Genomic DNA, 43,683 nt, shown 5'->3' with positions numbered 1-43,683 from the left:
TTGCTTCGCAAAACAAGGAGGCAAATTCCTCTGCTCCTGCTTAGGGCAGTCGCATTTTGCTTCGCAAAACAAGGAGGAATGAATATGTGTGGATTTGCAGGGTTCACCGGGTATCTTGAAAACGGTGAAGAAGTTCTCACAAATATGATGAATAAAATTATTCACCGCGGTCCGGACAGTGCCGGACAGCATATTGACGGGAAAGCGTATATGGGCTTTCGACGTCTTTCTATTATCGACCTCGATAACGGCAGCCAGCCGATGTATAATGAAGATAGAAAAATTGTCATTACATTTAATGGCGAAATTTACAACCATCAGGATTTAAGAAAAGATTTAATCGAAAAGGGACATACCTTTGCCAATAATTCCGATACAGAAGTATTGATTCACGCTTATGAAGAATACGGCGAAGATATGCTTTCCAAGTTAAGAGGTATGTTTGCCTTTGTAATTTGGGACAGTGAAAAGGAAACGATTTTTGCGGCAAGGGATTTCTTTGGCATTAAGCCGTTTTACTATGCCGTTGTTGACGGAAATCTGGTGTATGCTTCTGAAATTAAAAGTATTCTGGAATATCCGGGCTACAAAAAAGCAGTCAATGAAACTGCACTGGAAAATTACCTGACTTTCCAGTATTCCGTACTGGAAGAAACATTTTTCAAGGGCATTTATAAGCTGATGCCGTCCCACTGCTTAACATTCCATAACGGTGAGTTAAACATTAAGCGTTACTGGGAACCTGTTTTTGAAGCAGATGAGTCCGTTTCTTTAGATGACTGGGTTGAGCGTATCGACAATGCAATGCACGATTCCGTGGAACACCACAAAATCAGTGATGTTGAGGTCGGCTCTTTCCTTTCAAGCGGTGTGGATTCCAGCTATGTTGCCGCAACTTTTAACGGGGATAAGACTTTCACGGTTGGCTTTGACTATGAAAAATATAATGAAATTGACTACGCAAAGGCACTTTCCGAAAAAATTAAAATTGACAATTATTCCAAGCTGGTTTCCAGTGAAGAATACTGGGCTGCGATTCCAAAAATCCAGTACCATATGGACGAGCCTTTGGCAGACCCGGCTGCGATTGCCCTCTACTTTGTAAGCCAGACGGCTTCTAAGCACGTAAAGGTTGCACTCTCCGGCGAAGGTGCCGATGAATTTTTCGGCGGCTATAATATTTACAGAGAACCGCATGACCTTGCAGGCTTCCAGAAACTTCCTTATGTTTTACGAAAAGGACTGGCTTCCTGTGCTTCTGCACTGCCGTTCCGTTTTAAGGGAAAGAATTTCCTGATTCGTGCAAGCAAACCGGTGGAAGAACGTTTTATCGGAAATGCATTTATGTTTAACGAAAAGGAACGCAGCCGCGTTTTAAAAAATCCAACCGGAAAGTACAATCATACGGAGCTGACAAAACCGTTTTACGATAAGGTTAAAAATCAGGATGATGTCACAAAAATGCAGTACATTGATATTAACTTCTGGCTGATTGGCGATATTTTATTAAAAGCCGACAAGATGAGTATGGCACACTCCTTAGAGGTCCGTGTTCCATTCCTTGACAGGGAAGTTTTTGATGTTGCACGACATATCCCGACAAAGTATAAAGTCAATAAGCAGAATACAAAGTATGCAATGCGTATGGCTGCGCACCGCTATCTGCCGGATATGGTCGCAGAAAAGAAAAAACTTGGCTTCCCGGTACCAATCCGTATCTGGCTGCGTGATGAAAAGTATTATAACGTAATTAAAAAAGCGTTCCACAGTGAAGCTGCCAACAAGTATTTTAATACCGATGTTTTAATGCAGTATCTTGATGAACATAAGGAGGGCAAAGCTGACAATTCAAGAAAGATTTGGACAGTTTATATGTTCCTTGTATGGTATGAAGACTTCTTCGGAGATACAAAGCAGGCCGCATAAACGTGCGCTGCAAGACGCACAGGAAAGGGCGGGTGAAAAACGAAAGTTTTTTCACCCGCCCTTTTAGCTTTATGATATTACAAGTCCGTTTCTTATGGTGTACTGCCGTCCATCTGCAAAAAATGTACCGCTATAACCAAAATCAATCGTTCCTCTGTTAAAGTACCACTGACCGTACTCGTTGCTGCCAATTCCGGTGTATGCAAAATCAATTACACCATTGTTAAAATACCACCAGCCATACTCGTTTACTGCCATTCCTGTATATACAAAATCAATTGCGCCATCTTTAAAGTACCACCAGCCGTAATCATTCACTGCCATTCCCGTATAATCTGTCAGCACCTGCCCATTCCGGACATAGAGCCATCTGTCATCCGGTATCAGCATTCCCGTAAATCCGAAGTTTAACTGTCCGTTTGTATAGAACCATGTTCCATATTCATTATCCGCAAGTCCATTAAATGTCAGATTCAGCTGCCCGTTATTAAAATACCACCAGCCATACTCATTGCATGCCATACCCGTATAATTAAAATCCAGCTGTCCGTCTTTAAAATACCACCAACCGTATTCATTCACTGCCATTCCCGTATAATCTGTCAGCACCTGTCCATTCCGGACATAGAGCCATCTGTCATCCGGTATCAGCATTCCCGTAAATCCGAAGTTTAACTGTCCGTTTGTATAGAACCATGTTCCATATTCATTATTCGCAAGTCCGTAAAATGTCAGATCCAGCTGCCCGTTATTAAAATACCACCAGCCGTATTCGTTACACGCCATACCTGTGTATGTAAAATTAACATCACCATTCTGAATGTACCACCAGCCGTACTCATTGCACGCCATGCCGCAATAGTCTGCAGCAATCACATCATTTGCATAATAGTGCCATACCCCCTCTGCATCCTGACGCATTTCATAGACAACTTTTTCCTCTGTGTCAGGCTTTGTCGGTTCTGTGTCCGGTTTCTGCGTTGGCGTTTCCGTCGGCTGTTCAGATGGCTTTGTCACCTCTGTCGTACTTTCTGTTGGTTTTGTTGCTTCTGTTGTGGCTTCCGTCGGCTTCTGTGTCGGCTTTGGCGCTTCCGTCGTACTTTCCGTTGGCTTTGGTGTCGGTTTTGGCGCTTCTGTCGTAGCTTCCGTTGTACTTTCCGTTGGCTTTGGTGTCGGCTTTGGCGCTTCTGTCGTGGCTTCCGTCGTACTTTCCGTTGGCTTCTGCGTCGGCTTTGTCACTTCTGTTGTAGCTTCCGTTGTACTTTCCGTCGGCTTTGGCGCTGCCTGCGTTATTACAAGTGTATGCTCTGCCGTATGTGTTCCTGCTTTTGCGGTAATTGTAACCGTTCCTTTTGAAAGTGCCGTGACAAGACCGTTTTGATCAACTGCTGCAATATTGGTATCCGAGCTTGTCCACACAACAGTTGTATCATCTGTTGTATCCTGCGGAAGAATGACCACCGATAATGCCGCTTTATCTCCGGCTTTAAGTTCTCCTGTTCCTGTAATCTTTATATCTGTAATCGGTTTCTTTACTGTAACCGTACAGCTGTCCTGCATTTTTCCGTCTTCTGTTTCAACTGTAATCACCGCACTTCCGGCACCTTTGGCTGTAACCACACCTTCCTGTGACACTTCTGCCACACCACTGTCCGAAGATGTCCAAATTACATTTTTATTGGCAGCATTTTCAGGCAGCACCTCTGCCGTAAGCTGCTCACTCTGCTGCCAGTTCAGTTCCAATGCATGCTTATTTAACTTCACCGCCGTTACTGCTGTGTCCGGTTCTGCAACGTTATTTGTAAATGCCTTAATTCTGAAGTTTGTATTATTAGTATTTCCATAGTCGCTCCAGCCATAATATTCATTCAGATAAATATAACTCTGATGCGGCTGTGCAGCACAATTGGCCTGTATTCCGTTTAATGTTCTGGCACAGTCATAATAAAGCATAACTGACTGACCGCCCGAACCGGCAAATGCTGCTACTACTGAAAATATCTCTCCCTGATTTACTGTTACCGGTTCGTCAAACGCAACCGTCTTTAAAAGATTATCCTTGTCGCCGCTTGAAAAAGAGCCGCTTTTTTGTGCTTTTAACTCGCCGCTTTCAGGATTGTCCACATCTGTAAGACCAGTGTAAATACTGACGGTATAATCCATCTGTTTTGCCATAACCTCAAAAGATGCTGCCGCAATCTGCTCTGTGCCATTCTCATTGGCTTTTGCGGTAAATACATTTGCCGCCTTAAACTGCTGCTTTCCTGTCATCATTGCAAATGCACTTCCGTCATATTGATAATTATTATCATAATTATCCGCAGGTTCTGCTTCAAATGCCACTGCTGAACCGGAAAGACTTTGATCATAATATGAAATATAAAAATATCCGTCCTCGCCAAAATCACTTCCCCAGCTGTTACGGACTATCCATGCTCCATTTCCCTCCGGTGCTGTCGGGAAATTCTGTGCCGGATAATCATCATCCCAGCCTACAACAGTGACTGCATGGTTGGTTGTCTGTTCGTCATAACAATAATATCCAGCTGTATCTGCATTATAATACTGATTGCTGGCAAACCCTGAATATGTATATGCATAATAACTGATTCCGACTGCACCATAATCCATCACAGCCTGTTTTACATCTTCCATATTCTGCAAATTATAACTTCTATAATTCTGTAAATGCGCCACATCTGCATAAGCAAGTTCATCCGAAAGTCCTGTATCCAGTACATCGGCTGCCGTTTCATACGGTGCGCTTTCCTCACGTGCCGCTGAAAGCCAGTCTGACAGCGTATTAACCGCCATCTCATAATTTCCGCCACGCATCAGATAATTTATATCTGTATCCGTATACACGTAATCATCACCTGTCAGTCCGCCCAGCTTATCCTTCACAGAATGCGTTGCAAAATAAATCAGTTGCAATTCCGACAAATCCGTTTCCCCGTAACCTTTTTTCATCAGATTGATTTCCATGCATGCAATCGTTGAAAATGCCCAGCATGTTCCATAACCTCCCTGATTTCTGACCGCCGGCAGCTGCTGCGTCCGGTATTGTCCCGGTAATTGTTCTGCTGCTGATTTTAACAGTCCTTCTGTATCCTCTTTTTGTACTTCCTGCCTTTTTTCAGAAAAGCTGTCCGAAATATAACCTGTCTGTGCAATGCCGTCTTCCAGCCTGCTTTGCTCTGTTATTACATCTGCCGGTACCGCGGTCTGCTGTATGTTTTGTGCAAATGCGGGACTTTCCGATGTAACCAGAAGTGCTGCACTTAATACCGCAGCGGCGGCTTTTCTGATACATTTTTTCATATGACCTCTCATCGCTTGTCCTCCTTACATCCTTGTTTTCTTCCGCAAAAGTAAAAAATCTACAAATGATTCTTAACAACTGCCTATGCATTTATAGCATATCCATTATTTACTATATATTGCTGTACATTTTCATTATACACACCCATACCGTCAAATGCAATCATTTCATGCACGCCACAATATTTTCCATAGAAAGTATTCTGTCGGCATAATCTGCCATCTGCCTGTCATGCGTAACCATGACAATCGTCTGTCCGTACCGCATAGACGCTCTTGATAAAATCGCCGCCACGCTTTCTGCATTTTCTGCATCTAAATTTCCGGTCGGTTCATCGGCAAAAAGCACCGCCGGTCTTGTAACCAGCGCCCTTGCAATTGCCACACGCTGTTTTTGTCCGCCGGACATTTCATCGGGATACCGCTCCCTGCAGTCCGTAATTCCCAGTTCTTCAAAGAGCCGCTCCAGCTGCTCCTTATCCACCGCCTGGTGTGCAATCTTTAGCGGAAGCAGTACATTTTCATATGCCGTATATTCCGGAAAAAGACTGTAGTCCTGATAAATAAACCCGATTTTTTCCTGCCGGAACTGTGCCAGCTTTTTCCCCTTCAGCCCCGAAATTTCTTCACCTTCCACATAAACCTTTCCTTCATCCGGTTTATCAAAACTCGCCAGTATCCGAAGCAAGGTAGACTTTCCTGAACCGCTTCTTCCGACAACCGCCACAAATTCTCCACGCTCTACCGAAAAACTGCACCGGTTTAGTGCCTTTACGACAACACGCCCCGCCTGATAGGTCTTTGAAATATTTTCTGCCCGTAAAATTTCTCCCATAATTTCCTCTTTTCCGCAGGTACTAGATTTTACCCTGCTTTAATGCAAACTGCGGCAGTACCACCCTGAAAACCGCGCCCTGCCCGTCTTGTCTGTTATATGCCTGTATCGTCCCGCTGTGTGCTTCAACCACAAGCCTGGAAAGATTCAAGCCGATACCTGTCTGAAACGATGCGTAATCTCCCTGCGTTTCAAACCTGTCAAATAAATGTGTCGTGTCGCCGTCCGCAAATCCGTTTCCGTTATCCACTACCTTAATAACACACTTATCCGCATGCACCACGGCAACTATTTTTACCTCCGGCTGTTCTTGCATCTGTTGTGCTGCCCGTGCCGCACGGCAGGCATTTTCCACAAGATTAATCAATGCTTCCGTAATCCACTGTCCGTCTGCATAAATCTGTGCGTCCTTATCCTCACAGTCAAAGGTCAGTTTACAGTCTGTCTGTACTGCCTGTCTGACATTTTCAAACAGACCTGAAATGCTGACCGGCTCTTTTATAAAACGCACCTTTCCGGCTTCAATGCGGCTGATTGTAAGTAACTGACGGATAAATTCCTTGATTCTTTCCACATGTAAAAAGCACTGCACAATGTCATTTTGTATCGTCTGTTCCTGCGGAATTTCTTCCCGGATAACATCAAGTAACAGACTTAATCCCGCAAGCGGTGTCTTAATCTGGTGTGCGATATTTTCTGTGAATTTCTGTACTTGTTCTTCTTTTCTTTTGGTATACCGCAGTGCTGCTTCCAATTCCTCACGGCATTTTTTTATCTGCACTTTATCACTTTCCAACAGCGCATAAACGTCACTGCCGCCAATCTTTTTTACATACCGCCATGAAAGAAGCCCCATAACAGCCAGTATAACAATACCTGCAAGCAGAAACCCCTTTCCGCCCGCATACCATGTCAGCCACAAAATTCCCTGTTCCGTGTAACCGCTTTCATAAACCGCCGATGCCGCAGAAATGAGATTTTCATAATTTATCTTTGCCATAAACATATGATTGGTGACTAATATGCCCGCGGACGGATTGCTTTGATAGACCGCGCCAATCACCGCCTGACATTTTAATTCATAAAACACCGCCATTCCCGCAAAGCTTAAAAGCCATACTACAAGCCATGTCAGATTCATGACTGCCGCACGCTTTCTGACTTCATTTTTACCAAATTGATTTTTCGTCCGTCCCGCCGCTTTCTTCTTCACTGATTACACACCTCAAATTCCACCGGTAGCCATATCCCCGGATTGTTTCTATATATTGCTGTTTTCCCTCTGTATACATGCCCAGTTTATTTTTTAACCGGCTCACCGAAACAGTTAGTGTATTATCTTCTACAAAGTTTCCGTGTCCGTCCCACAGCTTTTCTAAGAACTGTCCTCTTTTAATAATAATTTCGGGATTTCTTAAAAAAATTTCTAACAGCTGTGCTTCTAACGGTGTCAGCTTTAACAGCTGTCCGTCCTTAAATATTTCCGCTCTTTCAAAATCCGCCCTGATATCGCCGCTGGCTAAAATTTTCCGCCGGTTGTATCCCTGCGGCAGCGTGGACAAATCCGCTGCGGATATTTTTGATACTTCCGGTATAACCTGTACTGTCAGCCTGCGCAGGTTTGCATGAATCCTTGAAATCAGCTCCGCGACACGAAACGGCTTTGTAATATAATCATCTCCGCCGATATCCAGTCCCTTTGTGATACTTTCCTCGTCATCACATGAAGTCAGAAACATCACAATCGCCTGTGAAATTTTCCGGATTTCATGACAGATATCAAACCCATTGCCGTCCGGCAGCCACACATCCAGCAGATAAATGTCATACTGCTGCCCGCTCTTTATCTGCTCCACCGCCTGCTGTTTATTTTCAACTGCCTGTACCAAAAAATCCCTGTTCTGTAACAGCCGTACCAGACTATCCTTTAATGAAATGTCATCTTCTACGACAAGTATTTTTATTTTTGTATCCTGTTCCATTTATCTGCTCCTGTCTGACTGCTTTTCCCTATTCTGACATAAATCAGCGCCGTTAGCAACAATCCTGTACCGGCAACTGCCGCAGCAATTCCCGCGGTCTGTAAGCTTCCAAGCGCCGGTCCGCCCTGCACTGTCCCTGCTGCATAAAACAAAATGCCTGCCATGACGGCCCCCGGCACCGTTGCCAGACTACAGTTTTGCATTTCATCTGTATAAATGGCACTCCGCTCCATTCCAAGTTCCATTAAAAGACGTATCCTCTTTTTCTGCTCCTGCAGATAAAACAGACTCCATACCACCAGAATCAATCCATACAGTAAAAGAATCCCGGCGATTGTAATACCATAGAAAAACAATTGATTGAGATATTGTATCCTGTACACGTTGTTTTCTTCAAAATGGCTCGCATAAGAATAGCCGTAGGAATCCAGATATGCTCTTAACACCTCATCTGTTGCCTGATACAATGCCGATAATCCGTAGGATACCGTCATCACATTCTGACCTAAATCCCGATACTGCTCCGGGTCATATTCTTTTTCCATGACCGTACACATTCTTTTAGCAGACAACTGATAACGATTATAAACGACACTTTCCGGCATAATCCAGTATTCCTGTGCATTCATTTCCTTTAATATAGGAAACTTCTCATAAAATGCCGTTTCATTTTCTTCATCCAGATAGACAACTGCTGCCACTGTCACCGGATTTTCTGATTTATATATATTTTTACCGGCACGGTATCTATATAAAATTTTTTCCTGTAACGTTTCCGGAAGTTCCTGAATTTCCTGTCTGATTTCATCTTCCTGCTTGTCATCCATATCTGACAGGATTTCTTCTGCCGCATCAAACTCTGCTGTTGAAAAACGCATTTTCTGCATATAATCCGCGTATTCCTGATACAATTCCGATACAGCATAACTTGAGTGGTTATTATTCATCCAATAAAAGTAGTCCAAAGATGACGATAGTGTATCACCTGCCTTACAGGTGTCCACATATTCCCCGGCAGCCCCTTTCTGAATCACCAGTACAGCCTGCTCTCCACGTTCAAAGGCTTCATAATCTCTGTATTCTTCATCGATATAATCTTCCAGCTCCTCATAAACTGCCCTGTTTTCCGCCACATAATAATCCAGACTGCGCGTTCCGTTAAATTTACTAAAAACAAAATGTGTCATTGTACGTGTTCCGCTGTATGCCGGCATTTCATACTTCATAACACCCTTGTTTAAAAAATTTTCCAGACCGTTTTCTTCGATGTACTGCTTATAAAATTCAGTATCATTTTTAGTCTTATAATACAGAACCATCCAGTTCTGCACCAATGCGGTATCTGTTTTGTCAATTCCGGACATCTGTCCGATATATGCCGTCAGTGACTGCGGCAGGCCATGAATTACACGCATTTTCCCCGTATCATATTTGTAATCCATCATTACCTTCTCCCCGTCCAGTACCGTCTCGGAAGATGTTGTGCCGCTGCTTTCACTTGCTGTATCTGAATTTCCTTCATCGATAATACCGTCCGGTGTAATTATTAAATCCGGCTGTCTTTTTTCATGGGTGTATGCTTTCTGTACCGCCGACATTTTTTGTGTGCAGACAAGCACCGCAAGCACAACAATACCCGTAAATCCCGCTTTTATAACATGCTGTCCGTACCGCATTGTCCACACGGACAGCTTCTTTTTCTGCTTTTCCCTGTCCACTCTTTGCGCCGCATACAGTCCCCACAAAGCCGTTATCACACAAAAAACCGCCGTCCATGCCGCCACACTGCCAAAGGCAGTCAGCGTAAGCTGTGCCTGTGCATTCTGCCGCTGTAACAAAATCCACAGAATCAGCCACACGATTCCAATGCCTGCTGCCGTTCCGACAACCGCCGCCGGTACAATCAACACACACAGTTCTGTAAGCTGGTACCATGCCCGGCAAAAACGTGTCATGCCCATTCTCTCAAACTGCCGGTAAGCTGTTCTGCGCTCCCGCTGATATGTCCACAAAACTGCCGCCGTAACAAAAATTCCCGCTGCCAGTGCGAAACAGCCCGCATAGAAACTCATTTTCCCGAAATCCGTTTCATGACTGTCATATGTCTTACTGTTATAAATCAATTTTGTATCTGCGGTTGATGCCTTATACATGCCCTGATATATCTGCCTGTAATCCGCTGTATGGATATCTTCATTAAGTGCGTAAAGCGTTGTAACCGATTCCGTCTGCGCATAGTTTTCCGCCTCTATCTGCGTAACAAGCATGACCGGCATATAACTTCCGCTGTCCCAGTATGCCGCATAATCCTCCAGTACGCCTGTCAGCGTATATTCCCTGACTGTCAGCTGCTTCTCAAAAATACTGGTCTTATTGTTTTTATCAGGATAGGAAACAGTTATTGTCTGCCCCAATTCTTCAGAATATCCAAGTGTTTCCAATGTATGCCGCTCTACTGCAATTTCATCATTATTCTGCGGCATTGCTCCTTTCAACAGTGTAAGTGATGCCAGCTGTGCCGCCATACTGTCCATATAACCTATTTTTATCTCTGTTGACGACAATTCGGAGACACTGTATACTGCCGTATTCACAGCTTTTCCGCTTCCTGCCAGATACGGATGTGTCTTTAATTCCTCCGACTGCGTTCCGTTACTGCTGTTTTCCATTATAAACCAGCCGCCAAATGTTTTCTTGGTCACTGCTTTCTGATAACTTAAAATGCCATTTGCACTTACCACGATAACCGCTATGAAAACTGCCGCAACCGCCGCTGTAACCGTTACCTTTCCCGCCTGTTTCTTTCTTTTTGTCAGACTGTGTAACACATTTTGAAGAATCTGCATTGCACGTCACCTGCCCTTCCCCTGTTTTTATATGTTTATCTTATCACAGGAACGTGACAATTCCCTTACAAAAAGAAAATTCTTTACCTTCGGTTAATAATCAGTTTTTGAATTTATATCTTCCTTTTCCGTGACCAGATACCGGTTCAATAATATCCGCCTGCACTAAATTTGAAAGAAATTTTGATGCACTTGAATTTTTCAAATCCAGCAATTCTATAACTGCACTTCTGCCAAATACTTCATCATATCCGAATTTTTCAAACATTCTGCGGATATGAACTGCTGTCTTAATAGAGAAATCCTTTCCCTTTTCTGAAAGTACACTTTCAATGTCTACTTTTTTATCTTGAATGTCTACTTTTCCACTACCAATGTCTACTTTTTTACTTTCAATGTCTACTTTTTCAGCGTTTAAAAGTCCACTTATATGCAAATCTCGGTTATGAAGCTCGTTATTCTCGTTCATAAGTAGATTTCTAAGGAACACTTCAAGATATTCCGTAGTTTCGTGAATGCCTTTTTGCAGGTTAGTATAATTGGCACGAACCAGTGCATTTCTAAAATACCACGCATTTTTTGCGAAAATATCATTGGTTGCGGAGAAACCAAGCGTTCTGAGATACTTGATAAAGAATACTGCCGTCGTCCTTGTATTGCCCTCTCCAAAAATATGAATTTGCCATAATCTTGAAACAAACACTGCAAGATGATGTATAATTTCATCTATTGAAAGTCCTTTATAACTAAAATCTTTTTCTTGAGAAAAGTCGTACTCGAAAGTTGCTCTAAGTTCCGAAGCACTGCCATACATTACAGTTGCACCGTCAAGCACCCACTCTTTTTTCGTGATGTTGTAATCTCTGATTTTTCCGGCGTGCTTATATATTCCCTGAAAAAGTTTACGATGGATAGAAATATACTCATTTGGAGAGAATGAAAATGCATTTTCGGAAAGTATCTCTGCAATACGAGAAGAAACCTTATCTGCTTCTTCTGTACGTTCCTCATCTGATAAATGAACAGGACGTTCCTCATAATAGCTGTCAATAAGGCCCTGTGCTTCCTTCATTGTAATTTTACCTTCAATATTTTGAATAGCAGTATCTATCAGATATTTTGACGTTTTGAGTCCATCTACAGCCTGAAGTCCAATTGCAGTACTCCAAGCATAACCTTTTCCAGCTTTGTCTGGCTCTGATTCTCTCAAATATTCCTTAAATGGGTCTTTTTCCATTTTTGCCACCTCGCTTCATAAAATTCTTGATTTTATAGCCATCTGTTACTTCTTATCTGCCTGCGCAATCACCTGTCTATACTGTTCTTTCACAATCACAGGTGCGAGTATTTGAACCTTGCCATCAAAGTCAGACACCCAGCCAAAGAAAAAGACCTCGCAGAGTATTTTCCCACCCTGCAAGGTCTTGTTTCTCGTTATTTACAGCTTTATCGGGCTGCAATTTCTTTGCCCTTTGAATAATTTACTTAAAGTATTCCACGCCGGATTCAAATATCTTCAAATCCTGTTCGCCGTAGATATTGATTGCAACGGAATCACCGCGTCTTTCGGAATGTGCCATTTTACCAAGGCATCTTCCGTCAGGGCTTGTAATACCTTCAATCGCCATATAAGAACCGTTGACATTCCATTCTTCGTCCATAGAAACATTTCCTGCCAGATCACAGTACTGTGTTGCTACCTGTCCGTTTTCAAACAGCTTATCTAACCATTCCTTCGGTGCTACAAAACGACCTTCGCCGTGTGAAGCAGGGTTTGTATATACACCGCCTAATTCAGCCTTTGCAAGCCATGGGCTCTTATTGGATACAACCTTTGTGTAAACCATTTTTGAGATATGGCGGTTGATGGTGTTAAATGTCAGTGTCGGTGACTGGTCGTTCTGTCCGGTAATGGAGCCGTTTGGCACAAGTCCCAGCTTGATTAATGCCTGGAAACCGTTACAGATACCCAGTGCAAGACCATCTCTTTCATTTAACAGTCTTTCAACAGCTTCCTTCATCTTTGCGTTACGGAATGCCGTTGCAAAGAACTTCGCAGAACCGTCCGGTTCATCACCTGCGGAGAATCCTCCCGGGAACATGATAATCTGTGACTGGTTGATTGCCTTTTCAAATTCATCCACAGATTCTCTGATTCCCTGTGCAGAAAGGTTCTTAAATACCTTTACGATGACATCTGCGCCTGCACGTTCAAATGCCTTTGTGCTGTCGTATTCGCAGTTTGTACCCGGAAATACCGGAATAAATACAGTCGGCTTTGCTACTTTATTCTTGCATACATAAACACTGTCTGCCTTGTAGAGCTTACTTTCAACCGGTGTTTCATCCTTTGAAACCTTTGTCGGGAATACATTTTCAAGCGGTTCTTTCCATACGCTTAATGCTTCTTCTGCATTAATTGCCACTTCTTTATAAGTAAACTTTGCTTCATCTGTTACTGTACCAACCGTTGTATACGGTACTGTAATTTCTGATAAACGGCTCTTTTCTACTTCTGCCACAATACAGCCGTAAGCCGGTGCAAATAACTGTTCTTCCTTGAGATCATTATTTAACGCAAAGCCTTTCATATTACCGAATGCCATCTTTGAAAGTGCAGGAATCAGACCGTTTGCATCGCATACATAAGCAGAAACCACTGCTTTCTTTACAATGAGTTCATGAACAGCCGCATATAAAGCCTTTACCTGTTCAAAATCCGGTAAATCATATTCATTCTTTGTAATATCAAACCGTACCAATACATTTCCTGCTGTCTTTAATTCCGGTGTAATAATGTCGCTTTCCTTTGCTACATCAACTGCAAATGAGCAGAGTGTCGGTGGAACATCAATATCTTCAAATGTTCCTGACATACTGTCCTTACCGCCGATTGACGGAAGTCCGAAGCCTAACTGTGCTTCATAAGCACCTAACAGTGCTGCAAACGGCTGGCTCCAGCGTGACGGGTCTTCTGTCATTCTTCTGAAGTATTCCTGGAACGTAAAACGGATCTTGCTGTAATCACCGCCTGCTGCCACAATCTTTGCAACAGAATCAATAACTGCATAAACCGCACCATGGTATGGACTCCACTTTGACAGATATGGATCAAATCCATATGCCATCATCGTTACAGTATCGCACTTACCCTTTAATACAGGGAGTTTTGCAACCATTGCCTGTGTTTCGGTCAGCTGATACTTACCGCCGTAAGGCATGAGTACCGAACCGGCGCCGATAGAGCCATCGAAACGTTCTACCAGACCTTTCTGTGAACACTCATTTAAGTCTGAAAGAACCTTTAACCACTTACCTCTTACATCTTCAACCTTGCCTGCATTTAAGACACAGTCTTCCTTCTCCGGAATGTCAACCAATACAGAAGTTTCCTGATGTGCACCGTTGGTATCCAGAAATGCTCTTGAAATGTTGACAATTTCCCTGCCTCTCCACTCAAGCACCAGTCTAGGCTCTTTTGTTACAACCGCAACTTCTACTGCTTCTAAGTTTTCTTCTGCGGCATATGCTAAAAATGCTTCTACATCTGCCGGATCAATGACAACCGCCATTCTCTCCTGTGATTCGGAAATTGCAAGTTCTGTTCCGTCAAGACCTTCATATTTCTTTGGCACTTTATCTAAGGATACGCGTAAACCGTCTGCAAGTTCACCGATTGCAACGGATACACCGCCCGCACCAAAATCGTTACACTTCTTAATCAGCTTTGTAACTTCCGGTCTTCTGAATAATCTCTGCATCTTACGCTCTGTCGGTGCATTACCCTTTTGTACTTCTGCACCGCAGGTTTCAATGGATTCTGTTGTATGCACCTTTGAAGAACCGGTTGCACCGCCGCAGCCGTCACGTCCTGTACGTCCGCCGAGTAAAATAATAATATCGCCCGGATCAGAGGTTTCTCTCTTTACGGCACTTCTTGGCGCTGCTGCCATAACGGCACCGATTTCCATTCTCTTTGCCACATAATCCGGATGATAAATTTCCTTTACATAACCAGTTGCAAGACCGATCTGGTTACCGTAAGAGCTGTAGCCCTGTGCAGCTCCTGTTACAAGCTTTCTCTGCGGAAGCTTGCCCTTTAAGGTCTGTGAAATCGGAACGGTCGGATCTGCTGCACCGGTTACACGCATTGCCTGATAAACATAGGTACGTCCTGAAAGCGGGTCACGGATTGCACCGCCAAGGCAGGTTGCCGCGCCACCGAACGGTTCGATTTCTGTCGGGTGGTTGTGTGTTTCATTTTTGAAGTTTACAAGCCATTCTTCTGTTTTTCCGTCAATTTCAACCGGCACAACAATACTGCACGCATTGATTTCATCAGATTCTTCCTGATCCTGTAACTTTCCTTCTGCCTTTAACTTCTTCATTGCCATCAGGGCAAGGTCCATTAAGCAGACAAATTTATCTTTTCTGTCTTTATAAATTACGGCTCTGTCTGCAAGATACTTTTCATAAGTTGCCTGCATTGGTGCTTTGTAATAACCGTCTTTAAATGTAACGTTCTTTAATTCGGTTGCAAATGTCGTATGACGGCAGTGGTCAGACCAGTATGTATCGAGTACCCGGATTTCCGTCATGGAAGGATTTCTCTTTTCCTCTCCTGCAAAATACTGCTGGATAAATGCAAAATCCTTAAAAGTCATAGCAAGTCCTAAAGAATCATATAATTCCTTTAACTGAGTTTCTGACATTTCATTAAATCCGTCAAAAATCTTTACATCTGCCGGCACTTTAAATTCTGTCACCAGTGTCTTTGGCAGTTCACTGGATGCTTCCCTTGAATCTACCGGATTGATACAGAGTTCCTTAATCTTTTCTTTTTCATCAGCTGTTAACGCACCCGTCAATACATATGTAACTGCTGTTTTGATAACCGGTGTTTCATTTTCATTGAAAAAACGCACACACTGCTCTGCGGAGTCTGCTCTCTGGTCAAACTGTCCCGGAAGATATTCTACGGAAAATACGAAATCATCAGCATCTGCCGGAAATTCCATTTCATATACATCATCAACCGGTGGTTCTGAAAATACCGTTGTCAATGCCTGTGTATAAGTTTCCTCTGAAAGATTCTCAATATCATAACGGATTAAAACCCTTACCTGTGAAATCGTCTTAATTCCCAAATATCCTGCAATCTCATCATGAAGCTCTTTTGCTTTTACAGCATATGGTTTTTTCTTTTCAACAAAAACTCTTTTAACGCCGCTCATCTTTTCCTCCTAAAATTCTGCCGGGTGCAAACTTTACCGCGCCCCGCTTTAATGTATTATTGAAATAAGTATCATTGTAGCATATCTGTCAAAATTAAACAATAACTACTCATGCATTCTTCGTATAATCTTATATACAACCTCATTTCCCGTAACCATCGGTGCCGTATGCGCAAAAAATACGATACCGTCCGTCTGGGAATAGATTTCACTTTTGACTTCTCCCTCATACGGATCAATTACCTGTGCAATCAGATCGCCGTGAAATACCGGGTCTCCCGGATTTTTCAAATGCCTGTAAAATCCGGCATCATATGTTTTTACCGGAAGCAGGTCATATTCATTAATCACACTGGCAATATAGCCGCTATGGTTGTTATATTTTAAAATGCCCATGCGGGTCAGAAAACGAAGCACCGATGACACAGCCTGCCTTGCTGAACGGTCATCCACCAGATCAGTGCTGTTGGTATAAATCGAAAATGCATTTGTTCCGTTCATCTGCCAGTTATAATTTAGTGTTACCGTATCCATCGGCTTTGGCTTTCGGATAACTACATACTGTAACCCGAACAGATTCGCAAGGCTTGCATTCTGATAACCGGTTTCCATCATGCGCACATGCGGGATAAAATCCCCCGGCATATAAAAGCTTGCAAACTGGATACCGTAGCTGTATCCTTTTACCTTTTCAAACAGTTCTCCCGCAATCTGCTTTGTGGTATCTCCACGCAGATCGCCCGGAAAGGTTCTGTTAATATCTATATTATCCACTGCCCAGAACCGTTTGCCAACATTCATGGAATAACTGTTTGCCGTCGGCACAACCAGAATGCCGTGTCCATGTGTAATCGCCCCGTGTGCTTCCAGCTCTTTTAAAACTTTAATCAGCTGTGAACAGATATAGAGCTGCTGCATTTCATTTCCCCGCAACGCCCCGACGATACAGGCTGAATTCTCCTCTCCGCCGAACCGGTAGCCCTCTACAACAAAATCTTCCCGGTAGAGACCTTTTAATCTATATAACTCAATTTTTTTCATGCTTTTCCTCCATATACCCGGGCAATCAACGCACCTTTGTATACAACCGGATTTTCCCGCAGGGTAAATATAATTCCGTTTGTCGGTGACTCAATTCTCTGAATCACCTTTCCTTCTATCGGCTCAATAATATCGCCGATATGCGTTCCCATCTCAATTGCTCCCATATGGTCTGTTGCTGCAACAAACACACCGGTCTGAGCAGCATTGATAATGCTGACTTCTCCTTCGGTAGAAATAATCGGCTGTTTCACCTGCGGTGCTTCATCCTCCCATATTCCCATATGAATCAGCATATTAAAAATGCCGTCTATCAGCTGATGGCAGTATGCATTATTGATACGGTGTCCCACACCCATTTCAACCACTAAAGTCGGCACACCCATATTATTCAGGCTGTAGGCAAGTGTTGCTTCCAACACTGTAATAGATGAATAAATCCAGACAAAATCCGCATTGAGCAGCTTTGCATACGGCAAAAGCTTCTCCTCGTTGTCATCATTTAAACGCACCTGCGGCACTTCTTTGACAAAAATATTGCTGGAATGAATATCCAGACACATATCGCTTCCAATAATATCATCAATAATCCCGGCAGCCAGATATTCCGTAATCGCACCATTGTTATCTCCCGGAAAGACCCGGTTCATATCAAGGTCAAACATAGGGATTCCTCTTGAACCTGTATCAAGTCCAAGAGGATTCACATCTGGATATATATCAACAATTCCTTTCAACTTCTCAGGATGCGCATTCAGCTGCTTCACAATCTCATAGCAGACATACTGCCCATCCAGTTCATCTCCATGCGTACCCGTCACAATGGAAATTCGCTTTTCATTTCCTGTAAGCTGTTTCGGTGCAAGTCTGTTTTTTCTCACCGTCAGTCTTTCATGAACTGCCAAATCTACCGATACAACTTCCTCTATCATCGGATTGTTCCTCCACTATTCTTCATAATCCCTTACAACGATACTGTCATTGACCTTTCGGACTAAAACATGTACCAGTGTATCCGCCGGTTCATAAACCTTGGCTTCTATATAAATACGTGCTCCCGGAAAGATTTTGGAATCAACCTTTACAACAGCTTTTCCGGACTCTTTAATCAAATCGTATAGCCGCTTGCTTTCCTGCTCACACTTAGCCTTCTCCGCACTCTTTATAATCTTGGACTGACAGATTTTCGTATAAGAAACGCTGTCAAATGCCTCAGGTTTCACATCCCTTACCATCGTCAGTTTCTTCAATGCACTCTCATACATTTCAATCTGGGAATCAATATCCTTTAACTGTACAATAATATTGGCATAATCCATACGGAGTTTCTTTGTTGCTCCGATTCTTAAATTGGTCGGTGCATAAGATGCATTACCGGCATTGGAGGTTTCAATCCCCATAACACCTGTTACATCACCGCCGTGAATCGTTCCTCTGCTTCCCTGTACAATGACTTTGCCAAGTGCCATAATCTTACTGCTTAAAATATAGCCTGCATTGACATCGCCTTCCGCATAAACAATCGCATTCTCAAAAAAACGTGCCGAAATACTCCCTTTGGCTTCAATCTGTCCGATGCCATTGGCGTTGACGCCTTTATTTAAAACGATATCTTTATTTGACTTAATCACCGCACCCTCTACATAGCCACCGATATAGATGCTGCCCATTGCCCGGATTGTTACACCGGTAATAACATTTCCGGTGATATTGACATCCCCATTAAAATCAATATTACCAATATTCAAATCAACGTCACCACTGATGTCCAATACATTCACGATACGCAAATCATAGTTACAGTATTCAACTTTACCGTCAATGGCTGCATAATAGGTATTACCGTCCTCTGACACGGTAAATCCTTTGCCGCGCAGATTGGATTTTGGTTTGCCCGCCTTCGGTGCTAAAAGTTTCCCCTTTACATCAAATCCAAACACACCTTTCGTCGGCGGATAATACTGTGCAAGCTTATCACCCTCACTCACCTTTTCATACAGCTTCATATTATAATAGTCAACCGAGCCGTCTTCACGCACAGACGGTTTTGCCTTCAAATCCGTTTCAAATTCAAATTCATAGTAACCGTCTGCGCCATCCTGCACCATCTTCCCCTGTGCAACGACTACCGCCGTATTATAAATCTGCTCCTCCACCATATGATGAATCCTGGCATCATCCAACCCCATCTTTACGCCGGCATTAGACAAAGCCCGCATCACTTCTTCATATGTATAGGGGTCTTCCTCTTTTGCAGGTTTACTTAAAAAAAGGGTCGCAGACATATTGTCATCGGCTATTATGACCTGAATATCTTTTTTATTAAGTTGTCCCATTTCATCAAAAAGTTCAGGTGTTCCCATATGTACCTCAATTCTGCCCCAAAAGGCCTCATATCCTATTTCATCAATATCCTACTTTTTTAATGCTTCTGACTCAAGCCTCATATTCATCATAACATCACTTGGTATCAGCGGATTGAGCAGCTTTGTCACATCAATCCCATGTTCCAGCCCAAGTCTTATCTGCTCCATCTGTTTAAAATCATATGCTGCATCTGCATAGAGATTAACATTCACACCGCTTTCCAGTCCCAAAAGGACTTCCTGGCTCTGCAATTCATCCAGCCCGCTGCCTTCGGATTTGCCCTCAAGCTTTAACCTCATATCTTCCATTTCCAGTGCATCGATAAACGGATCTGCATATCCTGAAACATCAATTCCGGCTTCCAGTCCCAGCCGTACCTGTTCCATCTGGGCGGATGAAAATCCAACCATCGAATACCAGCTGACATCAAGACCGGCCTGTAATCCAAGCCGCAGCTGCTTCATCTGGTCCCCCGTATATTCATGCAGCAGATATTTTGTGATATCTACACAGTGTTCAATACCAAGACGGATTTCCCGCAGCTGATATTCATCAAATCCTTCATTGACAAAGAACGATAAATCAATCTCTTTTTCCCTTGCCTTGCGGATTTGTCTAAGAACATTTCCTGAAAATCCCCGTTTTGCGTATTTTGTAATATCATAATTCATCCGTTCCGATAAACGGATCTCTTTCATGACCGAATAATCATATGCCGGATTGCATACCGCATCTAAATCCATATGTTCCCTGATAACCGCTTTAATTTCCTCCATCTGCATATAATTATAACGGTTATCTGCAAACGGTGTGATATCCATGCCTTCTTCGAGTGCCAGCCGGATAGACTTCATCTGCGCTGCGTCATACTTTTTATCCGCATATTTTGTAATATCCACTTCATTGTTCAAGCCTTTGGCAATCTCTACGGACTGCAGACGGTTAAACCCCATCCCCTGAAGCGTTTCCTTTAAAGTACCATCTTTTCTGCTTTCTTCTAATTGATTCTTAATACTATTCTCCATATGCTATTCTCCACTCACTGCCAATTATTTTGTCAGACGTTCCTAATATTGCGTTGGATTTTTCACTCACGAGCCACACTTGTATATACAGCTTACATTAATTCTTTTAATTATTATACAATACATTTAACTTTATTGCACTAAATTTTTCCAAAAATCTGCTAATATATTTTTAAAATTGTGCTTTGTTACCGGATAAATCTCATTCCATTCCCTCGGATACAGCTTTTCATATCCGGGTGTTAAGAATCTGTCATCGAGTAAAATAATCACTCCACAGTCTTCCTCTGTGCGGATAACGCGCCCTGCCGACTGTAATACCTTATTCATGCCGGGATAGATATAGGCATACGCATAACCATCCTTTCCACATCCGTCAAAGTAATCCCGCAACAGATTTCTTTCCTTTGATATCATCGGAATTCCCGTACCGACAATAATCGTTCCGATAAGACTTTCTCTTTTTAAGTCAATCCCTTCTGAAAATATGCCGCCCATTACACAAAATCCTAAAAGGCTTCCACTTCCCTGCACATTTTCAAATAAAGACAGAAAATTTTCTTTTTCCTGTTCTTTCATTGACGGAAGCTGCACAATCAGATTCTGTTCTGCTGTAAGCTTTGGTGTACCGCCCTCTGCGCCCATGATGATTTCATCCGGTTTATACATCTGTTCATAGTTTTCTTTTACCTGCTGCAAATATCCATATGATGGAAAAAATACGAGATACCGTCCCGGATGCACCTGTACCGTTTCGGCAATGTAGCGGCATACTTTCCGGTATTCCCCTGCATTCCTTCTTGTATATCTGCTGCTGACATCTTTTCCGATAACAATTCTGCGCTTTTTACTGTCAAACGAAGACTGTGCATACACTGCATAATCCTGTGTATCTGCAGTCAGCATTTCTTTAAAATAATTGACCGGAAGCAGCGTCGCCGAAAAAAACACGGCACTTCTTCCCTGTGCCAGTCTTTCCGACAGATTCGTTGACGGGTCTACACAGAACAATTTCATATAAAAATGATTGTTCTCATCATGCTTTGTATAAATCAGATATTTTTCATCCATGCAGTCATACATATTCAGAAAATGCCGCAGTGTAAAGAAAAACTGCAAAATTTCCTCCTGCTGCGGATGATTTTTATGATGTTCCAGAAAATGCTGTAATCTTACATAACACCGTTCCAGTGCCGCAGGAAAAGTTCCCAGATAATCAATCACATCTATTGTATCACATTTTCTTTTATATTCCAACAATCCGGCATTGCACTTTTCAAGGCTGTTATACAATGCCCTGTCTGTATCTTTTACATATTTTTTTATTGTCAGAAAATCCTCTTTTACAAGAATAGCACTGTACATCTGCCTTGCCCTGTCAACCAGATTGTGTGCTTCGTCCACCAGAAAAATATACTCGCCCCTGTTTCCTTCGCCAAAGTAGCGCTTGAGTGCCACATTTGGGTCAAAAACATAATTATAATCACAGATAATGCCGTCACACCAGTATGAAATATCCAGCGACATCTCAAACGGACAGACACAATGTTTCTTTGCATATTCCATCACTTTTTCACGGTCAATTACCATTTCATGTGTGATCATGTCATAGACCGCATCGTTAATCCTGTCAAAATGTCCTGCTGCCCTCTCGCATTTAACAGGATTGCAGTTTCTTTCCTCCAGAATGCAGATTTTATCTTTTGCCGTCAGTGTCACCGTACGCATAGAAAGCCCCTGCCTGCGCAGAATTGAAAAGGTTTCTTCGGCAACGGTTCTTGTAATCGTCTTAGAGGTCAGATAAAAGATTTTGTCTGCCTTACTCTGTCCCATGGCACAGACTGCCGGATAAATAGTGGAAATGGTTTTTCCAACACCGGTTGATGCCTGAATAAAAAGATTTCTTGCTTCCCCGATGCAGTGATAAACACCTGTTACCAGTTTTTTCTGTCCTTTGCGGTATTCAAACGGAAAGGACAGCTTCTTAATCGATGCCGTCCTTTTTTCACGTTCGCAAAAGACAAAATCTGACCACCGTTTAAAGCTGTTGATCAGCGTTTCAAACCATTCTGTCAGTTCTTCTTTTGAATATTCTTTTGTAAAACGCTTTATTTTTTCTGTTTCAGGATTGGCATAGGTCATCTGTACGCCGATACCGGAAAGATGGTTCTGTACCATATAAATATAGCCGTACACCTTTGCCTGCGCTTCATGTACTGACACCGGCTGTTCTAACTTTTCCACATCGGACTGCATGGTTTTAATCTCATCAATAATAACCTTTCCAACCGGTGTCTTACTGCCGTCCGCTTCTTCGTGGAAATCACTGATAATACCGTCCGCCCTGCCCTCCAGACGTATGATGTAATCAATATTCTCCACCGTTTCCGGCAGTTCAATTTTTAACGGAACTTCCGCCCTGTAAGATGCGCCCATGCTTTTTTGTATTTTTTTGTGCATGCGCGTACCCTCCTGCATCAGACGCACATCTGAAAATCCGCCGGTTCTGTTATCAATATCACCGCTGCGGCAAATAAATTCAACCAGTCCGCGGACTGAAAGTTTAATTACGTTGTCCTTTATTACATACATCTATTGTTTTCCTTCACCTCGTAAAGATACGACCTGCCCTGCTTTCCTACTCTTGTAACCGTCTGCGTATCCTTTAAAATATTAAGCGTTATCCTTGCCGTATCCACCGGAATATGGGCAGCTTTTGCAAAATCCGCTGAAGTAAACGTGCCATCCAGTTCATACGGCACAAACTGCATATAGTCTTCAAGCTGCTCAATTGTCACTATCTCCCGTATGCCTATCGGGATTCTGTCCTTTTTTTCGCCGTGCCTGCGGATTCCTTTTTTGGTACGAATCCGCTGCTGTAACGTCTTATACTCCTGCATATCCATCAGTACCAGTTTGACCGTCAGCTGTGGGTGATGCAGATACTGTTTGATTTTATACAGCTCCGTAAAAGCATCGTAGACCGTGTAGTGGCGCGGTGATTTTCTTGGTTCACTCACCTCCCCTGTCTGTTCATCAACCCAGAACACCCATTTGTTGCAGGGCATCGGATAGACAATTGTTACCGGATAGTGGTTCAAAAAGACTGCCAGCTTTTCACGAAGCCGCTCAAAGCTTCTTGTCTGGATTTCAATAACCCCGTTTTCATTGTAAATATCCGCAAAATAACCCTCAAGCGCAACTTCATGGTTGTCTTCTTCCGGCTCAAAAAATTTTTTCAGTACACTATGTACTGTCTTTTCAGAAAGTGTTCCAATCCCTTTATTATGCCTATTTGCCGAGAGTACTGCTTTCTTCGCCTGCTGGAAGCGTTCCTGCTGTATGTACTGTATCTGCTGTATCTGCTTCTGTTTCATTTACAATCCTTTTTTCTACGACATAACCTTCTGTAATGGTATATTCTGTATCATCAAATTTCACTTTTCCGCTAAAGTCATATCCGATTCTGCCCTGCTGATAATACCATTCACCGTAACTGTTTGCGCCAATACCGGTATATTCCTCATTTAACAGACCATTTTCAAAATACCACCAGCCGTATTCATTGTGCGCCATTCCCGTATATTCACGATTCAGTTGACCGTTTTCAAAGTACCACCAGCCATATTCATTTAACGCCATTCCCGTATAGACATCATTTAAATTGCCATTTTCAAAATACCACCAGCCGTATTCATTCAACGCCATTCCCGTATAATTCAGGTTTAAAAATCCATTTTCAAAATACCACCAGCCGTATTCATTCAACGCCATTCCCGTATATTCACGATTCAAGTTGCCATTCTGATAGTACCACCAGCCATATTCGTTACATACCATTCCGGTATAATCCCAGTTTAATACGCCATTCTCAAAATACCACCAGCCGTATTCATTCAACGCCATTCCCGTGTAATTCCAGTTTAACTTTCCGTCTTCAAAGTACCACCAGCCATACTCGTTACATGCCATTCCCGTATAGGCATCATTTACATAACCGCCCTGAACATAGTACCATTCTGCTCCGTCACAAAGCATTCCGGTATAATCCATGTTTACAACACCGTCCTGCATATACCAGCGGCCATACTCATTTTCTGCAATACCTGTATAAGAATCATCTATTTCACCGTCTGTAACATACCACCAGCCATATTCATTGACCGCCATTCCCGTGTAATCCGATACTTCACCGTCTTCGTAATAATGCCAGTCACCGTATTTATCCGTACATAGACCATTTTTCTTATGCAGTCCGAAATAATCTGCAATTCCGCTGGCATCTGCCTGTCCCATACGTACCAGCATGTTGTCATTGGACAAAAATACATGTGTATCCCCCGCATCTGAAAGATAAGCATGTTCTACAATAATTCCCGGTACACCGTTGTACTTGGAATTTCTGATGACACTGTAATAATCCGCGCGGCTTCCATCCGGATACCAGTTGGTATCATCATCTTCTTCGCCATCACTATCTCTTGTATACAATCCATTCCGGTATATGCCCATTTCACTCAGGTAACCCGCAATATGCTCAGATACCGCATATCCTATATCATTAAATTCTGATACATAGTGATTATTGGGATAATAAATTTCATATCCGCTGTCATCGCCCGAATTGTTATGCAGACTTACAAAAAGGTCCGCTCCGACTTCTCCTGCATATTCTGTCCGCTGTATTAAGTCCTGTTTGGTTGTACTGCCTTCAAACGGACACGCAATGGTATCATGTGTCATATAAACGGTTATGCCATCGTATTTTTCAAGCTCTGTACGGCACGCCAGTCCGATTTTTAAATTTAATTGCTGCTCTTTTAAACCATATGCTGCCGCCCCTGTATGTGTACTGTCATGTCCGGGATCTAACATCACTACAACATTGTCTGCCGCTTCTGCCCTCTGGATGCCGTTTAAAAAAAATGCCGCCGTCATTGCAAACGCAGCTGCCGCCAGCACTGCTGCCTTTCTTTTTTTCATACTTTTGTGCCTCACTTTCCACTTATTCTAAACTAAAAACAGTATACCATACTTTTCCCCATTGTGAAACTTCCCGTTGACAGTCTTCCCACAAAAATGTCATACTTACAGTAATAAAAGATTTGGAATATACGCCGTTTGGCAGATAGGAGTACGTTATGATTTCAATCAGTCTTTGCATGATTGTTAAAAATGAAGAAAAGTTATTAAAACGCTGTCTGGATTCGTACCGTCCGGTCTGCGATGAAATTGTTATCGTAGATACCGGTTCAACCGACCGCACCAAAGAAATCGCCGCCGGATATACGGATTTGATTTATGATTATCCATGGAACAACGATTTTGCCGCCGCAAGAAATTTTGCCTTTTCAAAAGCAAACTGCGACTACATTTTTTCTGCCGATGCGGACGAGGTCTTAGACGAGGAAAACCGCCGCCAGTTTTTAAATTTAAAACAAGTGCTTGTTCCGGAAATTGACATTGTACAGATGATTTACGTCAACAGCAAATCGCACAACACCGTTTATAATTTTGAAGAAGAATACCGCCCGAAGCTGTTTAAGCGCCTGCGTACGTTTGAATGGATTTCTCCGATTCACGAAACCGTACGATTAGAGCCGGTTGTATTTGACAGTGATATTAAGATTTTACATCTGCCTGAACAAAGCCATACCAAACGGGATTTCGGTGTATTTACCGATGCTGTCCGCCGCGGTGTGCGCCTTGAAAATTATGTCGTGATTATGTTCTGCAAGGAACTTTTTATTTCTGGAACAGATGAAGACTTTTTAAGTGTCCGTGAAATTTTTGAAAATGTGCTTGCAAAGGAAGACCGTCCCGAAGACTGCCGCAAAAACATTGCCTGCGTGCTGGCGCGCATTTACCGCCTGACAAACGCATACAATGAATTCTTTAAAATCTGCTTAAAGGATATGGCACAGAATCCGTGTGCGGAAATCTGCATGGAACTCGGACACTATTTTTACGGATTAAAGGATTATGAAGAAGCTGTTCTTTGGTATTTAAACGCAGCTTCCGAAACACCGAGCATTATCGACATCCACTCGTCCGGCGATGCGCCGCTTGCCTGTCTTTCAAAATGTTACAGCACGCTTGCCGCACAAGCCAAACAGAATAAAAATGCCGAACTTTCTGCCGCTTTTTTAGCACAGGCTGAGGATTATCAGGCGCAGGCAGAACACTGGCAGGCGGCAATCTAATATTTGTATTATATATATTCCAGTAATATATTCAGTAAATTACACTTTATACCGAAAAATGTCAAAAAAAGGAACAGACCACCGCATTTCTGCAGCAGTCTGTTCCTTTTTCTGTTATGTCCGTTTCACATCATCAACGTCATCTACATCCTGAATGTCTAACACTTCCAGATCATCCTCATTTTTTTTCAATGCTTCTGAAATCGAACGTACGACCTCATCTTCATCGTCTTCCTGGATTTCATCTTCTTTATCTGCCAGCACGTCCTCCGATAAATCTTCATCATCATCTTCTTCATAAGAATCAAAATCATATTCATCGTCATCATATCTGTCATAGCCGTCATCTGCCGCCGCTGCAAATGCCCGCTTACTCTTTGAAAGCTTCACTGCAAGCATTACAATCGCAATGATACAAAGAACCACAACTGCCGAAAGCACCAGTGCCACTACTTTCCACATTCTGTCAGAAGCAGCGCTTACTCCCTGTGATTCGGTCTGTGTCGTGAGATTTCCCGCCGGAGCGGACATCACACTGTATACCTGTATTGTATTGTCATTGCAGTCATAACGGAACCACCCTGTAACGCCCAGCGAACTGACACCATAGAACAGACAGTAACTGCCATCCTCAGACATTAATACATCTGCCGTCTGTCCGCCAATCGTATAAGTCGTCTTTTTATATCCATCCGGTTTTTCCATGGAATCCGTAATCGGAAGCACCGCATAAGTAATATCCGGTTCACTTGCTTCTATATATAATGAAAATGTTTTCGCAACTGAATCATACACATAAAAGCCCGATGTGCCTTTGCCGTCCGTATTTTTCAGATACATCAGAATAAGCTTCGTATTCACGCCTTTTCCGGCTTTAACGGTAATGCCGTTATATTCATAATCCACTTCATCATAACCGGACGGAAGCGGATTTGCCGTATAGTCATCAGCCAGTTCATACTGTGCACCTGCTACCTGTATACTGCGGATTTGTTCCTCACTCTGTGTCGGTTCTTCCGAACTGACAGTCGTTGTTTCCTGCTCTCCGGCTTTGGTCGTTTCCTGTTCGTCCGCTTTGGTTGTCGCCGCCGCAGAATCGTCCTTTGTTGTTGAAATCGTATAGACCTTTTTAGAGCCGTCCTGTGCCGTTACCGTAATCGTTGTCGTATTACTGCCGGGGTCCATGCGCGTTCCGCGGACAGATACCGAAGCATTTTCATCATTTGCAACCGCACTGACAACCAGCTGTGAACAGTCTGAACCGACTGTCGTCGTATACGATGTGACATTCGGTGAAAATGCCGGAGATAACACGCCCGGACTGATATCTAACGATGCAAGCGTATTATCGGTTGAATAGCTGACCGGTGCTTTTACGGTTACTGAACCCGAACCGGCACTGACTGCCATATAATCCTCATCTGCCGAACTGATAATCGTATTGGAAGTGCTTACAGAAATCGAAGAACTTCCCGCCGATACCGCTTTAAACCGCACGCTGAATGAGGTACTGTCAGTAGAGAGCAGGCGCACACTGCCGCCGCCCCCACCGCTGTAGCCGGAAACCGGCTGTAGCACGCCTGAATCATAACTGAGCCAGATGTCACACATATAAATGTCCACACTGCTGCTGACACTGACCGATATCGTCACTTCATCACCAATATCACAAGAGCCTGAGCCTACGGATATCTTTGCTGTTTCTTTTGCATACGTTGGCAGCGGTACCAGCAAAACTGCCATTACTGCTGCCAGCAGCACTGCGGCTGCCTTTTTCCATTTTCCCGTCATTTTTCACCTCAATCACATTTCTTTGGCAACTCCCACTACTGTCTGAATCCTACTGTTCAATGTACCGGATATCCAAAATGTGTCTTTTAATATATAACAAGTCTATTGATGTAATGCCGTCATTTCCACGGTTTGCATCTGCCGCCGTCAGATACGGTTCTTCCAGCAGCTTTGTTCCTAAAATATGGCGCTTCACATACAGTAAATCCATGCTCGTCACCGCTCCGTCGCCGTTGACATCACCGTAAATCACAAACGTGTAGCGTGCCATTTCACCGCCGTTTTTATCGTAAATCGTAAGCACATCTCCAGTTCCCACAATACCGTCATTGGCACTGCCGTCACTGTGTGTTACTTTTCCGTATGCGCCGCCCGTAAAGGAAATGTGATTTAAAACGTCCTGTGCGGCACTCCCGACACCGACTCTGGATATCTTGCCGTTTTCAAGCAGAAAATCTGTCGAATATCCGCCCTTTTCCGAATCGCCGCCACTGTTTCCGTTATCCGTGCCGCTATCACCGCCGCTGTTTCCGGAATCTGTACCACCGTTGTTACTGTTGTTTCCACTATCACCGGAAGCCGCTTCTTTGCGCACAACACGGATGATATACGTCTTTGTTTCACCGCTTTGTGATGTAACCGTCACTTCAATCTCATTCGTGCCGACCTTTAGCGCATGACTGCCGGTTCCTGTAAGTTTTGCACCGGAATCTGCTGTTTGTGCTTCGATATCCACAGAAGAAATTTCATTTTCCACAATTACACCATACTCAGTTGTAAACATATCAAACGTCGGTGTCAGCGAATAACCTGAAACCGAAAGACTTGTTAAGGCATTGTTTGGACTGCCCTCCCCTGTCGGAAGCTCACACGCACTGTCCGGCATATTTTTATAAACCGGAATCTTAAACACCAGTGCCGTATTTTTCTTGGTCGTATCGCTGTATGCCTGTGAAGCGGTCGAAGACTCACTTCTCGGTGCTAAGACATTTGTCATATACTGATGGGTATACGGTGTTACCATATCAAACTTTTCATAATAAATCGTATTCTGTCCACGGTTAATGTAACGGCTTCCTATGTAAATCGCACCGCCGATAACAGATTTCATACGGGTATTCCACGGTCTTAATGTCGCTGCATCGGTTTTGGCGGCATACTTCAAGCCGTTGACCACCGCACTTGCCGTTGCGGTTTTATAAGCACCCTGATTGTAGTAATTGTAATACCCCTCATAGCCGCTCACCGTTCCGGAAATGCTGTTGCCCTGTCCTTTTCTGCCCTGCTCCTGGATAATGCGCGTTGCCAGATGATACGGACTGACACCCGATGCCCGTCCTGCATACATCAGCGCCGAAGGATAATTAAAATCCGTTCCGTCATACGACAAGTCATGGGACGAACCGTCCATAAACGTATCTTCAATAATACTGCTTACGCCGGTTTCACTCTGCACGGAGCTGTTATAGGACAAATCCTCAAACATAAACACATTTGTTTCGTTTAAGAAGTTACGCGGGTCAAGGGCATACTGCACCAATGCGCTTGAAGCCTGTACCCAGCCGCCGCTGTCCAATTCATACCACGAACCGCTCTCCCAGTCGTATGCGCCATCCGCCGTTGACTTCCACGAGCTTTTTGCCGAAGCATAAATCAGGCTCCGGCCAAGTACATTTTCATTTTCAACGACCGTATCCCAGTCCTTGTCCACAAAATCCGCAACAAATATCCACTTTGGATACTTCGCATGCAGACTGCGCAAATCTTCCTTATAAGATTCCGGGAAGCCCTGACTTGAAAGATAGCTCTCAAAATCCGTATCGTCCGAATAGTCAATATCCGTACTGTCTACCGTGACATATTCACTCGTCACATAGCCTTTGGTGTAAGTACCGTTTAAATAAAAACCCACCTGATACCACGCGTAGGTATCACTCGTCTGCACCGTATCCAGAATATCAAAATGGAATCCGCCGCTGACCTTTGTAATGACATTTGCCGTACTGGAGGTATCTGTCGATGAACGGATACGAAGTCCTGTGACACCGGCATTGACCGTTCCCGTCTTCTCCTGTGCATAAGCCGTCACCGGCTGTATCTGTGCCGTAAGCACCGGCAGCGTTGAAACACACATCACCGCCGCCAGACACGCAGCTTTCATTTTTGTCAGTAAACGTTTTCTTTTTTCATGTACGTTCTTCCCCATAGTGTCCTCATTTCTGTACTGTTTCCTGCACTTACTCTGCCGTTTACAAGTTAATTGTTCTTACCGAATTCAGAAAGCTTTAAGCCTTCATTTCTTTCCAGTACCATATTGACACTCCAGCTGTTCACAAAGATTAACAGCGGATTGTCCTTTAAGTCCTTAATCTTCTTCATATCGGAAGTACCGACAATGCGGTTTACATCGATTTCTTCCGGATTTTCAATCCAGCGGATATATTCATACGGAAGCTGTTCCAGTTTAATCTCTACGTTGTATTCGTTTTTCAGGCGGTATTCAAGCACTTCAAACTGCAAGACACCGACAACACCGACAATGATTTCTTCCATACCGGTATTAAATTCCTGAAAAATCTGAATCGCACCTTCCTGTGCAATCTGGCTGATTCCCTTGATAAACTGCTTTCTTTTCATCGTATCCATCTGTCTGACACGTGCAAAATGTTCCGGTGCGAAGGTCGGGATTCCGTCAAATTCAAACTTCTGGTTGGACTTGCAGATTGTATCTCCGATAGAAAAAATACCCGGATCAAATACACCGATAATATCTCCCGCATAGGCTTCTTCAACAATGTGGCGTTCCTGTGCCATCATCTGCTGTGGCTGGGCAAGACGGATTTTTTTGCCGCCCTGTACGTGGTTGGCTTCCATGCCTGCCTCAAACTTTCCGGAGCAGATTCGCATAAATGCGATTCTGTCACGGTGTGCCTTATTCATATTCGCCTGAATCTTAAACACAAATGCCGAAAAGTCTTCTTCAAACGGATTAATCTCCCCAATTGAAGAATGTCTTGGCAGCGGTGATGTTGTCATGTCCAGAAAATGCTTTAAGAACGTTTCCACACCGAAATTCGTCAGCGCCGAACCAAAAAATACCGGTGTTAAGTTTCCTGCCTGCACCTGTTCTAAATCAAATTCCGCACTCGCACCGTCCAACAGTTCAATATCTTCCGTCAGCTTGTCAAAATAGCCCTGTCCAATTTCCGTAAGCAGTGCATCATCATCTATGGCGATTTCCTTCGTTTCAACCTCTTTTTGTCCGTTCATTGCCGCTTTAAATAAGGAAACGTCTTTTGTATTGCGGTCATACACACCTTTAAATTCCTTGCCGCAGCCGATTGGCCAGTTGACAGGACAGGTACTGATACCCAATACACTTTCAATTTCATCTAACAGCTCAAACGGGTCATTGGCTTCACGGTCCATTTTGTTGATAAATGTAAAAATCGGTATGTGACGCATAACACAGACCTTAAACAGCTTAATCGTCTGTTTTTCCACACCCTTTGACGCATCAATTACCATGACCGCCGAATCCGCTGCCATTAAGGTTCTGTACGTATCTTCCGAGAAGTCTTCATGACCCGGCGTATCCAGAATATTAATGCAGTATCCGTCATAATTAAACTGCAATACAGATGACGTTACGGAAATACCTCTTTCCTTTTCAATCTCCATCCAGTCTGAAACCGCGTGTTTTGCTGTCTTTTTACCCTTTACCGACCCTGCCAGGTTAATCGCTCCGCCGTAGAGCAGAAACTTTTCCGTCAGTGTGGTTTTACCGGCATCCGGGTGGGATATAATGGCAAATGTTCTTCTTTTTTCAATCTCGCTTCTAATGTCAGCCAATTTTATTTCTCCTTGTTTTACTTCTTATTTTCTGTCTGCCTGAAATGATGAAAGGGTGCCGCACTAACGCAATGTTTCACCTTAGTGTGACAGCCCTTTTCACTGTTCTTCGCCCAGTACTATGCATTTAATGCAAATTTATAAGAAACCTCGGATTTGTCATCGATTCTTCTGAATACATTTACCACACGGTTCATCACTTCTTCAAAATCTTCTTCTTTTTCTACTTCGATGCTGACAATCTGTCCGTCATCTTTAATTTCTACGGATTTTACACGCGGTACTTCTAAAATCGTCTTTTTTGTATCTTCAACTTTCTCCGGTGTTGTCAGCATTTTACTCTTGCTCTTATATTTTACCTGATATGTTCTTGTCATTTCTTTGTCCTCCATCTATCAACAAACTTAAACATAAATTTTCATATTGAATTATACCGTATCAGCCGCATAACTTCAATTCTTTTCTGAAAAAAAATGTGCAAAACAGCGCCCGCATAACCATACGGACGCTGCTGCCATTACACCTCTATGCTGTTTTATATTTTTTATTTTTTTGAACATACCTCTGTCTGCGTATCATGTCCTACAGTACTCTTTTACGTTTCTTCAATACTGCCGCCGCAATGAGAAGACCAATTGATACAACGGCTGATACAGCATAAATGCCTGTCATTGCTGCATCACCTGTCTCTACGGTACTATTGCCTGATGTCTGTGCGCCGGACTGCGTACTGCCTGAGTCCTGTTCAGACGCATTGGCACTGCTCTCTGACGCACTGTTTCCTGTGGATTCACCGGACTGTATACTGTCATTGGATGTGCCGCCTGATGTATTTCCTGAATCTCCTTTGCCCTGTGTGTCATCATTGGTATCACCGTCCGGTATTTCCTGTGTATAAGGCACTGCCGTATAAGAAAGGAAATTACCGTCTGCATCGGTTGTATTCATCTGTGCCGCACCGTAACGTAACGGACTTGTAAATGTAATACCCTTGTCTGAAACCGTAAATGTTGTTGTACTGCCGAGTGCCACAACCGTTACACCTGCTTCATAGGTCATTGTGTATACACCGGTTGCAGAATCAAAAGAAATTGAACCTGAACCCTTATTGGTATCGTTGTCTACCACGTCATTTTTATACGGGTGTACGATAAAGGTCTTCTTTCCCATATCAATTCCGATGTATGCAGGCATCTTCATCATTGCAGAAGCGTCATAGCTGTCTGCTGTCAGTACATAAGCACCGCTTGTCAGTGTGCCTTCATAAGCTGATGTCTTTGCTGTGTATGAAAGGAAATTGCCGTCTGCATCGGTTGTATTCATCTGCTCCGCACCGTAACGTAACGGACTCGTAAATGTAATGCTGTCCGCATCTGCTGTAAATGTCGTTGTTGCACCGAGTGCCACAACGGTTACACCTGCTTCATAGGTCATTGTGTATACACCGGTTGCAGAATCAAAAGAAATTGAACCTGAACCCTTATTCGTTGCATAATCTACAACGCCGTTCTTATACGGATGTACGCTGAATGTGTTATTTTCTGCATCAATGCAGATAAATGCAGGCATTTTCATCATGGCTGAAGCATCATAGCTGTCCGCTGTGAGTTCATAAGCACCTGTCTTTAACACACGTTCATAACTGTCGTTTCCTGTATCGCCGGAATTGGTTTTATCATCAGAAGGCTTTTGTGTATCATTTGTGTTGTCACTGCCGTTCTGGTTATCGTTCTGTCCGTTGTCACCGGAAGGGGTATCTGCCATATCGGCATCGGCTTCATTTGCCTGTGATTTAACCATTGCCTTTGCAACCGCTTCGTTAATGGCATTGGCTGAATACGTTGCACCGCTGACGGTATCTGCTGCTGTGCCGGTTGTTCCGATATAAGAATCCGCCATACCCTTCATCGCATAATTGATATACGGTACATTGACCGCCTCAATGTCTGCATTTTTTTCATCGTTTAAGGCAACCTTGCTGATCACACCGTCCTTTACACTGACTGTTACGTATAAATCATAATTGACCACTTCATGAAATTCTACATGTGCCGAAGCCGTATAATTTCCGTCATGGTACTGTGTATCCTGCGCATAAGCCGGATAACTGCCGCCAAGTACATTGCCTGCAAGTAAAACGACTGCAAGCGCACCGCCTAAAAGACCGGCTGTTCCTCTTTTTTTCATAAACCTCTTTCTCCTTGCTGTTTTCTTGTTAGATATTTCTAATATTTGTTAGTCATGACTAAGTTTATCATTATCTGTGTGATTTGTAAAGCGGAAATCCAAAATAAATATTACCGCCGCCGCATGTTTTTACAGATGATACACGGTAATACTGTCACTGCTTCCCGCAAAGCTGGACAAATGTCCCGTAACGATCATTGCACCGTCATATGCTTTCGCACTCTCTAACTTTCCCGTCATAGAAATGTTGTCACCGTTTACCGTATAGCTGCCGTCATAATTCTCGCCTGAGTTGTACTGCTGGTTTCCCGATACTGTAATGCTCACCGCATACTGATAGCTTCCGCCGGACAGTGTCAGCGTTACATCATAGTGAATGTAACTGCCCATGGCATCTACGTATTTATCGGTCGAACCGGTATAAGTTCCCTCCACACTGCGCTCCTGTTTTTCTTCCTGTGCGGGTGTTTCCGGTGCGGGTGCATGTGCTTCTTCTGCCGGAGCCTGCGGCGCTTCTTCTTCTGCCACCGGGGCTTCCGGTTCGGATACAACTACTGCTCTTTGTGTATCCCCTGCTTCGCCCTCTGCCGGCTGTGTATCCGGATTTGGCGCTTCCTGCCCGGACACTTCTGTATCCCCTTGTTCGCCCTGTAGAACTTCACTACTGACCTCAGCACCTTCTTTTCCTGCCGCCTGCGCCGCGGTCTTGCTCTCTGCTGTCGTTACCGCCTCCGTTGTGCTTTTTGAAGTGTTCTGATTTGCCGTATCTTTTGAGCCGCATGCCGCCAGTCCCATACTCAGACCGATAACCAGCCCTGCCGCCACCAATGTCGTCTTTCTCATCTTTCTCTCCTTATCGTTTACTGTTCTATATCTGCTTTTAGTCCTGTCACCACAGGACACGCCACAAAATGCTCCGGCTCAACCTCCGTCAGCACACATTTCCTGTCTGCGCAGTCCTCCTGTGCCTGATAACACCGGCTGCAAAAACGGCACCCGGACGGCGGATTGATTGGGCTTGTCACATCGCCCTTTAACACAATACGCTTCGTTTCCTCATTTGGATTCACCGTAAGCACCGCCGATAACAAGGCTTTCGTGTAAGGATGCACGGGATTTGCAAATATTTTTGCCGCGTCACCGTATTCCACCACCTTGCCCAGATACATAATCGCCAGCCGTGAGCAGAGCTTTTTCACCGCCGCCAGATTGTGGGAAATGAATAAATAGGTCGTCTGTGTCTTTTCCTGCATTTCCATAAGCAGATTTAAAATCTGTGCGTGAACCGACACATCCAATGCGCTGACCGGTTCGTCACACACGATATATTCCGGGTTTAATATCAATGCTCTTGCTATTGCAATACGCTGCTGCTGTCCGCCCGAAAACTGCGAAGTATAGCGGTCTAAATCTTTCCCGGTCAGTCCGACCGCCGTAATCATTTCCCGCGCTTTCCGCTCCACCTCATTTTTGTCAAATCCGCCGCGTATCCGCATAGGTTCGCAAACCGCTTCCCGCACCGTAAAGCGGGGATTTAAAGACGATGCCGGGTCCTGAAATATCTTCTGCATATGAAGCCTTGCTTCCTGCACCGTCTTTTTTTCGGCATAAAGCGGCTGTCCGTTAAAATAAATTTCTCCCGACCGGGGCTTTACAAAACCAAGCGTTGCATTGGCAAACGTTGATTTGCCGCAGCCGCTCTCCCCGACCAGTCCAAACGTTTCTCCCTTCCGGATTTGTATGGATACGTCCGATACGGCAGACAGCATTTTTTGTTTTTCAAAAAAAGACTTTTTCTTCATAGGAAATTCAACGCTTAAATTTCTGGTTTCCAGCAAAATATCCCTGTTATTCTTTAAATTTTCCTGCCTCATAACAGCGCACCTTTCTTCCCTGTTGATTCTGTGTCAGTAACGGCATTGCCTTTTTACACGCTGTCGCCGCATACGGACAGCGCGGGTGGAAATAACAGCCTGCCGGCTTATCCGCCGGGTCCGGCAGATGTCCGGGTATCTGTACAAATTCTTTTTTGTCGTCATCAAGGCGTGCCACTGCCGCCATAAGCCCTTTTGTATACGGGTGAAGCGGATTTTCAAGCAGTTCCTTTGCCGGTGCTTCCTCAACAATCTTTCCGCTGTACATCACGGCGATTCTGTCCGCCATACTGCGTACCACACTCAAATCATGGGTAATCAAAAGCAGTGCCGTCTGCTTTTCCTTCTGCATTTTTGAAAGCAGCTCCAGAATCTGCGCCTGTATCGTGACGTCCAATGCCGTTGTCGGTTCATCTGCGATGATAACCTCCGGTTCACAGGCAAATGCCATGGCTATCAGTACACGCTGGCGCATACCACCGGATAATTCGTGTGGAAATGCGTGATACCGCAGTTCTGCATCCGGAATGCCGACAGCTTTTAAAGCTTTAATCGAACGCATTTTCGCTTCTTTTTTGCTGATTTTTTCATGACAGCGGTAAATCTCGTCCATCTGTTTTCCAATCGTCATCACAGGATTTAATGCCGTCAGTGCGTCCTGAAAAATCATGGAAATCTTACTGCCGCGCAGTGCCTGCATCTGACGGTCTGTGTAGTCTGTAACATCTTCCCCGCAGATACACAGCTGATCCAGCCGCACCGCCGCCAAAGACGGCTGTAATTTCATGCACGATAAAGAAGTCATGCTTTTACCGCAGCCGCTTTCTCCCACCAGCGCAAGACATTCCCCTTTTTTTACCGTTAAGTCTACACCCTCGACCGCACGAATCATTCTGCCCCTGTCAGGAAATACCACTTTTAAATTCTTTACTTCGATTGCGTTTTGCATGGTTCCTCCATTGTGTCAAAAACCTCGTCCAAATAAGTGCCGTTCATATGCTTCCACAGCTTTTTTACACTGCCCTGTCCGTGCATTTTCGGATTTAAGACTTCTTCAATCGCAAATCCGACACGCATAAATGAATACACCGATAAAAAGATTCCGATTCCCGGCGCAACAATCATCCACCACTGTCCAAACAGCACCGCGCCACTGCTCTGCGCTTCCGAAAGCATTTTCCCCCAGCTAATCATTGTGGGATTCCCCAGTCCCAGAAAACTCAATCCCGCCTCCGCAATCATAATGCCCGCACTGGTAAGTGCCGTACTCATGACTACAAGGTTAGATACACCGGGAAGAATATGTTTCAACATAATATAGCCCTTTTTCGCACCCGAAAGCTCCGCTGCCTTGACGTAATCCGCATTTTTCATCTGCAAAACCTGGGAACGCACGGTTCTTGCCAGCCCCGGCCACCCAAACAGCACAAAAACAAGCACAATCACGACATAGCTTTTGCCAAAAATGTTGGTGATAAGAATTGTCAGCGGCAGTGTCGGTATGACTAACATCACATCGACAATCCGCATGATAATCATATCGACGGCTCGTCCCAGATACCCTGCGGCAACGCCTAAGAGCGACCCCAGCACAGAAATTGCTATCCCGGTAATAATACCGATGCCAAGCGACACACGCGTTCCGTAAATTAACATGCTGAATACGTCCTGTCCGGTTGTAATCGTTGTCCCCAGCCAATGGATTTTATCCGGGGCAAGCCCCTTTGCATCACGCATGGTCACATCATACGGGTCAAACGGCGCAATGAGCGGTGCAAATACGGCAGTTACCGCCAGCACCAGCAAAATAATCAGTCCGATTCTGCCCTGTTTATTCTGTGCAATCTTTTTTATCAGTCTGAATCCCTTCATCTTAATCCTCTATTTTCGTTTCTTTGTAACTTCTCAGTCCTACTCTACCGTAACGCGCGGGTCTAACAGCCCCAGACACAAATCGGTAATCAGATTGCCAAGCAGTGCCACCGCCGCCATAAATATCATAATGCCCATCATCAGCGGATAATCGTTATTGTTATTCGCTTCCAGATACAGCATGCCGATTCCCTGCCAGTTAAATATTTTTTCGATAACCACCGAACCACCAATCAGTCCGGACAGCCCCATTCCAAGCCCCGTCACAATCGGAAGCAATGCATTTCTTAAAATGTGTTTGTAAACAACACCATTCTGCGATACACCTTTTGCTTTTGCCGTAACGATAAAATTTTCATTGGCAACGGCAATCACACTGTTTCTGGTACTCTGCGCATACGATACAATACCGCCAACCACTGTCGATAACACCGGCAGGACGGCATTGTAGGCAACCATTTCCACGCTTTTTAAATTCCATGCAAATTCCGATACCATATTCTGGTCTGTATATGCCGGAAGCCACTCTAACTGAAATCCCAGAAAAAAGGACAACAGCAGTGCGATAAAAAAGGACGGAACCGCCGTTGTTACCGTGGAAGCATTCATCAGCATCCTGTCTGCCATGCCGCCGCGTTTTGCGGCACATGCCGCACCGATAAGGATTCCGAAAAACAGACTGATAAGCATACTCGACACCGAAAGCACCAGTGTCCACGGCAGTCTTTGTGCTATCAGGCTCCACACCTTTGGCGAACCCGCCTGATAGGACGTGCCTAAATCACCCTTTAAAAGATTTTTGACATACCGTACATACTGCGACCAGTTCGAGCCGTCTAACCCGTACTGCTGTCTTGTCAGCTCCTTAATCATTTCATAATTTTCATCGCTCATATTGCCCTGCGCCGGATAATATCTTGCACACGGGTCTTCCACGCCGATCCGCGGAATAAAAAAGCACAAAGTAACAACCAGTGCAAAGATAAAAAGCGTATATAAAATGCGTTGTATGATATAAGTATTTTTCATCTTTTTACTCTCCTGTTACCTGTACCAGATTCTTTAGTGTTTCATTGTTAAAAACCGTTTGGCCGTCCGATACCACATACCCTGTAAATCTGTCGGTACGCGCAACGGACAATACATTGGACGAATACAGCGGAATCTTGTAATACTGCTGTGCCGTCAGCACCTGCAAATGGTGAATCCTTGCAATACGCGCCTCCTGATTCAACGTTTTACGCATGGCATTGATTTCATCTGTCAATTCTTCATCCTGTATTTTTCCGTAATTGGATGAACGCTCTGTCGTCACAAAATGCGCTTTATACATGACATCTGCATTTGCCATGGACAAAATCACCGGCTGCACCGTCATGTCAAAATTACTGTTGTACAGATACGTTGTTTCCGGTGTTGAGCCCGCCGCCTGCAATGTCACTTCAATTCCGATTTTTTGCAACTGGCGCTGTAAATAAGACACCAAATCCTGATTTGCCGCCGCCGTCACAATCTGAAAATGAATCCGCTCCCCGTTGTATAAACGGTATCCGCTCTCGTCCTTATCCTGAAAACGTTCATCTAAAATCGCATTTGCCTGAGTAAGCCGCTCCTCAACCGGTCCGGATAAAATATCCGCCTGCGGTTCATACAGCAGTTCGTCATTTACCGAAATCAGTCCCGCCGATGCCGTTTTTCCCGCACCGTCCAGCACATTTGCAATCAGTCCTTCCTGATGAACCGCAAGTGCAATCGCTTTTCTGACTTCAATATCCTGTAACAGCATTTTCATGCCGGAATCATACGGCTTTGACGGATTGACATTGAACACCAGACAACTGATACCGTTTCCCGGTGCATTCGATACGAAAATGTCTTTTTCCCCGGACAGCAGATTCAGATAATTACTGCTTACCGCCGAATCCAGAATGTCAATATAGCCTTTGCGCAGGGCAAAAATGGCGGTATTGGAATCCAGATACAATAAAATTTTGATTTTATCCACTTTATACAGTGCCGAACCGTCTTGCGCTTTCAGATGATAATTGGGATTCTGCACCAATGTAATCACCTGCGTATTCGTTTCGTCCTTTTCCAATATCCACGCACCGCTTCCGACAGGATTTTCATACCGTTTTAAAAGCTCACCCTGCGGATTTTTACTGTTTAACTGACACTCACTGCTTACAATCGGTTCCCAGATATGCTCCGGCAGTATCAGAATCGTATTAAACAGCGTTGTTACCGCACCGAAAGATTTATTCACCAGAAGATACATCACCGTATCTTCCTCACCCGGCAGAATCCCGTATGTACCGCTTAAATCCGGGTGTTTTGCCGTAAACATGCCCTGTGTGACAAGCTTTCCGCCGTCTGATTCATGCTTTAAATCGGCAGTCCACGCCAACGCGCCTGCATGATTAGACAGCGTATAATCGGTTGCAAGGTCAAAGGAATAATACACATCTTCCACTGTCAGTTTTTCACCGTCCGACCAGTACACATTGTCATACAGTTCAATCCGCACCGCCATATAATCTTCTTTGCGTGAGCTGTAATAATTTTCTACTGCCTCATTGTCATTCGCAGTCTGAAATGTCTGATCCTGTGTCAGCGGCTGCCCTTCCAAATCCACATAGCACCAGCTTTTTGCTGTCAGTGGCGCATACGTGCCGCTGTCCGTGTCATATGAAAACAGTGTGTTGTAAATCATGCTGGCAACGGTCGGCGCAATACCGTCCCTCGACAGCCACGGCATAAAGGAAGTCGGAAAAGACGTTCCCACGTATCCTGTATACAAGGTCGATGACGTATCCTGCCTGCGCTCCGCAATCGAGGCGTCCGCGCACCCGCTAAATAAAAACGACACCACAAATACCATGGCAAGCACTCCCGCCAGTTTTTTTAATCTCTGCATTTTATTCTTCCACATACGGATATTCTAACCGTTCTCCAAAACCGTCTTTTGTTGCACTGTTGTCGTAAACTTCTTCAATTCTGAAAATGTATGCCGGCTGTTCTTTCCAGCGTTTCATTCCGGTCGGATTGTGGTATACGTCATGCTGTGCATTGATAAACTGCTGGTAAAGCTCCCGCTTTCCGGATAAATTCTCATCGTAAATCTCTACTTTTCCTTTCAGCTTATAGGAAATCATCGGCGGCTGATGAAAAATCAGACACGCTTCGGGGTTTACCTGATAGTTTGTCCAGCTCTGCTTTTTTGCCATTTCAAGACTGCCAAGCTTTGTAAAATCAATCCGCTTTCTGGCTTCTTCGCCGTACATCTGCTCCACTAAAAGCTTTAAACCACGCTCACCGTAGCTTTTATCGCCCGGCTCATATGTTGCAATATGCTTTAAATAAATCTCCAGCGTTTCCTCAAGATATTCGTCCTTCGGTAAAAATCCGACACCCTTTACCGATGCGTTTAAGCCCGCCGGACCGTAGGATACAAATGCCGGTTCATGTGAACAGAAGCTTAAAAACATCTTCTCCGGTGATGTCATTTCCCCTTTCTGTAATTTGATAACATTTTCTGCCCTCGTATTAAACGCCCAGTTAAAAAATTTTTTTGATGACTGCATAGTATTCTCCTTTATTTTAGTTTCTTTGTTTCTTTTATTTCAATTTTCTGAAATTTCACACTTATATCGTGTCAGATTGTCTGAGTTTCTGACACGGAAGCCCTCAAGCTTTAAACCGCCGCTTTCACTGCTTAATGTACCTGCAGGTACGGTTGCAATCTGATTTAAACCGCGCAGTTTGGTTTCGTTGTTATCCGGATAAATTTTAAATGTTCCGTCTTTACTGTCCGGGACAATCACACCATTTTCCGTAAAACTGCCTGCCCGGCTGGTATAACTGCCGTCCGAATATAACAGCACCGTCACATCAAAGCTTTCATTCGTTCTCGTAACCGTTCCTGTTCCTGTCAGTTTTGCCGTAACTTCCTTAACTTCCTGCTTTTTGAATGTCAATGTTTCGCGGCTGTCTGTATCCACTCCTGTTAAAACCTGAATCTGTAATTCCAAATCACTCAGCACCTCACATGAAATTCGCTCTTTTCCCTCTGGTGTCAATGCCAGCTGTGATGTGTTCACACCGTATGTTCCCGTTTCCGAAAAATACTGCTTCTCACCGTTTTCCGTCCGGCTTTCTGTCACTACATATGTATTGTCCACATAAAAAGTTGCTGTATACGTTCTGTCCGCACCCGTTGCCGTGTAAGTTCCCGTTGTAAATGCTGATTCGGTATCCGGCTGTTCATATCCTTCCGGAATCTTTACTGCAAGCAGTTTCGCATCGGAGCTGTCGCTCGTTGTTGTTGCTGATGCCGAACCATAATAAATTTTTTCACAATGGGTAAAATCCAGTCTGCCCTCGTCATCTACAAAAAAGCTGCTTGTCAAACCATCTGAAATGCTCTTATCCGCACCGTTTACCGATTCATAAACCATTACATAGTCATTTGCACCTTTCTGAACGACACCTGAGCTTTTATTGATCTCAAAATCCGTTGTATTAGAAAACTGAAATGTACCGTTTTCTGTCAGCCGCAGATAAATCACCAGTTTCATTCCCAGCTCTGATAAATCCAGATAATAATCTCCTGCAACAGCTTCAACCGCTTTTTTATCCGTTTTACTGCTGTTACTTGAATCTGTTGTTTTTGATGAACCGCAGCCTGCCAGTGCCAGTACTGCGGCAAATGATACTACAATCGCAAAAAATGCGGCAGTTAATCGATATAATGTTTTTTTCATTTTCGTTTTCATTCCTCTTTAATGTTCATATTAGTTCTAATTAATTTATATTAGTTTTTCCAAATTTATGTTTGTCTAAACTAACGTTAGTTAGAATAACATATAACCTTTTATTTGTAAAGAACCAAAATTTACCTAAATGAATATTCATTTACAGTTTAATAATTTGTAATTAAAGAAGATGAGAATGTAACATCTGTTATAGATTTTGTTCTGATAAATGTAAATTGGGAAATAACTGCCCGAATACGGCTGAATAATATATATTTCAGCAAATATATATACACTAGATGCGTATGCCGTATTTGCTAAAATTATAAAAATATAAAAAAAGAAGCGTTACCGCTTCATCACTAAACTTTATAAACAGGGGTGGAGAGAATCGAACTCCCACCAAAGGTTTTGGAGACCCCTATGATACCACTTCACCACACCCCTATATGATAAGAACAAAAAATCTGTTCCTTCAAAACTGCACATTAAAATTCTTTTTCATCCGATTATCCTCTGGATAACTCTCGTTCTATCCGTTTCTTTTTGCAAACCTAACCTTCTTCGGTTAAG

The 43,683-nt window shown here is 43.8% G+C and carries 30 protein-coding genes and 1 tRNA gene; 2 read left to right on the top strand and 29 right to left on the bottom strand.

Annotated features, from left to right (window positions below; genetic code table 11):
• Positions 1-84 precede the first annotated feature (84 nt).
• On the top strand, positions 85-1,926 hold the full coding sequence (gene asnB / locus WMO37_RS14295; RefSeq protein WP_022433042.1) for an asparagine synthase (glutamine-hydrolyzing): 1,842 nt from the start codon (positions 85-87) through the stop codon (positions 1,924-1,926).
• Positions 1,927-1,995: 69 nt separating this feature from the next.
• Here the strand turns inward: asnB and WMO37_RS14290 are convergent, their stop codons facing one another.
• From WMO37_RS14290 to WMO37_RS14220, 15 genes are all read right to left on the bottom strand, one after another.
• The gene (locus WMO37_RS14290) at positions 1,996-5,259 is read right to left on the bottom strand and encodes an Ig-like domain-containing protein (RefSeq protein ID WP_349155350.1); all 3,264 of its coding nucleotides are present in this window, start codon (positions 5,257-5,259) and stop codon (positions 1,996-1,998) included.
• Positions 5,260-5,410: 151 nt separating this feature from the next.
• Positions 5,411-6,082 carry an ABC transporter ATP-binding protein gene (locus tag WMO37_RS14285; RefSeq protein ID WP_349155349.1) on the bottom strand — a complete coding sequence of 224 codons (672 nt, stop codon included), beginning with the start codon at positions 6,080-6,082 and terminating at the stop codon, positions 5,411-5,413.
• 22 nt (positions 6,083-6,104) lie between these two features.
• Positions 6,105-7,295 (bottom strand): sensor histidine kinase, encoded by a 1,191-nt coding sequence (locus tag WMO37_RS14280; protein WP_349155348.1) that lies wholly within the window; start codon positions 7,293-7,295, stop codon positions 6,105-6,107.
• The gene (locus WMO37_RS14275; protein ID WP_349155347.1) at positions 7,252-8,064 is read right to left on the bottom strand and encodes a response regulator transcription factor; all 813 of its coding nucleotides are present in this window, start codon (positions 8,062-8,064) and stop codon (positions 7,252-7,254) included. Before WMO37_RS14275 ends, WMO37_RS14280 begins: the two co-directional genes overlap by 44 nt.
• Positions 8,043-10,910, bottom strand: a complete 2,868-nt coding sequence (locus WMO37_RS14270) for an FtsX-like permease family protein (RefSeq protein ID WP_349155346.1) — start codon at positions 10,908-10,910, stop codon at positions 8,043-8,045. The genes WMO37_RS14275 and WMO37_RS14270 overlap by 22 nt, the downstream gene beginning before the upstream one ends.
• 100 nt (positions 10,911-11,010) lie before the next feature.
• A complete protein-coding gene (locus WMO37_RS14265; protein WP_349155345.1) occupies positions 11,011-12,147 on the bottom strand; it encodes a Fic family protein in 1,137 nt (378 codons plus the stop codon).
• A 45-nt stretch (positions 12,148-12,192) separates the two neighbouring features.
• Complete coding sequence (locus WMO37_RS14260; RefSeq protein ID WP_349155344.1) at positions 12,193-12,330, bottom strand: hypothetical protein; 138 nt, start codon at positions 12,328-12,330, stop codon at positions 12,193-12,195.
• Between the two features lie 61 nt (positions 12,331-12,391).
• A complete protein-coding gene (locus WMO37_RS14255) occupies positions 12,392-16,144 on the bottom strand; it encodes a phosphoribosylformylglycinamidine synthase (protein ID WP_349155343.1) in 3,753 nt (1,250 codons plus the stop codon).
• A 105-nt stretch (positions 16,145-16,249) separates the two neighbouring features.
• Complete coding sequence (locus WMO37_RS14250; RefSeq protein ID WP_022431918.1) at positions 16,250-17,185, bottom strand: M14 family metallopeptidase; 936 nt, start codon at positions 17,183-17,185, stop codon at positions 16,250-16,252.
• Positions 17,182-18,117, bottom strand: a complete 936-nt coding sequence (locus WMO37_RS14245) for a M14 family metallopeptidase (RefSeq protein ID WP_227089453.1) — start codon at positions 18,115-18,117, stop codon at positions 17,182-17,184. Before WMO37_RS14245 ends, WMO37_RS14250 begins: the two co-directional genes overlap by 4 nt.
• 15 nt (positions 18,118-18,132) lie before the next feature.
• Positions 18,133-19,548, bottom strand: a complete 1,416-nt coding sequence (locus tag WMO37_RS14240) for a flagellar assembly protein A (protein WP_349155342.1) — start codon at positions 19,546-19,548, stop codon at positions 18,133-18,135.
• 51 nt (positions 19,549-19,599) lie between these two features.
• Positions 19,600-20,577: a hypothetical protein gene (locus WMO37_RS14235; protein WP_349155341.1), complete on the bottom strand. Its 978-nt coding sequence runs from the start codon at positions 20,575-20,577 to the stop codon at positions 19,600-19,602.
• A gap of 132 nt (positions 20,578-20,709) precedes the next feature.
• Positions 20,710-23,169, bottom strand: coding sequence for an ATP-dependent DNA helicase (locus WMO37_RS14230; protein WP_022431922.1), 2,460 nt, complete (start codon positions 23,167-23,169; stop codon positions 20,710-20,712).
• Positions 23,160-23,954, bottom strand: a complete 795-nt coding sequence (locus WMO37_RS14225; RefSeq protein ID WP_227089450.1) for a DUF8091 domain-containing protein — start codon at positions 23,952-23,954, stop codon at positions 23,160-23,162. The genes WMO37_RS14230 and WMO37_RS14225 overlap by 10 nt, the downstream gene beginning before the upstream one ends.
• Complete coding sequence (locus WMO37_RS14220) at positions 23,869-25,560, bottom strand: N-acetylmuramoyl-L-alanine amidase family protein (RefSeq protein ID WP_349155340.1); 1,692 nt, start codon at positions 25,558-25,560, stop codon at positions 23,869-23,871. The genes WMO37_RS14225 and WMO37_RS14220 overlap by 86 nt, the downstream gene beginning before the upstream one ends.
• A gap of 158 nt (positions 25,561-25,718) precedes the next feature.
• Between WMO37_RS14220 and WMO37_RS14215 the strand changes: the two genes are divergently transcribed.
• Positions 25,719-26,780: a glycosyltransferase family 2 protein gene (locus tag WMO37_RS14215; protein ID WP_349155339.1), complete on the top strand. Its 1,062-nt coding sequence runs from the start codon at positions 25,719-25,721 to the stop codon at positions 26,778-26,780.
• 114 nt (positions 26,781-26,894) lie between these two features.
• Here the strand turns inward: WMO37_RS14215 and WMO37_RS14210 are convergent, their stop codons facing one another.
• The 14 genes from WMO37_RS14210 to WMO37_RS14145 all read right to left on the bottom strand — a co-directional run bounded on the left by WMO37_RS14210 (position 26,895) and on the right by WMO37_RS14145 (position 43,557).
• Entirely contained in the window at positions 26,895-28,571 is a 1,677-nt protein-coding gene (locus WMO37_RS14210; protein WP_227089447.1) for a cadherin-like beta sandwich domain-containing protein, read from the bottom strand.
• Positions 28,572-28,620: 49 nt separating this feature from the next.
• The gene (locus tag WMO37_RS14205) at positions 28,621-30,777 is read right to left on the bottom strand and encodes a dockerin type I domain-containing protein (protein ID WP_349155338.1); all 2,157 of its coding nucleotides are present in this window, start codon (positions 30,775-30,777) and stop codon (positions 28,621-28,623) included.
• A gap of 50 nt (positions 30,778-30,827) precedes the next feature.
• The gene (locus tag WMO37_RS14200) at positions 30,828-32,414 is read right to left on the bottom strand and encodes a peptide chain release factor 3 (protein WP_436970297.1); all 1,587 of its coding nucleotides are present in this window, start codon (positions 32,412-32,414) and stop codon (positions 30,828-30,830) included.
• 128 nt (positions 32,415-32,542) lie between these two features.
• Positions 32,543-32,800: a hypothetical protein gene (locus tag WMO37_RS14195; RefSeq protein ID WP_022431928.1), complete on the bottom strand. Its 258-nt coding sequence runs from the start codon at positions 32,798-32,800 to the stop codon at positions 32,543-32,545.
• Between the two features lie 205 nt (positions 32,801-33,005).
• On the bottom strand, positions 33,006-34,610 hold the full coding sequence (locus WMO37_RS14190; RefSeq protein WP_349155336.1) for an FMN-binding protein: 1,605 nt from the start codon (positions 34,608-34,610) through the stop codon (positions 33,006-33,008).
• 129 nt (positions 34,611-34,739) lie between these two features.
• Positions 34,740-35,453, bottom strand: coding sequence for a hypothetical protein (locus WMO37_RS14185; RefSeq protein WP_349155335.1), 714 nt, complete (start codon positions 35,451-35,453; stop codon positions 34,740-34,742).
• Between the two features lie 17 nt (positions 35,454-35,470).
• Positions 35,471-36,484: an ABC transporter ATP-binding protein gene (locus WMO37_RS14180; protein WP_349155334.1), complete on the bottom strand. Its 1,014-nt coding sequence runs from the start codon at positions 36,482-36,484 to the stop codon at positions 35,471-35,473.
• A complete protein-coding gene (locus WMO37_RS14175; RefSeq protein ID WP_349155333.1) occupies positions 36,459-37,433 on the bottom strand; it encodes an ABC transporter ATP-binding protein in 975 nt (324 codons plus the stop codon). Before WMO37_RS14175 ends, WMO37_RS14180 begins: the two co-directional genes overlap by 26 nt.
• A complete protein-coding gene (locus WMO37_RS14170; protein ID WP_022431933.1) occupies positions 37,412-38,356 on the bottom strand; it encodes an ABC transporter permease in 945 nt (314 codons plus the stop codon). Before WMO37_RS14170 ends, WMO37_RS14175 begins: the two co-directional genes overlap by 22 nt.
• Positions 38,357-38,395: 39 nt before the next feature.
• A complete protein-coding gene (locus WMO37_RS14165; protein WP_349155332.1) occupies positions 38,396-39,385 on the bottom strand; it encodes an ABC transporter permease in 990 nt (329 codons plus the stop codon).
• 4 nt (positions 39,386-39,389) lie between these two features.
• Entirely contained in the window at positions 39,390-41,273 is a 1,884-nt protein-coding gene (locus tag WMO37_RS14160) for an ABC transporter substrate-binding protein (protein ID WP_349155331.1), read from the bottom strand.
• 1 nt (position 41,274) lies between these two features.
• Positions 41,275-41,940, bottom strand: coding sequence for a hypothetical protein (locus WMO37_RS14155; protein ID WP_022431936.1), 666 nt, complete (start codon positions 41,938-41,940; stop codon positions 41,275-41,277).
• Positions 41,941-41,979: 39 nt separating this feature from the next.
• Complete coding sequence (locus WMO37_RS14150; RefSeq protein ID WP_349155330.1) at positions 41,980-43,119, bottom strand: hypothetical protein; 1,140 nt, start codon at positions 43,117-43,119, stop codon at positions 41,980-41,982.
• 367 nt (positions 43,120-43,486) lie between these two features.
• Positions 43,487-43,557 (bottom strand) — tRNA-Trp (locus tag WMO37_RS14145).
• Positions 43,558-43,683 lie beyond the last annotated feature (126 nt).

The sequence above is a fragment of the Lachnospira intestinalis genome (assembly GCF_040095895.1).
Taxonomy (GTDB): domain Bacteria; phylum Bacillota; class Clostridia; order Lachnospirales; family Lachnospiraceae; genus Lachnospira; species Lachnospira intestinalis.
Note: the sequence above shows the minus strand (reverse complement) of the source record. Positions and strands in the feature narration are given on the sequence as shown.

Excerpts from the sequence above, each read along its gene's own strand:
- asnB (WP_022433042.1), top strand. The coding sequence starts at position 85 with ATGTGTGGATTTGCAGGGTTCACCGGGTATCTTGAAAACGGTGAAGAA.
- WMO37_RS14290 (WP_349155350.1), bottom strand. The coding sequence starts at position 5,259 with ATGAGAGGTCATATGAAAAAATGTATCAGAAAAGCCGCCGCTGCGGTA.
- WMO37_RS14285 (WP_349155349.1), bottom strand. The coding sequence starts at position 6,082 with ATGGGAGAAATTTTACGGGCAGAAAATATTTCAAAGACCTATCAGGCG.
- WMO37_RS14275 (WP_349155347.1), bottom strand. The coding sequence starts at position 8,064 with ATGGAACAGGATACAAAAATAAAAATACTTGTCGTAGAAGATGACATT.
- WMO37_RS14270 (WP_349155346.1), bottom strand. The coding sequence starts at position 10,910 with ATGCAGATTCTTCAAAATGTGTTACACAGTCTGACAAAAAGAAAGAAA.
- WMO37_RS14265 (WP_349155345.1), bottom strand. The coding sequence starts at position 12,147 with ATGGAAAAAGACCCATTTAAGGAATATTTGAGAGAATCAGAGCCAGAC.
- WMO37_RS14255 (WP_349155343.1), bottom strand. The coding sequence starts at position 16,144 with ATGAGCGGCGTTAAAAGAGTTTTTGTTGAAAAGAAAAAACCATATGCT.
- WMO37_RS14250 (WP_022431918.1), bottom strand. The coding sequence starts at position 17,185 with ATGAAAAAAATTGAGTTATATAGATTAAAAGGTCTCTACCGGGAAGAT.
- WMO37_RS14245 (WP_227089453.1), bottom strand. The coding sequence starts at position 18,117 with ATGATAGAGGAAGTTGTATCGGTAGATTTGGCAGTTCATGAAAGACTG.
- WMO37_RS14240 (WP_349155342.1), bottom strand. The coding sequence starts at position 19,548 with ATGGGAACACCTGAACTTTTTGATGAAATGGGACAACTTAATAAAAAA.
- WMO37_RS14235 (WP_349155341.1), bottom strand. The coding sequence starts at position 20,577 with ATGGAGAATAGTATTAAGAATCAATTAGAAGAAAGCAGAAAAGATGGT.
- WMO37_RS14230 (WP_022431922.1), bottom strand. The coding sequence starts at position 23,169 with ATGTATGTAATAAAGGACAACGTAATTAAACTTTCAGTCCGCGGACTG.
- WMO37_RS14225 (WP_227089450.1), bottom strand. The coding sequence starts at position 23,954 with ATGAAACAGAAGCAGATACAGCAGATACAGTACATACAGCAGGAACGC.
- WMO37_RS14220 (WP_349155340.1), bottom strand. The coding sequence starts at position 25,560 with ATGAAAAAAAGAAAGGCAGCAGTGCTGGCGGCAGCTGCGTTTGCAATG.
- WMO37_RS14215 (WP_349155339.1), top strand. The coding sequence starts at position 25,719 with ATGATTTCAATCAGTCTTTGCATGATTGTTAAAAATGAAGAAAAGTTA.
- WMO37_RS14210 (WP_227089447.1), bottom strand. The coding sequence starts at position 28,571 with ATGACGGGAAAATGGAAAAAGGCAGCCGCAGTGCTGCTGGCAGCAGTA.
- WMO37_RS14205 (WP_349155338.1), bottom strand. The coding sequence starts at position 30,777 with ATGGGGAAGAACGTACATGAAAAAAGAAAACGTTTACTGACAAAAATG.
- WMO37_RS14195 (WP_022431928.1), bottom strand. The coding sequence starts at position 32,800 with ATGACAAGAACATATCAGGTAAAATATAAGAGCAAGAGTAAAATGCTG.
- WMO37_RS14190 (WP_349155336.1), bottom strand. The coding sequence starts at position 34,610 with ATGAAAAAAAGAGGAACAGCCGGTCTTTTAGGCGGTGCGCTTGCAGTC.
- WMO37_RS14185 (WP_349155335.1), bottom strand. The coding sequence starts at position 35,453 with ATGAGAAAGACGACATTGGTGGCGGCAGGGCTGGTTATCGGTCTGAGT.
- WMO37_RS14180 (WP_349155334.1), bottom strand. The coding sequence starts at position 36,484 with ATGAGGCAGGAAAATTTAAAGAATAACAGGGATATTTTGCTGGAAACC.
- WMO37_RS14175 (WP_349155333.1), bottom strand. The coding sequence starts at position 37,433 with ATGCAAAACGCAATCGAAGTAAAGAATTTAAAAGTGGTATTTCCTGAC.
- WMO37_RS14170 (WP_022431933.1), bottom strand. The coding sequence starts at position 38,356 with ATGAAGGGATTCAGACTGATAAAAAAGATTGCACAGAATAAACAGGGC.
- WMO37_RS14165 (WP_349155332.1), bottom strand. The coding sequence starts at position 39,385 with ATGAAAAATACTTATATCATACAACGCATTTTATATACGCTTTTTATC.
- WMO37_RS14160 (WP_349155331.1), bottom strand. The coding sequence starts at position 41,273 with ATGCAGAGATTAAAAAAACTGGCGGGAGTGCTTGCCATGGTATTTGTG.
- WMO37_RS14155 (WP_022431936.1), bottom strand. The coding sequence starts at position 41,940 with ATGCAGTCATCAAAAAAATTTTTTAACTGGGCGTTTAATACGAGGGCA.
- WMO37_RS14150 (WP_349155330.1), bottom strand. The coding sequence starts at position 43,119 with ATGAAAAAAACATTATATCGATTAACTGCCGCATTTTTTGCGATTGTA.